Here is a 55,596-nt window from a genome sequence, read left to right as displayed (position 1 = left end):
CCCGCGCGGCATGATGCCGAACCCGAAGGTCGGCACGGTGACCCCCGATGTCGCCGCAGCCGTCAAGGCTTCGAAGGGCGGCGCCGTCGAGTTCCGCGTCGAGAAGGCCGGCATCGTCCAGGCCGGCGTTGGCAAGGTCTCGTTCGACGTCAAGGCGCTGGAAGAGAATGTGCGCGCCTTCGCCGATGCGGTGAACAAGGCAAAGCCCGCCGGCGCCAAGGGCAACTACGTCAAGAAGGTGTCGGTCACCTCGACGATGGGCCCCGGCCTCAAGCTCGACATCGCGACGCTCGCCGCGTCCTGATACGAACTGTTCTGATCGGTCGCTAACTGGCTGATCCGCAAAGAATTCCGGGCCTCCGACTGGTTGGCGGCCCGGTACCGGAAGCCGAAAGGCTTCCGGACATCCTGTCCGAGATTGCAGGCGGCCCAACAGCCTTAATTCATGTGGGCCTGCATGAGACGGGTGAAGACCCGACAAAGGAGCGACAAGCTCCAATGAAAGGTTCGAACCGTGTTTGCCTTTTGTCAGCGCATCGCCGGCTTTGCCGTAGGTGTGGCGAAAGGGGGCAGGATCCTCGAGCGCCGTTCGGGAGATCCGTTTTGGATGGCCCGGCCGGCAAAAGGCAACCCGACCTCTGACCTCGAGAATGAGGCAGGGGTCAACTGGAGATAGGCAGTGGACAGAGCGGAAAAACGCGAACTCGTCACGGGCCTGAACGAAGCGTTCTCGAACGCGGGTTCAGTCGTCGTGGCCCACTACGCCGGTATCACCGTCGCGCAAATGAACGACCTGAGGTCGAAGATGCGCGCCGCCGGTGGCACCGTCAAAGTCGCGAAGAACCGTCTCGCCAAAATCGCTCTTCAGGGCACGGACTCCGCATCGATCGTCGACCTGTTCAAGGGACAGACGCTGATCGCCTATTCGGAGGATCCGGTTGCGGCGCCGAAGGTCGCGTCCGATTTCGCCAAGGGGAATGACAAGTTGATCATTCTCGGCGGCGCAATGGGCACCACCTCGCTCAACGCCGACGGTGTGAAGGCACTCGCCACACTGCCGTCGCTCGACGAGCTGCGCGCCAAGCTGGTTGGCATGATCGCCACGCCGGCAACCCGGATCGCCCAGATCGTCAATGCACCCGCGGCTTCGGTCGCGCGCGTCATCGGCGCTTACGCCCGGAAGGACGAGGCGGCATGAGGCCGTTCCTCGCTATCACAAACACACGTTCGAACCTTACGAAGGAATATGCAAATGGCTGATCTCGCAAAGATCGTAGACGACCTTTCGAAGCTGACCGTCCTCGAGGCGGCCGAGCTGTCGAAGCTCCTGGAAGAGAAGTGGGGCGTTTCGGCCGCTGCTCCGGTGGCGGTTGCCGCTGCTGGCGGCGCTGGTGCCGCTGCCGCTGCTCCGGCTGAAGAGAAGACGGAATTCGACGTCGTTCTCGCCGACGCCGGCGCCCAGAAGATCAACGTCATCAAGGAAGTCCGCGCCATCACCGGTCTTGGCCTCAAGGAAGCCAAGGACCTGGTCGAGGCGGCTCCGAAGCCGGTCAAGGAAGGCGTTTCCAAGGCCGACGCCGACAAGTTCAAGGCTCAGCTGGAAGCAGCCGGCGCCAAGGTCGAGCTGAAGTAACAGGCGAGGGCGGACGGTCTCGCGCCGTCCGCCCCCTCCCTTGACGAAGGGAGGCTTCACGTTGCGCGAGACGTTTGAAAACCTCTTTCCTGAGGGCCGGAAACGGCCTTCAGGAAACGGGTTTTCTCCCGTTTTAGCCGGCAGCCGCCAAGCGGGCAGCCGGAAAAACAGACAGGGGCAGCCGGCGAGGCGGCCCGTTGGTGCAAGGCGAACCGCGGCGAGGTTCGTCCCGAGTTTTGAGCTAAGGAGCGACGATGGCCCAGACCCAGACTTTCAATGGCCGCAGACGCGTACGCAAGTTCTTCGGAAAGATCCCGGAAGTTGCGGAGATGCCGAACCTGATCGAGGTTCAGAAGGCATCCTATGACCAGTTCCTGATGGTGGACGAGCCCAAGGGCGGGCGTCCGGACGAGGGACTGCAGGCCGTTTTCAAGTCGGTCTTCCCGATCTCCGATTTTTCCGGCTCATCGATGCTGGAATTCGTGAAGTATGAGTTCGAAGGACCGAAATTCGACGTTGACGAGTGCCGTCAGCGCGACCTGACCTATGCCGCGCCGCTGAAGGTGACGCTGCGCCTCATCGTGTTCGATATCGACGAGGACACCGGCGCGAAGTCGATCAAGGACATCAAGGAGCAGGACGTCTACATGGGCGACATGCCGCTCATGACGTCGAACGGCACCTTCATCGTCAACGGCACCGAGCGCGTCATCGTCTCCCAGATGCACCGCTCGCCGGGCGTCTTCTTCGACCATGACAAGGGCAAGTCGCACTCGTCGGGCAAGCTTCTGTTTGCCGCGCGCGTCATCCCCTACCGCGGCTCGTGGCTCGACATCGAGTTCGATTCCAAGGACGTCGTGCACGCCCGCATCGACCGCCGCCGCAAGATCCCGGTGACGTCGCTGCTGATGGCGCTTGGCATGGACGGCGAGGAGATCCTGTCGACCTTCTACAACAAGATCACCTACAAGCGCGCCGGCGACCACTGGCGCATTCCGTTCAACGTCGAGCGTTTCCGCGGCCTCAAGGCCGTCGGCGATCTGGTCGACGCGGACACCGGCGAGATCGTCGTCGAGGCCGGCAAGAAGATCACCGCCCGCCAGGCCCGCCAGCTCGGCGAGAAGGGTCTCAAGGCGATCAAGGCGACCGACGAGGACCTGCTCGGCAACTACCTGGCCGAGGACATCGTCAACTACGCCACCGGCGAGATCTTCCTCGAGGCCGGCGACGAGATCGACGACAAGACGCTGAAGGTGCTGCTCGGCACCGGCGAGGACGAGATCCAGATCCTCGACATCGACCACGTCAATGTCGGCGCCTACATCCGCAACACTTTAGCCGTCGACAAGAACGAGAGCCGCCAGGACGCGCTGTTCGACATCTACCGTGTCATGCGTCCGGGCGAGCCGCCGACGCTCGAGACCGCCGAAGCCATGTTCAACTCGCTGTTCTTCGACAGCGAGCGCTACGACCTGTCGGCCGTCGGCCGCGTCAAGATGAACATGCGCCTCGAGCTCAAGGCCGAGGACACCGTGCGCGTGCTGCGCAAGGAGGACATCCTGGCCGTGGTCAAGACGCTGGTGGAGCTGCGCGACGGCAAGGGCGAGATCGACGACATCGACAATCTCGGCAACCGCCGCGTGCGCTCGGTCGGCGAGCTGATGGAGAACCAGTACCGCGTCGGTCTGCTGCGCATGGAGCGCGCGATCAAGGAGCGCATGTCCTCGATCGAGATCGACACGGTCATGCCGCAGGACCTGATCAACGCCAAGCCGGCCGCCGCCGCGGTGCGCGAGTTCTTCGGCTCCTCGCAGCTGTCGCAGTTCATGGACCAGACCAACCCGCTGTCGGAGATCACCCACAAGCGCCGCCTCTCGGCGCTCGGACCGGGCGGTCTGACCCGCGAGCGCGCCGGTTTCGAGGTGCGCGACGTGCACCCGACGCATTACGGCCGCATCTGCCCGATCGAGACGCCGGAAGGCCCGAATATCGGCCTGATCAACTCGCTGGCCACCTTTGCGCGCGTCAACAAGTACGGCTTCATCGAGAGCCCGTACCGCAAGATCGTCAACGGCAAGCTGACCAATGAAGTCGTCTATCTGTCGGCGATGGAAGAGGCCAAGCACCATGTCGCGCAGGCCAACGCCGAGCTCGACAAGAACGGCGGCTTCGTCGACGAGTTCGTCATCTGCCGCAACGCCGGCGAGGTGATGATGGCGCCGCGCGAGAACGTCGACCTGATGGACGTGTCGCCGAAGCAGATGGTGTCGGTGGCCGCGGCCCTCATTCCGTTCCTCGAGAACGACGACGCCAACCGCGCGCTGATGGGTTCGAACATGCAGCGTCAGGCCGTGCCGCTGGTGCGCGCCGAGGCGCCGTTCGTCGGCACCGGCATGGAGCCGGTCGTGGCCCGCGACTCGGGCGCCGCTATCGGCGCCCGCCGCGGCGGTGTGGTCGACCAGGTGGACGCCACCCGTATCGTCATCCGCGCCACGGAAGATCTCGACCCGGGCAAGTCCGGCGTCGACATCTACCGGCTGATGAAGTTCCAGCGTTCGAACCAGAACACCTGCATCAACCAGCGTCCGCTGGTGCGTGTCGGCGACCGGGTGAACAAGGGCGACATCATCGCCGACGGTCCGTCGACCGAGCTCGGCGATCTGGCGCTCGGCCGCAACGTGCTGGTCGCGTTCATGCCGTGGAACGGCTACAACTACGAGGACTCGATCCTCTTGTCGGAGCGCATCGTCGCCGACGACGTCTTCACCTCAATCCATATCGAGGAGTTCGAGGTCATGGCCCGCGACACCAAGCTCGGGCCGGAGGAAATCACGCGCGACATTCCGAACGTCTCGGAAGAAGCGCTGAAGAACCTCGACGAAGCCGGCATCGTCTACATCGGCGCCGAAGTGCAGCCGGGCGACATCCTGGTCGGCAAGATCACGCCGAAGGGTGAAAGCCCGATGACGCCGGAAGAGAAGCTTCTGCGCGCCATCTTCGGCGAAAAGGCCTCCGACGTGCGCGATACCTCCATGCGCATGCCTCCGGGCACCTTCGGCACGGTCGTCGAAGTGCGCGTCTTCAACCGCCACGGCGTGGAGAAGGACGAGCGCGCCATGGCGATCGAGCGCGAGGAGATCGAGCGCCTGGCCAAGGACCGCGATGACGAGCAGGCGATCCTCGACCGCAACGTCTACTCGCGCCTGTCCGACATGCTGGTCGGCAAGGATGCGATTGCCGGACCGAAGGGCTTCAAGAAGGGCTCGAAGCTGTCGAAGGATACGCTGGACGACTATCCGCGCTCGCAGTGGTGGCAGTTCGCCGTGGAGAACGAAAAGCTCCAGAGCGAACTGGAAGCCCTGCGCGGCCAGTACGACGATTCCAAGAAGGCGCTCGAGCAGCGCTTCATGGACAAGGTCGAGAAGGTGCAGCGCGGCGACGAAATGCCTCCGGGCGTCATGAAGATGGTCAAGGTCTTCGTGGCCGTGAAGCGCAAGATGCAGCCCGGCGACAAGATGGCCGGCCGGCACGGCAACAAGGGTGTCGTGTCGCGCATCGTTCCGGTCGAGGACATGCCTTTCCTCGAGGACGGCACGCATGCCGATATCGTGCTCAACCCGCTGGGTGTGCCGAGCCGCATGAATGTCGGCCAGATCCTGGAAACGCATCTGGGCTGGGCCTGCGCCGGCATGGGCAGGAAGATCGGCGAGCTGATCGAGGCGTACAAGGCGGGCGGCGACATCAAGCCGCTGCGCAAGACGATCGAGAGCTTCATGCCGGCCAATGACCGCAACGAGCCGGTCCGCGAGTACGACGACGAAAGCATCGTTCGCCTCGGCGAGCAGATGCGCCGCGGCGTCTCCATCGCGACCCCGGTGTTCGACGGCGCGCACGAGGGCGACATCAACATCATGCTGGAGCAGGCGGGCCTGCACACCAGCGGTCAGTCGCAGCTCTATGACGGACGCACCGGCGAGCCGTTCGATCGCAAGGTGACGATGGGCTATATCTATATGCTCAAGCTTCACCACCTGGTGGACGACAAGATCCACGCGCGTTCGATCGGCCCGTACTCGCTGGTCACCCAGCAGCCGCTGGGCGGCAAGGCGCAGTTCGGCGGCCAGCGCTTCGGCGAAATGGAGGTCTGGGCGCTCGAAGCGTACGGCGCCGCCTACACGCTGCAGGAGATGCTGACGGTGAAGTCGGACGACGTCGCCGGACGCACCAAGGTCTACGAAGCTATCGTCCGTGGCGACGACACGTTCGAGGCCGGCATTCCCGAGAGCTTCAACGTTCTCGTCAAGGAAATGCGGTCCCTCGGCCTCAATGTCGAGCTGGAGAACACCAAGCTCGACGACGCCCCGGTGCGGCTGCCAGATGCTGCCGAATAGGGGCGCGGCCGAATAAGGCAACGGCGCGCCGCGCAATATCGCGGCGCGCCAATCAAATTCCTCGGCCGGTGGGCCGACCACTCAGCGGGCATTCGGCCCGCGTCAGATGCAAGGGGTTTTCGAGGACCCCGAAAAGGAGAACGGCATGAACCAAGAGGTCATGAATCTCTTCAATCCCCAGGCGCCGGCGCAGGTGTTCGATTCCATCCGGATTTCGCTCGCCAGCCCTGAGAAGATTCTGTCCTGGTCGTTCGGCGAGATTAAAAAGCCGGAGACCATCAACTACCGCACCTTCAAGCCAGAGCGTGACGGTCTGTTCTGCGCGCGCATTTTTGGCCCGATCAAGGACTACGAGTGCCTGTGCGGCAAGTACAAGCGCATGAAGTACAAGGGCGTCATCTGCGAGAAGTGCGGCGTCGAAGTCACGCTGTCGCGCGTCCGCCGCGAGCGCATGGGCCATATCGAGCTCGCCGCGCCCGTCGCCCACATATGGTTCCTGAAGTCGCTGCCCTCGCGCATCGGCACGCTGCTCGACATGACGCTGAAGGACATCGAGCGCGTCCTCTACTTCGAGAACTACATCGTCACCGAGCCCGGCCTCACCGCGCTGAAGGAGCACCAGCTGCTCAGCGAGGAAGAATACATGCTGGCCGTCGACGAGTATGGCGAGGATTCCTTCACCGCCATGATCGGCGCCGAGGCCATCCATGACCTCCTGGCCGGCATGGACCTGGAGAAGATCGCCGGCGATCTGCGCTCGGAGCTGGCTTCGACCACGTCCGAGCTCAAGCAGAAGAAGCTCTTGAAGCGGCTCAAGGTCGTCGAGAACTTCATGGAATCCGGCAACCGTCCGGAATGGATGATCATGAAGGTGGTTCCGGTGATCCCGCCGGACCTGCGTCCGCTGGTTCCGCTGGATGGCGGCCGTTTCGCCACGTCCGACCTCAACGACCTCTATCGCCGCGTCATCAACCGCAACAACCGTCTGAAGCGGCTGATCGAGCTGCGCGCGCCGGGCATCATCGTGCGCAACGAAAAGCGCATGCTGCAGGAGGCCGTCGACGCGCTGTTCGACAACGGCCGCCGCGGCCGCGTCATCACCGGCGCCAACAAGCGCCCGCTGAAGTCGCTGTCCGACATGCTGAAGGGCAAGCAGGGCCGGTTCCGCCAGAACCTGCTCGGCAAGCGCGTCGACTATTCCGGCCGCTCGGTCATCGTGACCGGTCCGGAACTCAAGCTGCATCAGTGCGGCCTGCCGAAGAAGATGGCGCTCGAACTGTTCAAGCCCTTCATCTACGCCCGCCTCGACGCCAAGGGCTTCTCCTCGACGGTCAAGCAGGCGAAGAAGCTGGTCGAGAAGGAGCGTCCGGAGGTCTGGGATATCCTCGACGAGGTCATCCGCGAGCATCCGGTGCTTCTGAACCGCGCGCCGACGCTGCACCGCCTCGGCATCCAGGCGTTCGAGCCGATCCTGATCGAAGGCAAGGCGATCCAGCTTCACCCGCTGGTCTGCACGGCCTTCAACGCCGACTTCGACGGCGACCAGATGGCGGTCCACGTGCCGCTGTCCCTGGAAGCGCAGCTCGAAGCCCGCGTGCTGATGATGTCGACCAACAACATCCTGCACCCGGCTTCCGGCGCGCCGATCATCGTGCCGTCGCAGGACATGGTTCTCGGTCTCTACTATCTGTCGATCGTCAACCAGAACGAGCCGGGCGAAGGCATGGTGTTCGCCGACATGGGCGAGCTCCAGCACGCGCTGGAGACCAAGGCCGTGACGCTGCACGCCAAGATCAAGGGCCGCTTCCGCACGGTCGATGCAGAAGGCAAGGTCGTGTCGAAGATCTACGACACCACGCCTGGCCGCATGATCATCGGCGAGCTTCTGCCGAAGAACGTCAACGTGCCTTATGAGACCGCCAACCAGGAGATGACCAAGAAGAACATCTCCAAGATGATCGACACCGTCTACCGCCACTGCGGTCAGAAGGAGACGGTCATCTTCTGCGACCGCATCATGGCTCTCGGCTTCGCCCATGCCTGCCGCGCCGGCATTTCGTTCGGCAAGGACGACATGGTGATCCCGGACACCAAGCTGAAGCTGGTCTCCGACACCGAGGCTTTGGCCAAGGAGTACGAGCAGCAGTACAATGACGGCCTGATCACCCAGGGCGAGAAGTACAACAAGGTGGTCGACGCCTGGGCCAAGTGCTCGGAAAAGGTCGCCGACGAGATGATGGCCCGCATCAAGGCGGTGGAATTCGAGGACAATGGCCGTCAGAAGCCGATGAACTCGATCTACATGATGTCGCATTCGGGTGCGCGCGGTTCGCCCACCCAGATGCGCCAGCTCGCCGGCATGCGCGGCCTGATGGCCAAGCCTTCGGGCGAGATCATCGAGACGCCGATCATCTCGAACTTCAAGGAAGGCCTCACCGTGCTCGAGTACTTCAACTCGACCCACGGCGCCCGTAAGGGTCTGGCCGACACCGCGTTGAAGACTGCGAACTCGGGCTACCTCACCCGCCGTCTGGTCGACGTGGCGCAGGACTGCATCGTCAATTCGCTGGATTGCGGCACCGACAAGGGCCTCACCATGCAGCCGATCGTCGATGCCGGTCAGATCGTCGCCTCGGTCGGTCAGCGCGTGCTGGGCCGCACGGCGCTCGACGACATCAACCACCCGGTCTCCGGCGAACTGCTGGTCAAGGCCGGCAAGCTGATGGACGAGCGCGATGTGGAGCAGATCGAGAAGGCCGGCGTGCAGTCGGTGCGCATCCGCTCGGCGCTGACCTGCGAGGTCAGGACCGGCGTCTGCGCGGTCTGCTACGGTCGCGATCTTGCCCGCGGCACGCCCGTCAACCAGGGGGAGGCCGTCGGCGTCATCGCGGCGCAGTCGATCGGCGAGCCGGGCACTCAGCTCACCATGCGCACCTTCCACATGGGCGGCACAGCGCAGGTGGTGGACTCCTCGTTCCTCGAAGCCTCCTATGAGGGCAAGGTCGAGATCCGCAACCGCAACGTGGTGCGCAACTCCGAAGGCCAGCAGATGGTCATGGGCCGCAACATGGCGGTCCTGATCCTCGACGAGACCGGCAAGGAGCGCGCCACGCACCGCGTCGCCTACGGCTCGCGCATCTTCGTGGACGATGGCGACAAGGTGAAGCGCGGCCAGCGCATCGCCGAGTGGGATCCGTACACCCGCCCGATCCTCACCGAAATCGAGGGCAAGGTGGCGTTCGAGGATCTGGTCGACGGCATCTCCGTTCAGGAGACGGCCGACGAATCGACCGGCATCACCAAGCGCGAGGTCATCGACTGGCGTTCGACGCCGCGCGGCAGCGACCTGAAGCCGGCGATCGTCGTTCAGGACGCCAAGGGCAAGGTCGGCAAGCTGTCGAAGGGCGGCGATGCACGCTTCCTGCTCTCGGTCGAGGCCATCCTCTCGGTCGAGCCGGGCGCGCATGTCCGTCCGGGCGACGTGCTGGCGCGTATCCCGATGGAAAGCGCCAAGACCAAGGACATCACCGGCGGTCTGCCGCGTGTTGCCGAACTGTTCGAGGCTCGCCGTCCGAAGGATCACGCCATCATCGCCGAGATCGATGGCACGGTCCGCTTCGGCCGCGACTACAAGAACAAGCGCCGCATCATCATCGAGCCGCATGACTCGACGCTGGAGCCGGTCGAGTACCTGATCCCGAAAGGCAAGCCGTTCCATCTGCAGGACGGCGACGTCATCGAGAAGGGCGACTACATCCTTGACGGCAACCCGGCGCCGCACGACATCCTGGCGATCAAGGGCGTGGAGGCGCTTGCGTCCTACCTCGTCAACGAGATCCAGGAGGTCTACCGCCTGCAGGGCGTGTCGATCAACGACAAGCACATCGAGGTGATCGTTCGCCAGATGCTGCAGAAGGTCGAGATCACCACGCAGGGCGACTCGACCTACATTCCGGGCGATCATGTCGACGTGATCGAGCTGGAAGAGGTCAACGAGCGGCTGATCGAGGACGGCAAGAAGCCGGCCGAAGGCCAGCCTGTGCTGCTCGGCATCACCAAGGCCTCGCTGCAGACGCCGTCCTTCATCTCGGCCGCCTCCTTCCAGGAGACGACCAGGGTGCTGACGGAAGCCGCGGTTGCCGGCAAGACCGACATGCTGCAGGGCCTGAAGGAGAACGTCATCGTCGGCCGTCTGATCCCGGCCGGCACCGGCGGCACGATGAGCCAGATCCGGCGCATCGCCACCTCGCGCGACGAGCTGATCATCGACGAGCGCCGCAAGGCCTCCGGTGTCGAGGTCGCCGAGCCGATGCTGACCAACATGGTCAACGCCGCGCAGTAGGCGCGGATGGGATGAGAGAAAGAAAAAGGGGCCCGCGTGGCCCCTTTTTGCATTCCGGTTACGAACGAGGATAACCATGAGCACCAGGACTTGGACGGCCGTCGACGACTATATCGTTTCCTCTCTTTTCGATGCGGATCCGGCACTTGAGGCGGTGCTTGCAGCCAACCGCGAGCAGGGCCTGCCGGCGATCGATGTTTCCGCCGCGCAAGGCAAATTGCTTTCGCTGCTGGTGCGGATTGGCAGTGCGAAAAAAGTGCTCGAGATCGGCACGCTCGGCGGCTACTCGACCGTCTGGATGGCAAGGGCCCTGCCTGCCGACGGCAAGGTCGTGACGCTTGAGCTTGACCCACACCACGCCAAGGTCGCGCGCTCGAATTTCGAGCGGGCAGGCGTCTCGGAGAAGGTCGATCTGCGGGTTGGCCCGGCGCTCCAGTCGCTCGCTGCGCTGGCTGACGAGAACGCCGGTCCATTCGACCTGATCTTCATCGACGCCGACAAGCCGAACAACCCGAACTATCTGACCTGGGCAATGAAGTTGTCGAGCTCAGGCACGGTCATCGTCTGCGACAACGTCATCCGCGACGGCGCGGTCGTGAAAAAGAACAGCGGTGACGCCAATGTCGAAGGCGCGCGTGCCGCGTTTTCGTTCATCGGTGGCGACAAACGTCTGGATGGCACTGCCATCCAGACGGTCGGCGCCAAGGGCTATGATGGATTTGCGATCGCAATCGTGGATTGACGGCCCGCCAGCCCCGTCACTTCAGTCGAAGAACGCCTCGACCACGTTTCGTTTGCCGAGCATGAAGGCATCGGCGACATGTTGCAGCGGTGCCAGGTCGACGTCGGAGACGCCGGCCCGCACGATCTCCGCAAAGCGCTTGTAGAGCATCGGATATTCGGCCTCCGGCTCGTCATGGATGATCTTGCCGTCGACGGCGAGTTTTGCGCCGCCGCCCGAGAGCACCATCTTGCCCTTGTCGGTCTCGGCCAGGATGTCCCAGCTCTGTGGACCGGTCTGCAGCCAGTCGAGCTCCATCGTCACCGGCAGCCCGTGCGAGGTCCGGAAAGCGACATGCGCCGCGACCGGCGAAGCGCGGTTCTCGGGGAAGTCGAGCACGGCCGAGGTGATGAACATCGGCGGCAGGATATGGGTGGCGATCGACAGCGCGTTGATGCCCGGATCGAACACCCCGAAGCCGCCCGGCGCCCAGATCCACTCCTGGTTCGGGTGCCAGCGGCGCACGTCCTCTTTCCAGTTGATGGCGGCCGAGCTGATTTTCGCCGAGGCCAGGAAAGCCCGCGCGGCCTCGACCGCCGGCGCATAGCGCGAATGCCAGCTGGCAAAGAGCGAAACGCCTTTCTTCGCGGCAAGCGCCTTCAGATCCTCGACTTCGCTGACGGTAGCGCCCGGCGGCTTCTCCAGGAAGACTTGCTTCCCGGCTTCGAGCGCCGTGCGCGCCGCGTCGTAGCGGAACTGCGGCGGCATGCAGAGCGAGACGGCTTCCAGGCTGGGCTCGGCCGCGAGCATCGCCTCGATGGTCGGATAGTTCGGAATGCCGTCGACCTTGCCGTGGCGGCTCGCCGCGGCCGCAAGCTGGTAGCTGGCGTCCTTCGCCAGGGCGGGGAGATGCTGATCGCGGACGATCTTCCCCACGCCGACGATACCGAGCCTGATGGGATTGCTGGTCATGGGAGCTCCGAGGGATTGGAAGAGACAGGTGTTTCTAGGCAGGACAGAGCTGCCCGGCAAGCCGCGATGACATCGTGCCGCGGGGATCGGCGTCTCGAATCAGATCGGTTCGTCGAACGTGACGATCGAAACCTCGCCTTCCAGCGCTCCCTGATAGGCCGACAGATGCGGCTCTTCGTCGGGCGCGCCTTCCATGTCGCCGATCTGGTCGAGCTCGGCTTCGGCGAATCCTTCCGCCGCCAGCGATTCGAGCGCGCGGCGCACGGCGGAATCATCGTCGGGCGCGACCAGCATCACATGCACGCCCTCCGGCTTGCCGCCTTTTCGCCGCCACACCCGGCCAGTGATGATGGTGACCGGGCGCTCTTCGTTGTCGTTCACGGGCTGATTCCTCCGGAAGAGGGGCTTTTTGCCATTCATGCCGCCTTTTTGCACGAAGCCGGCCGAGATGACAGGTGAAAGGCGGTCACTTTCTTCCTCGTCCTTGAAGAAAGACGCAAGAAAATTACATGCGTTTTCCGCATGGCTGCCAAGCTTCGGAAGGCGCGCAATATTTCCCGTTCCGGGGTTGACGGACAGGGGCCTTGCGAGTAGAAGCCGCCACGTCAGAACCGATGTGAGACTTTCCTTTCCGAGGCGACGCGCCTTGGAGTTTGCCTCAAACAGGGTTCGTTTTACGAGCGAAAAGACATCTCCGGCGCGCATGAAGCGGCTTCCGCTTCCTCTGCAATTTGTTCGGGCAGGACCGCGAGGCGCGGTGTGTTGCCCGAATTTGCGTATGGAAATGACGCTTTGAGCGGCCCTGACAGGGCGAGACACGGAATTTGAGAGACAAGAGGGTTTAATGCCTACCGTCAACCAGCTGATCCGCAAGCCGCGCCTGGCGCCGGTGAAGCGCAACAAGGTCCCGGCCATGCAGCAGAACCCGCAGAAGCGGGGCGTCTGCACGCGCGTCTACACCACGACGCCGAAGAAGCCGAACTCGGCGCTGCGCAAGGTGGCCAAGATCCGCCTGACCAATGGTTTCGAAGTGATCGGCTACATCCCGGGCGAAGGCCATAACCTTCAGGAGCACTCGGTGGTCATGATCCGCGGCGGCCGCGTCAAGGATCTGCCGGGCGTCCGCTATCACATCATCCGCGGCGTGCTCGACACGCAGGGTGTGAAGAACCGCAAGCAGCGCCGTTCGAAATACGGTGCCAAGCGTCCGAAGTAAGGGTTTCCGGCTTCGGCGCTTTTTTTGACTGCGCCGTGCCACGAGATTGAGAGACAAAAGCCATGTCCCGTCGTCACAGTGCAGAAAAGCGTGAGATCAACCCGGACCCCAAGTTCGGCGACCTGGTCGTCACCAAGTTCATGAACGCCGTCATGTATGATGGCAAGAAGTCGGTTGCCGAGACGATCGTCTACGGCGCGCTGGACCAGGTCCAGGCCAAGACCAAGCAGGAGCCGGTCGCCGTCTTCCACCAGGCGCTCGACAATGTCGCGCCGCATGTGGAAGTGCGCTCGCGTCGCGTCGGCGGCGCCACCTACCAGGTTCCGGTCGACGTGCGCCCCGAGCGCCGTCAGGCGTTGGCCATCCGCTGGCTGATCGCCGCCGCGCGCAACCGCAACGAGACCACCATGGTCGACCGCCTCTCGGGCGAGCTGATGGACGCGGCCAACAACCGCGGCACGGCCGTCAAGAAGCGTGAAGACACCCACAAGATGGCAGAAGCCAACCGCGCCTTCGCGCACTACCGCTGGTAAAGCGCGAACGAGACTGAGAGGCACCTCCCATGGCCCGCGAATACAAAATCGAAGACTACCGCAATTTCGGTATCATGGCGCATATCGACGCCGGCAAGACGACGACGACCGAGCGCGTCCTGTACTACACGGGCAAGTCGCACAAGATCGGCGAAGTTCATGATGGCGCTGCCACCATGGACTGGATGGAGCAGGAGCAGGAACGCGGCATCACCATCACGTCCGCCGCCACCACGACCTTCTGGAAGGGTCGTGACGGCAAGATGCGCCGCTTCAACATCATCGACACCCCCGGACACGTCGACTTCACCATCGAGGTCGAGCGTTCGCTGCGCGTGCTCGACGGCGCCATCGCGCTGCTCGATGCCAACGCCGGCGTCGAGCCGCAGACCGAGACCGTGTGGCGCCAGGCCGACAAATACCACGTGCCGCGCATGATCTTCTGCAACAAGATGGACAAGATCGGCGCCGACTTCTACCGCTCGGAAGAAATGATCGGCTCGCGCCTCGGCGCGCAGGCCGTCGTCATGCAGCTGCCGATCGGCGCCGAGACCGAGTTCAAGGGCGTCGTCGACCTCGTCGAGATGAACGCGCTTGTGTGGCGCGACGAGACGCTGGGCGCTGCCTGGGACGTCGTCGAGATCCCGGCTGACCTGAAGGACAAGGCCGAGCAGTACCGCGAGAAGATGATCGAGGCCGCCGTCGAGATGGACGAGACGGCGCTCGAGAACTACCTCGAAGGCAAGATGCCGTCGAACGACGAGATCCGCGCGCTGATCCGCAAGGGCACCATCGCGGTCAAGTTCTTCCCGATGTTCTGCGGTTCGGCTTTCAAGAACAAGGGCGTGCAGCCGCTGCTCGACGCCGTTGTCGAATACCTGCCGTCGCCGATCGACGTGCCGGCCATCAAGGGCGTCGACGCCAAGACCGATGCCGAGATCGAGCGTCACGCCGATGACAACGAGCCGCTGTCGATGCTGGCGTTCAAGATCATGAACGACCCGTTCGTCGGTTCGTTGACCTTCGCCCGCATCTACTCGGGCAAGCTCTCGAAGGGCGCGTCGCTCGACAACACCGTGAAGGGTAAGAAGGAGCGCATCGGCCGCATGCTGCAGATGCATGCGAACTCGCGCGCCGACATCGAGGAAGCCTATGCCGGCGACATCGTCGCTCTGGCCGGCCTCAAGGACACGACCACCGGCGACACGCTTTGCGATCCGCTGCATCCGGTCATCCTGGAGCGCATGGAGTTCCCCGATCCGGTCATCCAGATCGCCATCGAGCCGAAGACCAAGAACGACCAGGAGAAGATGGGCCTCGCGCTGCATCGTCTGGCGGCCGAGGATCCGTCCTTCCGCGTCAAGACCGACGAGGAAAGCGGCCAGACCATCATCGCCGGCATGGGCGAGCTGCATCTGGACATCATCGTCGACCGCATGCGCCGCGAGTTCAAGGTCGAGGCCAATGTCGGCGCTCCGCAGGTGGCCTATCGCGAGACGATAACCCGCACCCACGAGCAGGACTACACGCACAAGAAGCAGACCGGCGGTACCGGCCAGTTCGCTCGCGTCAAGATCGTGTTCGAGCCGAACACCGAGAGCGAAGAGTTCGTGTTCGAGTCCAAGATCGTCGGCGGTGCGGTGCCGAAGGAATACATCCCCGGCGTCGAGAAGGGTATCAACAGCGTCATGGGTTCCGGCCCGTTCGCCGGCTTCCCGATGATCGGCGTCAAGGCGACGCTGATCGACGGTGCCTTCCACGACGTCGACTCCTCGGTGCTGGCGTTCGAAATCGCGTCCCGCGCCTGCTTCAAGGAAGCCGCTCCGCGCCTCGGCGTGCAGCTGCTGGAGCCGATCATGAAGGTCGAGGTCGTGACGCCGGAAGACTATGTCGGCGGCGTCATCGGCGACCTCAACGGCCGCCGCGGCCAGATCCAGGGCCAGGAAGCGCGTGGCGTGGCTGTCGTCATCAACGCCATGGTGCCTTTGGCCAACATGTTCAAGTATGTCGACAATCTGCGTTCGATGTCGCAGGGCCGCGCCCAGTACACGATGCAGTTCGACCACTACGAACCGGTTCCGACCGCGGTCGCCCAGGAAGTCCAGAAGAAATACGCGTAACTCGAGCGGGTTGCACGAGACCTTAATTTGAGCCCCGCACGGGCAAGGAATGGAGACATCACATGGCAAAAGGTAAATTCGAGCGCACCAAGCCGCATGTGAACATTGGCACGATCGGGCACGTCGATCATGGCAAGACGTCGCTGACGGCGGCGATCACGAAGTATTTTGGCGAATACAAGCGCTATGACCAGATCGACGCGGCGCCGGAAGAGAAGGCGCGCGGCATCACGATCTCGACGGCGCATGTCGAGTACGAGACGGCCAACCGTCACTATGCCCACGTCGACTGCCCCGGCCACGCCGACTATGTGAAGAACATGATCACCGGCGCCGCGCAGATGGACGGCGCGATCCTGGTGGTTTCGGCCGCCGACGGCCCGATGCCGCAGACCCGCGAGCACATCCTCTTGGCCCGCCAGGTCGGCGTGCCCTCGATCGTGGTGTTTTTGAACAAGGTCGACCAGGTCGACGATGCCGAGCTTCTCGAGCTGGTCGAGCTCGAGGTTCGCGAGCTGCTGACCAAGAACGAGTTCCCCGGCGACGACATTCCGATCGTCAAGGGCTCGGCGCTGGCAGCGCTTGAGGACTCCAACAAGACCATCGGCGAGGACGCCATCCGCGAGCTGATGGCGCAGGTCGACGCCTACATCCCGACGCCGGTGCGTCCGCTGGACAAGCCGTTCCTGATGCCGATCGAGGACGTGTTCTCGATCTCGGGCCGCGGCACGGTGGTGACCGGCCGCGTCGAGCGCGGCGTGGTCAAGGTCGGCGAGGAACTCGAGATCGTCGGCATCCGTCCGACGGCCAAGACGACCTGCACGGGCGTCGAGATGTTCCGCAAGCTGCTCGACCAGGGCCAGGCCGGCGACAACATCGGCGCGCTGCTGCGCGGCATCGACCGCGAGGGCGTCGAGCGCGGCCAGGTTCTGGCCAAGCCGGGCTCGGTCAAGCCGCACAAGAAGTTCGTGGCCGAAGCCTACATCCTGACCAAGGACGAGGGCGGCCGTCACACGCCGTTCTTCACCAACTACCGTCCGCAGTTCTACTTCCGCACGACGGACGTGACCGGCATCGTGACGCTGCCGGCGGGCACCGAGATGGTGATGCCCGGCGACAACATCACCGTCGACGTCGAGCTGATCGTGCCGATCGCGATGGAAGAGAAGCTGCGCTTCGCCATCCGTGAAGGCGGCCGCACCGTCGGTGCCGGCATCGTCGTCACCATCAAAGAGTAATTTGGACGAAACGGATCTGTCGCGGGCGCGGGCTGCCCGCGCCGCGCCAGAACAAGGAATTGACGCATGAACGGACAGAATATCCGCATCCGCCTTAAGGCGTTTGACCACCGGGTGCTCGACGCCTCGACGCGCGAAATCGTGTCGACCGCCAAGCGCACCGGCGCCAACGTCCGCGGCCCCATTCCGCTGCCGACGCGGATCGAAAAGTTCACGGTCAACCGGTCGCCTCACGTCGACAAGAAGAGCCGCGAGCAGTTCGAGATGCGCACCCACAAGCGGCTGCTCGACATCGTCGATCCGACCCCGCAGACGGTCGATGCTCTGATGAAGCTCGATCTGGCCGCCGGTGTCGACGTCGAGATCAAGCTCTAAGGAACAAGAGGGCGGGGAGACCCGGAACTCTGAAGGAACAAGAGGCGTGGAGGGGCGTCAGCCCCGACAGGGAACTCTAAAGGAATTGAACCGATGCGTTCAGGTGTGATTGCAAAGAAGGTGGGAATGACCCGCATCTACAACGATGCCGGGGAACACGTTCCCGTCACCGTTCTCCAGATGGAGAACTGCCAGGTCGTGGCGCAGCGCACGCAGGAGAAGAACGGCTACACCGCCGTCCAGCTCGGCGTTGGCCTTGCCAAGGTGAAGAACACGTCGAAGGCGATGCGCGGCCATTTCGCCGCCGCCTCCGTTGAGCCGAAGGCGAAGCTCGCCGAATTCCGCGTCTCCGCCGACAACATGATCGACGTCGGCGCCGAGCTCACCGTCGAGCACTTCGTCGCCGGCCAGAAGGTCGACGTCACCGGCACCTCGACCGGCAAGGGTTTCCAGGGCGTGATCAAGCGGCACAACATGGGTGGTGGCCGCGCCACGCACGGTAACTCGGTCTCGCACCGCACGCACGGCTCGACCGGCCAGCGCCAGGACCCCGGCAAGGTGTTCAAGGGCAAGAAGATGGCGGGCCACATGGGCGACGTCCGCGTCACCACGCAGAATGTCGAGGTCGTCTCGACCGATGCCGACCGTGGCCTGATCCTGATCCGCGGCGCCGTTCCCGGCGTCAAGGGCGCCTGGATCCTGGTCCGCGACGCGGCCAAGGTTGCGCTGCCGGCCAACGCGCCGAAGCCTGCCGCGATCCGCGCTGCTACCGCCAAGAACGAAGCCCCGGCCACCGAGGGAGCGGAATAATGGACCTCAAGATCACAACGCTCGGCGGCAAGGACGCCGGCAAGGTGAAACTCTCCGAGGAGATTTTCGGCCTTGATCCGCGCGAGGACATCCTGCAGCGCGTCGTGCGCTGGCAGCTCGCCAAGAAGCAGCAGGGCACGCACAAGGCCAAGGGCCGCGCTGAGATCGCGCGCACCGGCGCCAAGATGTACAAGCAGAAGGGTACGGGCCGCGCCCGTCACCATTCGGCTCGCGCTCCGCAGTTCCGCGGCGGCGGCAAGGCACACGGCCCGGTCGTGCGCAGCCACGAGCACGAGCTGCCGAAGAAGGTGCGCGCGCTGGGCCTCAAGCATGCTCTCTCGGCCAAGGCCAAGAGCGCTTCGCTGATCATCGTCGACGAGCTGAAGCTCGCCGAAGGCAAGACCAAGGCGCTGGCGGCAAGCCTCGAGACGCTCGGGCTCACCAACGCCCTGGTGATCGGCGGCGCCGAGCTCGACCAGAACTTCAAGCTGGCGGCGACCAACATTCCGAACATCGACGTGCTGCCCATCCAGGGCATCAACGTCTACGACATTCTGCGCCGCGGCACGCTGGTCCTTTCGAAGGCCGCCGTCGAGGCTCTCGAGGAGCGCTTCAAATGACCGACCTTCGTCACTACGACGTGATCGTCTCGCCGGCGATCACCGAAAAGTCGACCATGGCTTCCGAGCAGAACCAGGTCGTCTTCAACGTCGCCAAGAAGGCGTCGAAGCCGGAAATCAAGGCCGCCGTCGAAGCGCTCTTCGGCGTCAAGGTGACGGCCGTGAACACGCTCGTCCGCAAGGGCAAGATCAAGCGCTTCCGCGGCACGGTTGGCCGCCAGGGCGACGTCAAGAAGGCGGTTGTGACGCTGGCCGACGGCCAGTCGATCGACGTCGCGACGGGTCTCTGAGCAAGGCCGCGAGGACAGGACAATGGCACTCAAGAAATTCAACCCGGTAACGCCGAGCACCCGCCAGCTGGTCATCGTCGACCGCTCGGGCCTTTACAAGGGCAAGCCCGTCAAGGGTCTGACCGAAGGCCTGACCAAGTCGGGCGGCCGCAACAATTACGGCCGCATCACGGCCCGCTTCATCGGCGGCGGTCACAAGCGTTCGTACCGCATCATCGACTTCAAGCGTAAGAAGTATGATGTCGTCGGCACGGTGGAGCGTATCGAATACGATCCGAACCGCACCGCCTTCATCGCGCTGATCAAGTATGACGACGGCGAGCTGTCCTACATCCTGGCGCCGCAGCGTCTGGCTGCCGGCGACAAGATCGTGGCCGGCGAGGCCGTCGACGTGAAGCCGGGCAATGCGATGCCGCTGGCTTCGATGCCGGTCGGCACGATCGTCCACAACATCGAGCTGAAGCCGGGCAAGGGCGGCCAGGTCGCCCGTTCGGCGGGCGGTTACGCCCAGCTCGTCGGCCGCGACCAGGGCATGGCGATCCTGCGCCTCAACTCGGGCGAGCAGCGTGTCGTGCACGGCTCCTGCATGGCCACCGTCGGCGCCGTGTCGAACCCCGACCACGGCAACATCAACGACGGCAAGGCCGGCCGCACGGTGTGGCGCGGCAAGCGCCCGCACAATCGCGGCGTGGCCATGAACCCGGTCGACCATCCGCACGGCGGCGGCGAAGGCCGCACCTCGGGGGGCCGTCATCCGGTTTCGCCCTGGGGCAAGCCGACCAAGGGCAAGAAGACGCGGTCCAACAAGGCGACCGACAAGTTCATCGTGCGCTCGCGCCACCAGCGCAAGAGCTAAGAAGAGGTAACGCCAAGTGACTCGTTCGATTTGGAAAGGCCCCTTCATCGACGGCTACCTTCTCAAGAAGGTGGACAAGGTTCGTGAAGGCGGTCGCAATGAGGTGATCAAGATGTGGAGCCGTCGCTCCACCATCCTGCCGCAGTTCGTCGGCCTCACCTTCGGTGTCTATAACGGCCAGAAGCATGTCCCGGTCTCGGTGAACGAGGACATGGTCGGTCACAAGTTCGGTGAATTCGCTCCGACCCGGACCTATTACGGTCACGGCGCGGATAAGAAGGCGAAGAGGAAGTAATCATGGGCAAGGCCAAAGCTCCGCGCAGGCTTGCTGACAACGAGGCGCGCGCCGTCCTGCGCACGATCCGTATCAGCCCGCAGAAGCTGAACCTGGTTGCCGCGCTGATCCGCGGCAAGAAGGTCGCGACAGCGCTTTCCGACCTCGAATTCTCGGCCAAGCGGATTTCCGGCACGGTCAAGAAGACGCTCGAGTCGGCGATCGCCAACGCGGAAAACAATCACGACCTGGATGTCGACGCGCTGATCGTGGCGGAAGCCTATGTCGGCAAGTCGATCGTCATGAAGCGTTTCCACGCTCGTGGCCGCGGTCGCGCCAGCCGTATCGAAAAGCCGTTCTCGCACCTCACGATCGTCGTTCGTGAAGTCGAGGAAAAAGGGGAGGCCGCATAATGGGCCAGAAAGTCAATCCGATCGGGCTGCGTCTCGGCATCAACCGCACCTGGGATTCGCGCTGGTTCGCGAACACCGGCGAGTACGGCCAGCTGCTGCATGAGGACATCAAGATCCGCAAGTATCTTGAGAAGGAACTCAAGCAGGCCGCGATCTCCAAGGTCGTGATCGAGCGTCCGCACAAGAAGTGCCGCGTCACCATCCACGCCGCGCGTCCGGGCCTGATCATCGGCAAGAAGGGCGCCGACATCGAGAAGCTGCGCAAGAAGCTGATGGAAATGACGAAGTCCGAGACGCACCTCAACATCGTTGAAGTGCGCAAGCCGGAAATCGACGCCACGCTGATCGCCCAGTCGATCGCCCAGCAGCTCGAGCGCCGCATCGCGTTCCGCCGCGCCATGAAGCGTGCCGTTCAGTCGGCCATGCGTCTCGGCGCCGAAGGCATCCGCATCAACTGCTCCGGCCGTCTCGGCGGCGCCGAAATCGCGCGCATGGAGTGGTACCGCGAAGGCCGCGTGCCGCTGCACACGCTGCGCGCCGACGTCGACTACGGCGTCGCCGAGGCGAACACCGCCTACGGCATCTGCGGCGTCAAGGTGTGGGTGTTCAAGGGCGAGATCCTCGAGCATGACCCGATGGCCTCCGAGCGTCGTGCCACCGAGGGCGATCACGCAGGTGCCGCCGGCGAGCGCGAGCGCGGTCGCCGTCGCGAGAACGCCTGAGACATTTGAGAATTTGGAGTTAGAACGATGCTGCAGCCAAAGCGCACAAAGTTCCGCAAGCAGTTCAAGGGCCGTATCCACGGTACCGCCAAGGGCGGCACCAATCTGGATTTCGGCGGTTTCGGGCTGAAGGCGCTTGAGCCGAACCGCGTCACCGCGCGCGAGATCGAGGCGGCTCGCCGCGCGATCACCCGCGAGATGAAGCGTGCCGGCCGCGTCTGGATCCGGGTGTTCCCGGATCTGCCGGTCACCTCGAAGCCGACCGAAGTGCGCATGGGTAAGGGCAAGGGCGCCGTCGACTATTGGGCGGCGCGCGTCAAGCCTGGCCGCATCATGTTCGAGATCGACGGCGTCAGCGAGGAGACCGCGCGTGAGGCGCTGCGCCTCGGCGCCGCCAAGCTCTCGGTCAAGACGCGCTTCGTGCAGCGCATCGCAGAATAAGGACAGGCGATCATGAAAGCCGAAGACATCCGGACCAAGACCCAGGATCAGCTGGCCGACGACCTGGCCGCCCTCAAGAAGGAGCAGTTCAACCTGCGCTTCCAGAAGGCCACCGGCCAGCTCGAGAAGACCGCACGCGTGAAGCAGGTCCGCAAGGACATCGCGCGCATCAAGACCATCGCCGCGGAAAAAGCCGCGGCCAAGAAGGCTTAAGGACGAGAACCATGCCAAAGCGCATCCTGCAGGGCACCGTCGTCAGCGACAAGAACGAGAAGACGGTCGTCGTCAAGGTCGAGCGGCGCTTCACGCATCCCGTGATGAAGAAGACCGTGCGCCTGACCAAGAAGTACAAGGCGCATGACGAGAACAACGCCCACAAGGTCGGCGACCAGGTGTTTATCCAGGAATCGAAGCCGATTTCCAAGGACAAGCGCTGGATCGTCGTCACGTCGGACCAGGCGTAAACAAACGAATTTTGGACAGACCGGGGAGGGGTGAAGAACCCGTCCCGTTAGAAAAGAAGAAGGCGGCCAGTCATGATTCAGATGCAAACAAACCTCGACGTCGCGGACAACTCCGGCGCCCGTCGTGTCATGTGCATCAAGGTGCTGGGCGGCTCGAAGCGGAAGTACGCCTCCGTTGGCGACATCATCGTGGTGTCGATCAAGGAAGCCATCCCGCGCGGCCGCGTTAAGAAGGGCGATGTGATGAAGGCGGTCGTGGTTCGCACGGCCAAGGACATCCGCCGCCCGGACGGCAGCGTGATCCGTTTCGACAAGAACGCGGCCGTTCTCGTCGACAACAAGAAAGAGCCGATCGGCACGCGTATCTTCGGGCCGGTTCCGCGCGAGCTTCGCGCCAAGAACCACATGAAGATCATCTCGCTCGCGCCTGAAGTGCTGTAAGGAGCCGGACCAATGCAAAAGATCAGAAAAGGCGACAAGGTTGTCGTGCTTGCCGGCAAGGACAAGGGCCGTTCGGGCGAAGTCCTGTCGGTGCAGCCGAAGGACGACACCGCGCTCGTTCGCGGCGTGAACCTCATTCGCCGCCACCAGAAGCAGACCCAGTCCCAAGAGGGCGGGATCATCACCAAGGAAGCGCCGATCCACCTGTCGAACATCGCGCTGGCCGACCCCAAGGACGGCAAGCCGACCCGCGTCGGCTTCGCCATCCAGAAGGACGGCAAGAAGGTGCGCGTCGCCAAGCGTTCGGGAGAAGTCATCAATGGCTAAGGCTGAAACCAAGCAGGCAACTGCCAAGAACGAGCCGCGCCTTAAGAAGGTCTATCAGGAGACCATCCGCAAGGCGCTGCAGGAGCAGTTCGGCTACGACAACGAGATGCAGGTTCCGCGCATCGACAAGATCGTGCTGAACATGGGCGTCGGCGAGGCGACCGGCGATTCCAAGAAGCCCTCGGTCGCCGCCGAGGATCTCGCGCTGATCGCCGGCCAGAAGGCCGTCGTCACCCGCGCCCGCAACTCGATCGCGGGCTTCAAGGTGCGCGAGAAGATGCCGATCGGCGCCAAGGTCACGCTGCGCAAGGAACGCATGTACGAGTTCCTTGACCGCCTCGTGAACATCGCGCTGCCGCGCGTTCGCGACTTCCGCGGACTGAACCCGAAGAGCTTTGACGGCCGTGGCAACTACGCCATGGGCATCAAGGAGCACATCGTGTTCCCGGAGATCAACTACGACAAGGTTGATCAGGTCTGGGGCATGGACGTCATCGTTTGTACGACGGCGAAGACGGACGACGAGGCCAGGGCGTTGCTCAAGGCCTTCAACTTCCCCTTCCGCCAGTAACGGCAGCGAAAAAGGAAAAATCTGAAATGGCAAAGACCAGCTCAGTCGAGAAGAACAACCGGCGCCGCAAGCTCGCCGGCCAGTACGCCGCCAAGCGCAAGGCGCTCAAGGAAATCGTCATGGATCAGTCCAAGCCGATGGAAGAGCGTTTCCGCGCCCAGTTGAAGCTTTCGGCGCTGCCGCGCAACTCGGCCAAGATCCGTATCCGCAACCGCTGCGAAGTCACCGGCCGTCCGCGCGCCTACTATCGCAAGCTCAAGCTTTCGCGTATCGCGCTTCGCGATCTGGGCAACAACGGCCAGATCCCGGGCCTGGTCAAGTCGAGCTGGTAAGGAGACACTGAGATGTCATTGAGCGATCCTCTCGGCGATATGCTGACCCGCATCCGCAACGCCTATGGCCGCAAGAAGTCGAGCGTCTCGACCCCGGCCTCGCGTCTGCGCGCCCGCGTCCTCGAAGTGCTGAAGTCGGAAGGCTATATCCGCGACTACAGCCAGACCGACTTCGACAACGGCAAGTCGGAAATCGAGATCGAGCTGAAGTATTTCGACGGCGCGCCGGTCGTGCGTGAAATCGAGCGCGTCTCGAAGCCTGGCCGCCGCGTGTATGTCTCGGCCAAGTCGATCCCGCACGTCGCCAACGGTCTCGGCATCGCCATCCTTTCGACGCCGAAGGGCGTCATGGCCGATCACGAAGCTCGCGAGCAGAATGTCGGCGGCGAGATCCTCTGCCAGATCTTCTGATCCGGCGCGAGATTGATGAATGGGCTTCGGTTCTCGGGATCGCGCCCGGAACTGGAACCTGAAACGAAAGAAGTGACGAGGACAACAAAATGTCTCGTATCGGAAAAAAACCCGTTTCGCTGCCGCAGGGCGTGACCGCGACCGTCAACGGCCAGACCGTGACGGCGAAGGGCCCCAAGGGCGAGCTGAAGTTCGTGGTCAACGACGAAGTGCTGGTCAAGATGGAAGGCAGCGAGATCGCTGTCGAGCCGCGCGACCAGTCGAAGACCGCGCGCTCCAAGTGGGGTATGTCGCGCACGCAGATCGTCAACATCCTGCAGGGTGTCAAGGACGGCTTCGAGAAGAAGCTCGAGATCACCGGCGTCGGCTATCGCGCCGCCATGCAGGGCAAGAACCTGCAGCTGGCGCTCGGTTTCAGCCACGACGTGGTCTATGAGACGCCGCAGGGCATCACGATCTCGGTGCCGAAGCCGACCGAAATCACGGTCTCCGGCATCGACAAGCAGCAGGTCGGCCAGGTCGCCGCCGAGATCCGCGAATATCGCGGTCCGGAGCCCTACAAAGGCAAGGGCGTGCGCTATGCCGATGAGCGGATCGTCCGCAAGGAAGGCAAGAAGAAGTAATAGGCTTGGCCCCGAACCGAAGGTCAGCGCAGCAAGACTTTTCGGAAGGGACCAAGCCAGAGTAGTGAAACGCCGCGGGGAGCGGCCGCGGGAGGCTTGGCCTACCGCACAGGGTTGCCCCCCGTTTTCTGAAGGCAAGGAACAGACACTATGGCTAGCCCCAAAGAAACCACCCAGCGCCGTGCGCAGCGCGTGCGCCGCCAGCTCAAGAAGGTCGCCGGCGAGCGTCCGCGGCTTTCGGTGCACCGCACCTCGAAGCACATCTACGTCCAGGTCATCGACGACGCGAACGGCCACACGCTGGCCGCCGCCTCGACCCTGGAGAAGGACCTCAAGGGTTCGCTCAAGACCGGCGCCGACACCGCTGCCGCCGCCGCCGTCGGCAAGCTGATCGCCGAGCGCGCTTCGAAGGCCGGCGTCAAGGAAGTCGTCTTCGACCGCGGCCCGTATATCTATCACGGCCGCGTCAAGGCGCTGGCCGAGGCCGCTCGCGAAGGCGGTCTGAGTTTCTGATTTTTTCACCGCCTGCGACCCATAAGAGGCGCCGGCATTTCAGCAACCCGTGCTTCCGGAAAAGAACAAGGACTAGGATATGGCACAGGAACGTAGGGAAGGCGGCCGCGGCCGCGAGCGTGAACGCGAAGAGCGTGACGACGGCATGGTGGACAAGCTCGTCCACATCAACCGCGTCGCCAAGGTGGTGAAGGGCGGCCGTCGCTTCGGCTTTGCCGCGCTCGTCGTCGTCGGCGACCAGAAGGGCCGCGTCGGCTTCGGCCACGGCAAGGCGCGCGAGGTGCCTGAGGCGATCCGCAAGGCGACCGAATCGGCCAAGCGCGACATGATCTTCGTGCCGCTGCGTTCGGGCCGCACGCTGCATCACGACGTCGAGGGTCGCTGGGGCGCCGGACGTGTTCTGCTGCGCGCCGCCAAGCAGGGTACCGGCATCATCGCCGGCGGCCCGATGCGCGCTGTCTTCGAGACGCTCGGCATGCATGACGTGGTCGCCAAGTCGATGGGATCGTCGAACCCCTACAACATGGTCCGCGCCACCTTCGACGCGCTGAAAAGCCAGATGCATCCGAAGGATGTGGCTGCCGCGCGCGGCATCAAGTATTCGACCCTTCAGGCTCGCCGCGGCACCGCCGTTGCGACTGAAGAATAGTCGGCTCTGACCAGGGATTTTGACCATGGCCAAGAAAGCTACCAAGACCATCACCGTCGAGCAGATCGGTTCGCCGATCCGCCGGCCGAAGGAGCAGCGCGCGACGCTGGTCGGCCTCGGCCTCAACAAGATGCACAAGCAGCGCACGCTGGAAGATACCCCTTCGGTGCGCGGCATGATCGCTGCCGTCCAGCATCTCGTCCGCGTCGTGGACGAGGGCTGAACTGAAAGCGCAGGAGAAGAACGATGAAACTCAACGATCTGCGTGACAAGGACGGCGCCACGCATTCCAGGAAGCGCCTCGGCCGCGGCATCGGCTCCGGCTCAGGCAAGACCGCCGGTCGCGGCGTCAAGGGCCAGAAGGCACGCTCCGGCGTCGCCATCAACGGCTTCGAGGGCGGCCAGATGCCGCTCTACCGGCGCCTGCCGAAGCGTGGCTTCAACAACTTGTTCGGCAAGAGCTTCACCGTCGTGTCGCTCGCCCGCATCCAGGCTGCGATCGATGCCAAGAAGCTCGACGCCAAGGCGACCGTCAACGCCGAGGCCCTGATTGCCGCCGGCGTCATCCGCCGCGCCAAGGACGGCGTGCGTGTGCTCTCCGACGGCGAGCTCAAGGCCAAGCTCTCCTTTGACGTCGCCGGCGCCTCCAAGGCGGCGATCGAGAAGATCGAGAAGGCCGGCGGTTCGGTGAAGCTGCCGGAAGCGGCCGCCGCCGAGTGACGGCGATTTGAAGCGCAGACCGGCGGGAATGATTTTCGTTTTTGCCGGCAATCCGCGTTTCGATCTGATCAATTGGGCGGCCGCGTCAACGCGGCCGCTTGCATGTTGACGGTCCGGAGCTTATCTCGTGAGCTTCGGTGACACGCGCCGCCTGAGCTGCGGGCATCGAGCGTGACCTAGCGGAGAATCAGGCATGGCTTCGGCTGCTGAACAACTAGCCTCCAATCTGAATTTTGCGGCCTTCGCCAAGGCCGAGGATCTGAAGAAGCGCATCTGGTTCACCATCGGCGCGCTGCTCGTCTACCGCCTCGGCACCTATATCCCGCTTCCCGGCATCAATCCCGACGCTTTCGCCCAGGCCTTCTCTTCGCAGAGCAAGGGCGTGCTCGGCATGTTCAACATGTTTGCCGGCGGCGCCGTGCAGCGTATGGCGATCTTCGCGCTCGGCATCATGCCCTACATTTCGGCCTCCATCATCATGCAGCTCATGACCTCGGTCATCCCGTCGCTCGAATCGCTGAAGAAGGAAGGCGAGCAGGGCCGCAAGATCATCAATCAGTACACGCGCTACGGCACGGTGCTGCTTGCCCTGGTGCAGGCCTACGGCATTTCGATCGGCCTTGAGGGCGGCAACGGCATCGTCAACGACCCCGGCATGTTCTTCCGCATCTCGACCGTCGTCACGCTGGTCGGCGGCACCATGTTCCTGATGTGGCTCGGCGAGCAGATCACCGCGCGCGGCATCGGCAACGGCATTTCGCTGATCATCTTCTCCGGCATCGTCGCCGGCCTGCCGCGTGCGATCTCCGGCACGTTGGAACTCGGCCGCACCGGCGCGCTGTCCACCGGCCTGATTCTCGCAATCATCGTGCTCGCCGTCGTCGTCATCGGCGTCATCGTGTTCTTCGAGCGCGCGCAGCGCCGTCTGCTGATCCAGTATCCGAAGCGGCAGGTCGGCAACCGCATGTTCCAGGGCGATACCTCGCATCTGCCGCTGAAGCTCAACACCTCGGGCGTCATCCCGCCGATCTTCGCCTCCTCGCTGCTGCTGCTGCCGGCAACCGTCGCGGGCTTCTCGCAGACGACCAACCTGCCGGCCTGGGCAAGCACGGTTCTGGCCTCCCTCGGCCACGGCCAGCCGCTTTACATGGCCTTCTACGCGGCGATGATCATCTTCTTCGCCTTCTTCTACACGGCGATCGTCTTCAACCCGAAGGACACGGCCGACCAGCTCAAGAAGCATTCCGGCTTCATCCCCGGCTATCGGCCGGGCGAGCGCACCGCCGAATATATCGACTATGTTCTGACGCGTATCACCGTCATCGGCGCCGTCTACCTGGTGCTGGTGTGTCTGCTGCCTGAGTTCCTGATTTCAGCGACTGGCGTGCCTTTCTATCTCGGTGGCACATCGCTTCTGATCGTGGTCAGTGTCACGCTCGACACGGTGGCGCAGATTCAGGGTCACCTGATCGCGCACCAGTATGAGGGCCTGATCAAGAAGTCGAAGTTGCGCGGGGGGAAGAGGAGCAGATGAGGCTGATATTGCTTGGGCCGCCAGGAGCGGGCAAGGGGACGCAAGCACAAAGACTGGTAGAAAGACACGGCATACCCCAGCTTTCGACGGGTGACATGCTGCGTGCCGCCGTCCAGGCCGGAACCGAAGTCGGCAAGCGGGCCAAGGCGGTGATGGATGCCGGCGAACTGGTGTCTGACGCGATCGTGAACGCGATCGTCGCCGAGCGGATAGACCAGCCCGATTGCGCCAGGGGCTTCATCCTCGACGGGTACCCGCGCACTCTGGTGCAAGCCGACGCCGTCGAAGACATGCTTGCCGAGCGCGACATCGCGTTGGACAGCGTCATCGAGCTCGTCGTGGACGACAAGGCGCTGGTCGGGCGCATCGTCAAGCGGGCCGAGGACGCCAAGGCCGCCGGCCAGCCGGTGCGCAAGGACGACAATCCGGCTGTGTTCGAGGAGCGCCTGCGCGAATACTACAAGAAGACGGCGCCGCTGACCGGCTACTACTACGCCAAGGGCAAGCTGAAGACCGTCGACGGCATGGCTAGCATCGATGCCGTGACCGCGGAGATCGAGGGCGTGCTCGCGGCGACGGTGGAGTAGGCCGTTCCGACAAGTAGAGATTGCGCTTGACTGGAAGGAGCCGTTGGGGTATGGCGGCCCGTCTTCCTGTCAGGCATGGACTTTGCTTGCCCGCAAGGGCAGGGCAGTCGTTTTGAACCAGGAAACTCCCGCAAGGGCCGGCCTCCACCGGACGCGGGGCAACTTAGACAGCGCCGGCTCGTCCGGCCCACATGGAGATGAGAAGAAATGGCTCGTATAGCCGGCGTCAACATTCCGACCAACAAGCGCGTCGTCATCGCGCTTCAGTACATTCACGGCATCGGCAAGAAATTTGCCCAGGAGATCGTCGACAAGGTCGGCATCCCGGCAGACCGCCGCGTCAACCAGCTGACCGACGCCGAAGTGCTGCAGATCCGCGAGACGATCGACCGCGACTATCAGGTCGAAGGCGACCTGCGCCGCGAAGTCTCGATGAACATCAAGCGGCTCATGGACCTCGGCTGCTACCGCGGCCTGCGTCACCGCCGCTCGCTGCCGGTCCGCGGCCAGCGCACGCACACCAATGCGCGCACCCGCAAGGGCCCGGCCAAGGCGATCGCCGGCAAGAAGAAGTAATTGAGCGAATAGCGAGTAGCCATTAGCGAGTAGGGATCCCTATTCGCTATTCCGTACTCCCTACTCGCTCTCAAAGGTGGAGCCGCTGGCACTACGGCGGTGTAGAGATCAACTGAAAGGACTACCATGGCCAAGGAAGCCGCTCGTGTTCGCCGTCGCGAACGCAAGAATATCTCGTCGGGCGTTGCCCACGTCAATTCGACCTTCAACAACACGATGATCACCATCACCGACGCGCAGGGCAATTCGATCGCCTGGTCGTCGGCTGGAGCCCAGGGCTTCAAGGGTTCGCGCAAGTCGACCCCGTTCGCCGCCCAGATGGCTGCCGAGGACGTCGCCAAGAAGGCGCAGGAACACGGCATGCGCATGCTCGAGGTCGAGGTCTGCGGACCCGGCTCCGGCCGCGAATCGGCGTTGCGCGCCCTGCAGGCCGCCGGCTTCACCATCACTTCGATTCGCGATGTGACGCCGATCCCGCACAATGGCTGCCGCCCGCGCAAGAAGCGCCGCGTCTAAAATTTTGAACGCCGCGTGACCGCCGAGGCGCTGCTGCGCGGCAATTCCAGGCTGCCCGCCACGATTGGATGGTGGCGGGTCAAAGGAAGGAAGACACCATGATCCAGAAAAACTGGCAGGAACTGATCAAGCCGAACAAGATCGAGTTCTCGTCGAAGAAGAAGACACTGACCACGCTGGTGGCCGAGCCGCTCGAGCGCGGCTTCGGCCTCACCCTTGGCAACGCGCTGCGGCGCGTGCTTCTGTCTTCGCTGCGCGGCGCGGCCGTCACCGCCGTGCAGATCGACGGCGTGCTGCATGAATTCTCGTCCATCGCCGGCGTGCGCGAGGACGTGACCGACATCGTCTTGAACATCAAGGAAATCGCCATCCGCATGGAAGGCGATGGTCCCAAGCGCATGGTCGTGCGCAAGCAGGGCCCGGGCGCCGTGCTCGCCGGCGACATCCAGACCGTCGGCGACGTCGAGATCCTCAACCCCGACCACGTCATCTGCACGCTGGACGAGGGCGCTGAGATCCGCATGGAGTTCACCGTCGACACCGGCAAGGGTTACGTGCCGGCCGAGCGCAACCGCGCCGAGGACGCGCCGATCGGCCTGATCCCGGTCGACAGCCTCTACTCGCCGGTCAAGAAGGTCTCCTACAAGGTCGAGAACACCCGCGAGGGCCAGGTTCTCGACTACGACAAGCTGACCATGACCATCGAGACCGACGGTTCGATCTCGGGCGAGGACGCGGTGGCTTTCGCCGCCCGCATCCTGCAGGACCAGCTCGGCCTGTTCGTCAACTTCGACGAGCCGCAGAAGGAAGTCGCCACCGAGGCCGTCACCGAGCTCGCCTTCAACCCGGCGCTGCTCAAGAAGGTCGACGAGCTGGAGCTGTCGGTGCGTTCGGCCAACTGCCTGAAGAACGACAACATCGTCTATATCGGCGACCTGATCCAGAAGACCGAAGCCGAGATGCTGCGCACCCCGAACTTCGGCCGCAAGTCGCTGAACGAGATCAAGGAAGTGCTGGCGGCGATGGGCCTCCACCTCGGCATGGAAGTGCCGGACTGGCCGCCGGAAAACATCGAAGACCTCGCAAAACGTTACGAAGACCAATATTGAGCATGAATTCCAAGGATCGGCGGCGCGAGCCGCTCGATCCGACGGTCATGCGGAAAACCATCAGAGGCCGTGGCCTCTTGAACAACTGAAGAAGGAAAAGAGCCATGCGCCACGGTTTCAAAGGCCGTCGCTTCGCCCGCAGCGTAAGCCACCGCAAGTCGATGTTCGCCAACCTCGCCGTATCTCTGATCGAGCACGAGCAGATCGTCACCACCCTGCCGAAGGCCAAGGACCTGCGTCCGATCGTCGAGAAGCTGGTGACGCTCGGCAAGCGCGGCGACCTGCACGCCCGCCGCCAGGTCATCGCCCAGATCGGCAATGAAGGCGTCGTCAAGCGCCTGTTCGAGACCCTCGCCCCGCGCTACGCCACCCGTAACGGCGGCTACCTGCGCATCATGAAGGCGGGCTTCCGCAAGGGCGACAATGCCGCGATGGCGGTCATCGAGTTCGTCGACCGCGACACCTCGGCCAAGGGCGCCGCCGACCGCGCACGCCTCGAGGCTGAGGGCGGCAACGAGGAAGCCGCAGCCGCGTAAGCTCAGGTTTTCAGCAAATGAATTCGAGGGGGCCTTCGGGCCCCTTTTTGCGTTCTCCGTGCAACTATGGAAGCAGATCAAGATAGTCCTGACCGCTCAGTGAACGCCAGTTGAGTGCTCCAGGCATTTCTTCTGTGGCAGCCTGCGGGTACGAGTAGATGCTATCGACCTTCGTTCGAGAGTCGACATCTCGAACAAGCCGGGACAACGTCGACTCGCCCAAATATTCGATCGCCTCTCGATCACCGATGAAAGAGGTGTCGACTTGAAAGTGAATCTGGACACAACCAGTACAGATGTTCAGCAGAATATCGTCCCTCAGCGCTGCATAGTAGACGGTTGCCTGTCTGGAATCCCACAAGCCTGCCGAGAGGAATTCCGAAGGCTTCGTTTCACCGCAGAATCCGTCCAAAGACAATTTCAACCGCCCGGTCAGTGTTGCAGATTTGCCCCTGAGTTGGGTTGCCCCTTCGATCTGAAACCAGTTCATCTGGTACGGAGCTGCACTGTCGAAGGAAATCTCCAGGTTGCCGAAGAACCAGTAGACAGGCACAGGGTGGTCATCATCGACATTCCAGCCGTCTGGTGGACCGAGCGTCGCGGCGATGTCCTTGAGCGCCATGTCAGGGGCTACCGGCCCTAAGTTGCCGGTAGCCAAAAAGTCGCGGAATGAAGCGAGTTGCTTTTTCATGAGATCGGCCACAGTACCCGATTGCAGATGCAGCTATAGCCGGTTACTGGCTGAAAATAATTCGATTTCATCGCCTTAGCCTTTCATTCTGCACAATCGTCGGGACAATGGCGCCTGATCTGGAGGATTCGGAATGCACCTCAAACGGCTGTTTCTCATTGCAGTTTGCACGCTCGCCGCCTTTGCCGCGGCACCTGGCGTCAGACAGGCATTGGCTGAGGACGCCGCCAAGCCCGCAGACCCCGGCCTCTCCGACGTGCTGACCGATCTCCTGCATGGCGTCGAGGGCGAGAACGCCACCTCCGGGCCGGACAAGCGGGTTCCCTTCGGCCGCGAGGAGGTGCAGCTTTCCTTCGCGCCCCTGGTCAAGCAGACGGCGCCCGCCGTGGTCAATGTCTATGCCTCGCAGACGGCGAAGGTGACCTCTCCCTTCGAGGGCGATCCCTTCTTCGAGGAGTTCTTCGGCCGTGCGCGGCCGCGCGCGCAGTCCTCACTGGGCTCGGGCGTTCTCGTCGATCCGAGCGGCGTGATCGTTACCAACTACCATGTGATCAAGGATGCCGACGAGGTGAAGGTCGCGACCGCCGACGGGCGCGAGTTCACTTCGAAGGTCATGCTCAAGGACGAGACGCTCGATCTCGCCGTCCTCAAGATCGCGGCCGACAAGCCGTTCCCAGTGATCGCCATCGGCGATTCCGACGCACTCGAGGTCGGCGACCTAGTGCTCGCCATCGGCAATCCGTTCGGCGTCGGCCAAACCACCACCAGCGGCATCGTTTCGGCACTTGCCCGCAGCCATATCGGCGTCTCGGATTCGGGCTATTTCATCCAGACGGACGCCGCCATCAATCCCGGCAATTCGGGCGGCGCGCTGATCAACATGGGCGGCCAGCTGGTCGGCATCAACACGGCGATCTACAGCCGCAGCGGCGGCTCGATCGGCATCGGCTTCGCCATTCCCGCGAATATGGTTCGCGCCTTCGCCGACGCCGCCAAGGCCGGACTCGACTTCTTCGAGCGGCCCTATATCGGCGCCGAGTTCGAGGCGGTGACGCCGCAGATCGCGGAATCGCTCGGCATGGAAAAGCCGACCGGCGCGCTGGTCTCGTCGGTCGACGCGGCGGGACCGGCCGGCAAGGCCGGCCTCAAGCCCGGCGATGTCGTGCTGTCGCTCAACAATACGCCGGTCGAAAGCATCGAGGCGCTTGACTACCGCATGGCGACGTTGTCGATCGGCTCCAAGGCGACCTTCGCCGTGCTGAGCAAGGGCCAGCAGGCGACGCTGGAGATTGCGCTGCAGCGCGCGCCGGAAGGCGCCAAGCCGACCGAGGTGACGCTGCATGGCCGCAGCCCATTCTCCGGCGCCAAGGTGGCGGAACTGTCGCCGCGCCTTGCACAGCGGCTTGGCCTGCGCACCGATTTGAAGGGCGTCACCGTGGTCGACATCAACCGCGATTCGCCCGCCGCCGATTTCGGCTTTCAGCCGGGCGATATCGTGCGCGAGGTGAACGGCACCAGCATCGACACGGCGGCGACGCTGGCACAGATTGCCCAGCAGGATACGCGCTGGTGGCGCTTTACCGTGGAGCGCGGCGGGCAGACACTGCGCCAGGTGTTGCGTTATTGAGGCGATCTTCCCATCTCTGAAGATCGTGCTCCAACCAAAAGACAAGCATGGCCGATCTGTTCAGTTCCGATGAACCGGAGAAAGCGCCGCCTGGCCGGCCGCTGGCCGATCGCTTGCGCCCGAAGAACCTTGGCGAAGTCGTGGGCCAGGAGCACCTGACCGGGCCCGACGGCGCGCTGACGAGGCTGATCGATTCCGGCACGCTCGGCTCGATGATCTTCTGGGGCCCGCCCGGCACCGGCAAGACGACGGTGGCGCGGCTGCTCGCCGGCGAGACCCATCTTGCCTTCGAGCAGATTTCGGCGGTGTTTTCCGGCGTCGCCGACCTGAAGAAGGTGTTCGAGACGGCGAAGCTCAGGCGCTCCAACGGCCGCCAGACGCTGCTCTTCGTCGACGAGATTCATCGCTTCAACCGCGCCCAGCAGGATGGTTTTCTGCCGGTGATGGAAGATGGAACGGTTGTGCTGGTCGGCGCCACCACCGAGAACCCGTCCTTCGAGCTGAACGCCGCGCTCTTGTCCCGTGCGCGCGTGCTGGTGTTCCGCTCGCTTGGCGAGGAGAGCATCGCCAAGCTTCTGGCGCGCGCGGAGGAAACCGAGGGCAGGGCGCTGCCGCTCGACGACGAGGCGCGCGCCATGCTGATCCGCATGAGCGATGGCGACGGCCGCGCTTCGCTGACGCTGGCCGAGGAAGTCTGGCGCGCCGCCAAGCCGGGCGAGGTGTTCGGGCCGGAGGGCCTGCAGCGCGTCATCCAGCGCCGCGCGCCGATCTACGACAAAGGCCAGGACGGCCATTACAATCTGATCTCGGCGCTGCACAAATCGGTGCGCGGCTCGGACCCGGACGCCGCGCTCTACTATCTCGCGCGCATGTTCGACGCCGGCGAGGATCCGCTCTATCTCGGCCGCCGGCTGGTGCGCATGGCGGTGGAAGATATCGGGCTTGCCGATCCGCAGGCGCTCGTCATCGCCAATGCCGCGAAGGACGCCTATGACTATCTGGGCTCGCCTGAGGGCGAGCTCGCCTTCGCCGAGGCCGCCGTCTATCTCGCCACCGCGCCCAAGTCGAACGCCGTCTACACGGCCTTCAAGGCAGCGACTTCAGCCGCCAAGGAGTATGGCTCCCTGCTGCCGCCCAAGCACATCCTCAATGCGCCGACCAAGCTGATGAAAGAGGAGGACTACGGAGCCGGCTACCGCTACGACCATGACGAGCCGGACGCCTTTTCCGGCCAGGACTATTTCCCGGAAAAGATGGGCCGCCACACCTTCTACGATCCGCCGGAGCGCGGCTTCGAGCGCGATATCCGCAAGCGGCTGGAATACTGGGCGAAGCTGCGTAAAGAGCGCGAATGACGGCGCGGCACGCGCAATGCTTGTGCACTCGTGAGCATACCTACTGCGACCCAGATTGTGCAGCAGTAGGAAAAATCCTATGAAGGCGCACGGCTGACGGGGGTCGCCGTGATTTGGCTCATGCGAACAGGATCGCGCTCCCGCGCGAAAGACTATGACAAAGCAAACCCGTAAGACCCTTCGTCAGGCTGCGATCGCAGTCCCGCTTCTCGCGCTCGGCTTCTATTTCATCCCGATTCTGACGACGATCTGGATCGTATGCGGTTTGATCGACGTGCTGCGCAACACGAACAAGGATCTGTCCTTGTTCCGCGGCTATTTCCTCGGCAACGGCATCTTCACCTGGCTGCTGTCGCCCTTCAATCTGTTGGTCGATCTGCTTTGCTACCGGAACCCGGGCGTGTGGAAGCTGGAGCAGTTTCCCGCCGACTATCAGCGCGAGGTCAACGAGGTCCTTGACGTCTTCAAGGCTCGCAAGGAGGAGATCATCGCCGATATCGACGCCAATTTCGGCACCGGCCGGCGCGGCATGTACGTCTATCAGTGGTACGGCAAGCACAAGATCGACAACGTCGCGGAATTCAACAAGGACTTCAAATACATCAAAACCATCGCGGTCTCGGTCTTCAGGGGCAAGGAATCGACGTCCTGGCATTTCGGGCCGCTGCGGCTCAGCCTGCGCATCCTCTATAACCTGTTGCCGGTGAAGGCCGAGATTTTCGTCGAGTGCAACAACGCCAGGAATTACTGGCACGACAATCCGCTCTACATTTTCGACGACACGCTGCTGCACCGTTCGGTCAACGAGTATGACGGACGCCGCTATTGCGTGTTCATGGACATCATCCGTCCATCGCCATTCCCCGGCCTCATCGCGGGCCTTCTCGCCATCGTCTCGGTGAGCGTCGAGCGCATCAATTCCATGTTCTACAAGAACTGGAAGATGATCGGCTCGTCCAAGGCCAAGAAGGCCGCCGCCAACTGATCCTGCCGAAGTTCCGGCTCGCGCTGCCCGTCTAAAACCAACGTCCAATGGCACAGACAAGCGGCGTCCTTTAGAACGCGGAGCGTTTCTGCGAAAAATTCGGAGCGGCTTTTCGTCCGGATTTGCGCAAAATCAAATACCTGCGCGGTCAGCGATTTTATGGAAGGTGACCGCTCTGGGTGTCGGATATGTTCTAGCGAGCATGGCGACGGAGCGCGAGGAGGTTCCGCTCACCGGGAGGACTAGGTTGATCGGACGGCAAGCAGCCGTGCATGCGGATCTGGTTCAGACCTCGATCGCGAAAAGCGACGCGGCCCATTCGGCGCTGGTCGCCTCGTGGCGGCGGTCCCTGCAACTGCATCATCTCGATCCCGCCGAGCGCAAGGCGCCCAGGCGGCTGACCGAAGGCGAGCTGAGAGAGGCGCGGCAGCGCATGGAGCAGTTGGTCCGCGCCGCCGAGGCGAGCCTCAACCGCCTCTATCTTGCAGTCGGCGGCGTGGGTTGCTGCGTGATGCTTGCCGATCGCGACGGCATTCCGGTGGAGCGCAGGGGTGCAGTCGCCGACGACGAGACGTTCGACGACTGGGGCCTGTGGACCGGAACGGTCTGGAGCGAGGACAGCGAAGGCACGAACGGCATCGGCACCTGCATTGCCGACCAGCGGGCGCTGACCATCCACCGCGACCAGCACTTTTTTACCCGCAACACGCCGCTTAGTTGCACAACGGCGCCGGTCTACGACCACGAAGGCAATCTGGCCGCCGCGCTCGACGTGTCGTCATGCCGTTCGGACCTGACGGAAGGCTTCGTCCAGCTCATCGCCGTTGCCGTGGGCGATGCCGCGCGCCGCATCGAGGCCGAGAATTTCCGCATGGTGTTTTCCGGCGCCCGCATCCTGCTCGCTCCGGTCACTGAGCGCAGCGCCGGCGCGCTCATCGCGGTCGACGCGGACGATCTTGTGATCGGCGCGACGCGCTCCGCGCGCCTCGCTCTCGGCATAACCCGCGAAACGCTGGCCAAGGGCTTGCTGGCTGCCGACGTCCTCGGCGATCCCGCAAAGGGCGCGGAAGTTCTCGACGATGCCGAGCGCGGCGCGCTGCAGCGGGCGCTGGCGCGCGCCGGCGGCAATGTCTCGGCGGCGGCCCAAAACCTCGGCATTTCGCGCGCGACGCTGCATCGCAAGCTCGCTCGCCTCAAAATTCGCCGTCCGCACTGATTTCACGATCTGACCTGTCGCAGATCTGCGACAGTCCGCCCCCACCATCGATGGACCCCCGGCTGACAAACCGCGACCCATCCGCAACCCTCTCCTCCTGACGCGCCGCATCCCGCGGCGCGCTTCTTCGGGAGGAAGTGATGAACAAGGTGGAATTCTCGCGTACGGCCAAGGTTCCTTTCGCCAAGCGCTACGACAACTTCATCGGCGGCAAGTGGACAGCGCCGCACTCGGGCAAATATTTCGAGAACATCTCGCCGGTCACGGGCCGTCCGCTGGGCGAGATCGCCCGCTCGGATGCGAAGGACGTCGAGGCGGCGCTCGATGCCGCGCACAAGGCCAAGTACGCCTGGGGCAGGGCCAGCCCGGCGGCCCGCGCGCTGATCCTCAACCGCATCGCCGACCGCATGGAAGAGAACCTCGATCTGCTGGCGCTTGCCGAGACGTGGGACAATGGCAAGCCGATCCGCGAAACGACGGCGGCGGACCTTCCGTTGGCCATCGACCATTTCCGCTATTTCGCCGGCGTGCTGCGCAGCCAGGAAGGCTCGATTTCCGAGATCGACCACGACACCGTCGCCTATCATTTCCATGAGCCGCTCGGCGTCGTCGGCCAGATCATTCCTTGGAACTTCCCGCTGCTGATGGCTTGCTGGAAGCTGGCGCCTGCGCTTGCCGCCGGAAACTGCGTCGTGCTGAAGCCGGCCGAGCAGACGCCCGCGACGATCATGCTGTGGGCCGACCTTATCGGCGATCTTCTGCCGGAGGGCGTGCTCAACATCGTCAACGGCTTCGGGCTCGAGGCCGGCAAGCCGCTGGCGTCCTCCAATCGCATCGCCAAGATCGCTTTCACCGGCGAGACGACGACCGGCCGGCTGATCATGCAATATGCCTCGCAGAACCTCATTCCGGTGACGCTGGAACTCGGCGGCAAGTCGCCCAACATCTTCTTCCAGGATGTGACGGCGGAAGACGACGATTTCTTCGACAAGGCGATCGAAGGCTTCGTCATGTTCGCGCTCAACCAGGGCGAGGTCTGCACTTGCCCGAGCCGCGCGCTGGTGCATGAGAAGATCTACGACAAGTTCATCGAGCGCGCGTTGAAGCGGGTCGAGGCGATCGTCCAGGGCGATCCGCTCGATCCGGCCACCATGATCGGCGCTCAGGCGTCCAGCGAGCAGTTGGCGAAGATCCTATCCTACTTCGACATCGGCCGTCAGGAAGGGGCCGAGGTGCTGACGGGCGGCGAGCAGAACCATCTGCCGGGCGATCTCGCCGGCGGCTATTACGTCAAGCCGACCGTCTTCAAGGGTCACAACAAGATGCGCATCTTCCAGGAAGAGATCTTCGGCCCGGTGGTGTCGGTGACGACCTTCAAGGACGATGACGAGGCGCTGTCGATCGCCAACGACACGCTCTATGGCCTCGGCGCCGGGATCTGGAGCCGCGACGCGAACCGCTGCTATCGCTTCGGCCGCGCCATCCAGGCGGGCCGCGTCTGGACCAACTGCTATCACGCCTATCCGGCGCATGCCGCCTTCGGCGGCTACAAGCAGTCCGGCATAGGCCGCGAGACGCACAAGATGATGCTCGACCATTATCAGCAGACCAAGAACATGCTGGTCAGCTACAGCCCGAAGAAGCTCGGCTTCTTCTGATCCTCCTTTAGCATGATGCCGAAAAGTGTGAAGCGGTTTTTGGACGACATCATGCTCTATCTCTTTGATTTAGAGCCGGATTCAGATTTCAGGCCAATTCGGCCTGAAATCATCCGGCTCTAGGGCCGTAGGGGGAGGGCGCGCCTGTCGCGCCCTCCCGCTCCTGGAGGAATATCCGATGGACGAGACATCCTTGAGCAAAGTGTCTGCCACGCCGGAAGCCGAGGCGCTGCTTGCAGAGATCATCGCCGATCACGGCCCGGTGCTGTTTCATCAGTCCGGCGGCTGCTGCGACGGATCCTCACCGATGTGCTATCCGCGCGGCGACTTCATGGTCGGCGATAGTGACGTGAGGCTGGGCGAGATCGGCGACACGCCGGTCTATATCAGCGCCGCGCAATTCGAGGCCTGGAAGCACACCGACCTCATCATCGACGTGGTGCCGGGCAGGGGCGGCATGTTCTCGCTCGACAATGGTCGGGAGAAGCGGTTCCTGACGCGCTCGACGATCTGCGCCGTGCCGGCGCCTTCGGGCGGTTGATCGGATAGCGTGACGGTTGGGGTAATCGTCGCGCTTTGTTGGGTCTTTGGCTCGCACAATGCGTGCCTTAGTGCTATGGCGCCGCTTTCGAACGGAAAAGCGTATCCATGGCAGGTGTTGAACAAATCACGGTGGAGGCCGGCGAGGCGGGCATGCGGCTCGACCGCTGGTTCAAGGTCCATTATCCTGGCCTTGGCTTCGGCCATCTGCAAAAGCTTTTGCGCTCGGGCCAGGTCCGCGTCGATGGCGGCCGGGTGAAGGCCGACACACGCGTCGAGCCTGGCCAGACCGTCCGCATTCCGCCGCTCGACGTCGACAAGAAGGGCGATGCCTCGCTCACCGGCCATTCGATCCGCAACCAGGGCGATGCCGACGTGCTCGCCAAGATGCTGCTGCACGAGGATCCGAAGGTCTTCGTCTTCAACAAGCCGGCGGGGCTCGCGGTGCAGGGCGGTTCGGGCGTCACGCGCAATGTCGACGACATGCTGGAAGCCTGGCGCAACCAGAAGGGTGAGAAGCCGCGTCTCGTCCACCGCCTCGACCGCGACACGTCCGGCGTGCTGGTCGTTGCCCGCACCCGCCTTGCCGCGATGAAGCTCTCGGAAGCATTCCGGGCGCGCGAGACGAAGAAAACCTACTGGGCGCTGGTCAAGGGCGTGCCGCCGAAGCGCGAGGACAAGATCTCGACCTGGCTGATCAAGGAGCAAACGCCGGACGGCGACCGCGTACGCATTGCCAAGCATGGCGCGAAGGGCGCCGACCACGCCGTTTCCTACTACCGCGTCGTCGAACAGGCGGCGCAGTCGCTGTCCTGGCTGGAGATGGAGCCCTATACCGGCCGCACCCACCAGCTTCGCGTCCACGCCGCCCATATCGGCTGCCCGATCATCGGCGACCCCAAATATTTCGAGGCCGACACCAACTGGGAATTTCCCGGCGGCATCCAGAACCGGCTGCATCTTCACGCGCGCCGCATCGTCATTCCGCATCCGGACCAGGGTGTCATCGACGTCACCGCGCCGATGCCGCCGCATATGCGCCAGAGCTGGAACCTGCTCGGGTTCGACGAACAGAGCACGGAGGACGACAATTGAGCAGCGGCGCCGATACGTTCGACCGGCGCGACGCGGTCGACCTGTCGGCCGCGGCCATCATGGTCGGGCTGACGTTGTCCTGGGGGCTGAACTATGTCGCCGCCAAGGTCTCCTATGCCGGCTACGATCCGGTCTTCGTGTCGATTGCCCGCTCGATCATTGGCGGGCTCTGCGTTCTCGGCTGGTGCCGGCTGCGCGGCATCAAGCTGTTTAAAGCCGACGGGACGCTGGCCGCGGGCATCGTCGTCGGCGTGCTCTTCGGCGTCGAGTTCCTGTGCCTCTATATCGGGCTGGAATACACGACCGTCGCCCGCAACACGCTCCTGGTCAACACCATGCCGTTCTGGGTCTTGATCGGCGGCCATTTTCTGCTTGGCGAGCGCATCAACATCCGCAAGCTCGGCGGCCTCGCGCTGGCCTTCTGCGGCCTGCTGGCCGTGTTCTCCGACGGCATCGTTGCCGGCAAGGATGCGACACTCACGGGCGATTTGCTCAGTCTCGGCTCGGGCATTCTGTGGGCGTTGACCAGCATCGTCATCAAGCGATCGAAGCTGGTCGCGACCAGTGCCGAAAAACTCCTGCTCTATCAGCTGGCGGGCGCCGCCGTCGTCGGCGCCCTGGTGCTGCCGTTCGCCGGCCCGCCGATCCGCGAAATCGCGGCACTGCCGACATTGGCTTTGATGTTCCAGTCTTTCTATATCGTCGCCTTCACCTATGTGTTGTGGTTCTGGCTGCTCACGCGCTATCCGGCGGCAGGCCTGTCCAGCTTCGCCTTCCTGTCGCCGGTGTTCGGTGTTCTGTGCGGCGCGGTGCTGTTGGGCGAGCCGCTGACGGTCAGGATTTTCCTGGCGCTCGGCCTGATCGCCACCGGGCTGATCATCGTCAACCGGCCGGCGCGCAGGCAGCCCGCACCATAGAGCGCCGTTTCACCGAAACGGCAAGCCACTCTATCTCTTTGTTTTGACGCAATTCCGGACGGAAAACCGTTTCACACTTTTCCTGGAATTGCTCTAAGGAGTTGGACATGCGCGATATCCTCGAAGACCTCGAAGCCGGAAAGCAGCTTTCCGATCCAGATCCGGTGCGCCGCGCCCAGATCCAGATGAAGACGCCGCTGCCGAAGCGCTTCTACAAAGCGGTGTCGGTCGTGCCGGTCGAAAACGGGTTTGCCGTCCATCTCGACGGCAAGCCGGTCCGCACGCCGGGAAAGGCGCTGCTGGCGCTGCCGACGGAAAGAGCCGCAACGCTGGTGGCGGACGAATTCTCCGCGCAGAGCGAGGTCATCGATCCGGTCACCATGCCGGTCATGCGTCTTGCCAACACGGCCATCGATGGCGTGACCGGCGATCCGCAAGCGGTGCTGGAGGATGTCCTGCGCTTCGCTTCGTCCGACCTGCTCTGCTACCGCGCCGATGGCCCGCAAGGACTGGTCGATCGCCAGAACAGGCTCTGGGACCCGGTCCTCGATTGGGCGAGGAGCAGCCTTGGTGCCCGCTTCAATCTTGCCGAAGGCGTCGTCCATGTCGAGCAACCGCGCGAGGCGATCGCCGTCCTTGGCGCCCATCTTGCCCAGCGCAGCGAGCCGCTGCGCCTGGCGGCGATCCATGTCATGACCTCGCTCACCGGATCGGCGCTGCTGGCACTCGCTGTCGATTTCGGTGAGATCGACGGCGAGGAAGCATGGGCGGCTGGCCATGTCGACGAAGACTGGCAGATCGAGCATTGGGGCCAGGATGCCGAAGCGGTTGCGCGCCGCTCGGCCCGCAAGCGCGACATGATGGCGGCGGTCGCTCTGCTCGAAGCGCTGCAAACCTGAATGCAGTCCCCCACTTTCGCATTGCACCTAATACGAAAGTCATAATCCCATCGTCGCGGTGCCTTTCGCCGCTGCTTTCTGCCATTTTTTCCGTCGTAGCTGCGTTCTTGAGTCCGCGTTCGGAGGATGCGGACGGTGGCGCGCAGCCATCGAGGACAGTCGGGATCAACGGGAGGATATATCGATGGTAATGGCTTCGACCGCCGGCAGAACAAGCCGCGGCATGACGCGGGAGGAAAAGAAGGTCATCTTCGCCTCTTCGCTCGGCACCGTTTTCGAATGGTACGACTTCTACCTTTACGGCTCACTCGCCGCCTTCATCGGCGCGACCTTCTTCAGCCCGACGATCCCGGAAGCGACGCGCAACATCTTCGCGCTGCTGGCCTTTGCGGCTGGCTTTCTCGTCCGCCCGTTCGGCGCGCTGGTGTTCGGCCGTATCGGCGACCTCGTCGGCCGCAAATACACCTTCCTCGTCACCATGACGATCATGGGCCTGTCGACTTTCCTCGTCGGCCTGCTGCCCGGCTATGCGAGTTGGGGCATTGCGGCGCCTGTGATCCTGATCGGGCTCCGCATGGCGCAGGGCCTCGCGCTCGGCGGCGAATATGGCGGCGCCGCGACCTATGTCGCCGAGCACGCGCCGGATGATCGCCGCGGCTACTACACTTCATGGATCCAGACGACTGCGACCCTCGGCCTGTTTCTGTCGCTGATCGTCATCCTGATCGTTCAAAGCTCCCTGAGTAAGGAAACCTATGCTTCCTGGGGCTGGCGAATTCCGTTCATCGTCTCGTTCCTGCTGCTCGCAATCTCAGTCTGGATCCGGCTGTCGCTCTCCGAATCGCCGACTTTCCAGCGCATGAAGGAAGAGGGCAAGGGTTCCAAGGCGCCGCTGTCGGAAGCCTTCGGCGAGTGGAAGAACGCCAAGATAGCGCTGCTCGCCCTGCTCGGCCTCACCGCCGGCCAGGCTGTGATCTGGTACAACGGGCAGTTCTACGCCCTGTTCTTCCTGCAGAACGTGCTCAAGGTCGACCCACAGTCGGTCAACATCATGATCGCCATCGCGCTGGCCGTTGGCTCGATCTTCTTCGTCGTGTTCGGCTGGCTGTCCGACAAGATCGGCCGCAAGCCGATCATCATGGCCGGCCTCGCTTTGGGAATTGTCTGCACCTTCCCGCTGTTCAAGGCGCTGACCTGGGCCGCCAACCCGGCTCTGGCTACCGCCCAGCAGAACACGCGCGCGACTGTGACCGCGGCCCCCGGCGACTGCAGGTTCCAGTTCAACCCGGTCGGCACGGCGAAGTTCACGACATCCTGCGATATCGCCACCTCGTTCCTGACCAAGAACTCGGTGCCCTACGACGTCGTGACGACGGCAGCGCCTGGCACGGCGGCAACGGTCAAGATCGGCAACGAGACGGTGGACTCCTATGACGCCGTCGCCGCCGGCGATCAGGCCAAGGCCAAGGAGGCCGTCTTCCAGAAGGCCGTCAACATGTCCTTGCGGGACGGCGGCTATCCGCTGAAGCGCGCCGCTGCCAAGGTGCCGGACCAGAAGCTTGACGCTTTCATCGCGGCCAATCCGGAACTGAAGCTCGACGCTGCAGCCATCCGCGGCGGCGAGAAGACGACGGTCCCGGCCGACAAGGCGGTCACCGACAAGCTGCTGACCAAGGATGAAGCGGCCGGCGCGCCGGAGATCACCGTCTACAGCATTCCGGGCGGCGGTCCCTTCGCCATGGTCGCCGATCCGGCGGCTGTGAACTGGCCGATGACGATCGGCATCCTGTTCATCCTGGTGGTGTTCGTGACGATGGTCTATGGCCCGATCGCCGCGATCCTGGTCGAGATGTTCCCCACCCGCATCCGCTACACCGGCATGTCGCTGCCCTACCATATCGGCAATGGCTGGTTCGGCGGCCTGCTGCCGGCGACGGTGTTCGCGCTGAGCGCCTATAAGGGCGACATCTACTACGGTCTTTGGTACCCGGTGGTGATCGCCGCCATGTCGCTCATCATCGGCATGATCTTCGTCAGGGACACGCTCGGCACCGATCTGCACGCCAAGCAGTAGCCGACCGATCGTTGTGCAAAACGCAAAGGCCCGGCGTGAGCGATCACGCCGGGCCTTTGCATGCAAAGCGTTGCTGCAGGAGATCAGCTCTTGCGCTGGTTCTCTTCCTCGATCGCAGCCTCGTGGTACCAGCTGTCGAAATCCGCGTGCGTATCGCGCAGCGAGGCAAGCTCTGCCGCGAATTTGGCCTTTGCGCCTAAATTTGAGGCAGCTCGACGCGCTGCAAGCGGGAACATCAGAATTTTGGCCGTGGGACGGGTGGAGACGATCTCCATTGGCGGTCTCCTTTCTTCTTCAGGAGCTTTTCGATTCACCTTTCCCGCAATGTAGGTTCTGCGATTCATTTAGGCAATATGCTCATAAAAAGATCAGTATTTGCCTAGTATTTATGCATATTCCGGTTCTGATTGATCTCAGCGCAATGCTGAGGCGGCTCAGCAAATTCCGCACGATCTCGTGACCATTTTGCCGCACCCACCGGTTCCCGAGTGGCACACGAATTGCATTTTAACGGGTCGGCAGGCCGGCTCGACCCGGCCATGCGTCGCCACCGTTTGGCGGTGATCAAGCAACGAGAGGCTCTAGAATGACCAAATACAAGCTCGAGTATATCTGGCTCGACGGATACGTCCCGACCCCCAGCCTGCGCGGCAAGACCCAGATCAAGGAATTTGCCGAGTTCCCGACGCTCGAGCAGCTGCCGCTGTGGGGCTTCGACGGCTCCTCCACGAACCAGGCCGAGGGCCACAGCTCCGACTGCGTGCTGAAGCCCGTCGCCGTGTACCCGGATCCGGCCCGCACCAACGGCGTGCTGGTGCTTTGCGAAGTGATGATGCCGGATGGCGTGACGCCGCATGTCTCCAACAAGCGCGCCACCATCCTGGACGACGAAGGCGCATGGTTCGGCTTCGAGCAGGAATATTTCTTCTACGAGGACGGTCGTCCGCTCGGCTTCCCCGAGACCGGCTATCCGGCCCCGCAGGGCCCTTACTACACCGGCGTCGGCTACAAGAATGTCGGCTCGGTCGCGCGCCAGATCGTTGAGGAGCATCTCGACCAGTGCCTCGCCGCCGGCATCAACCATGAAGGCATCAACGCCGAAGTGGCCAAGGGTCAGTGGGAATTCCAGATCTTCGGCAAGGGCTCCAAGAAGGCCGCCGACCAGATGTGGATGGCCCGTTACCTGCTGCAGCGCCTGACCGAGAAGTACGGCATCGACATCGAGTTCCACTGCAAGCCGCTCGGCGACACAGACTGGAACGGCTCGGGCATGCACTGCAACTTCTCGACCGCCTATATGCGCGAAGTCGGCGGCAAGGCCTATTTCGAGGCGCTGATGGCGCAGTTCGACAAGAACCTGATGGACCACATCGCCGTCTACGGCCCGGATAACGACAAGCGTCTGACCGGCAAGCACGAGACCGCGCCGTGGAACAAGTTCTCCTACGGCGTCGCCGATCGCGGCGCCTCGATCCGCGTTCCGCACGCCTTCGTCAAGAACGACTACAAGGGCTATCTGGAAGACCGCCGCCCGAACTCGCAGGGCGACCCCTACCAGATCGCTTCGCAGGTCCTGAAGACGATCTCGCAGGTCCCGACCGACGCGAAGGTCTCGGCAGCCGCCTGATCTCTTTCGCGGCGCGGACCGCTGGTCCCGCGCCGTGAAGAAAACGAAAAGGCCCCGGCGCAAAAAGCGCCGGGGCCTTTTTTTGATCGCCGATGGGGCAGGCCGCCCGTGATCGGTGGTCGCCAATGGCACCCGCATTTATCAAAGGTGCGGTTGCAGCCATGGACGACCGGGATAGATCCAAGCAATAAAAAGCCCTTGGAGGGCTCTCCTCCAAGGGCTGAACTTTCTATTCGATCAGAGCTTTAGACCGAGTAGTACATGTCGTACTCGACCGGATGCGGGGTCATTTCGAAGCGCATGACTTCCGCCATCTTCAGCTCGATGTAGGAGTCGATCTGATCGTCGTCGAAGACGCCGCCGGCCTTCAGGAAGCCTCGGTCCTTGTCGAGACTCTGCAGCGCCTCGCGCAGCGAGCCGCAGACGGTCGGGATTTTCTTCAGCTCCTTCGGCGGCAGGTCGTAGAGATCCTTGTCCATCGGCTGTCCGGGATGGATCTTGTTCTTGATGCCGTCGAGGCCGGCCATCAGCATGGCGGCGAAGCCGAGATAGGGGTTCGCGCCCGGATCGGGGAAGCGGACCTCGACGCGCTTCGACTTCGGCGAGGAGCCGAACGGGATGCGGCAGGAGGCCGAGCGGTTGCGCGCCGAATAGGCGAGCAGCACCGGCGCTTCATACCCCGGCACCAGACGCTTGTAGGAGTTGGTGAGCGGGTTGGTGAAGGCGTTGATGGCCTTGGCGTGCTTGATGATGCCGCCGATATAATAGAGGCAGGTTTCCGATAGGCCGGCATACTCGTTGCCGGCGAAGGTCGGCTTGCCGCCCTTCCAGATCGACTGGTGGACATGCATGCCCGAGCCGTTGTCGCCGAACACCGGCTTCGGCATGAAGGTGGCCGTCTTGCCATAGGCATTGGCGACCTGGTGCACGACATACTTGTAGATCAGCATCTTGTCGGCGTTGCGCACCAGCGTGTCGAACTTGATGCCGAGCTCGTGCTGGGCAGCGGCAACCTCATGATGGTGCTTTTCGACGCGCACGCCCATCTCGGCGAGCACGGTCAGCATCTCCGAACGCATGTCCTGGGCGGAATCGATCGGCGGCACAGGGAAATAGCCGCCCTTGATGCGCGGACGATGGCCAAGGTTGCCGGTCTCGTAGTCGGTGTCGTCGTTGGACGGAAGTTCGGTCGAGTCCAGGCGGAAGCCGGTGTTGTAGGGGTCGGCCTTGTACTTGACGTCGTCGAAAACGAAGAACTCGGCTTCCGGGCCGACATAGATGGTGTCGCCGATACCCTCCGACTTCATGTAGGCCTCGGCCTTCTTCGCCGTGCCGCGCGGGTCGCGGTTATAGGCCTCGCCCGAGATCGGATCGAGAATGTCGCACAGGATGACCATGGTCGACTGGGCGAAGAACGGATCCATATGAACGGTATCGGTGTCCGGCATCAGCACCATGTCGGACTCGTTGATCGCCTTCCAGCCGGCGATCGAGGAACCGTCGAACATGACGCCATCGGCGAACATGTCTTCCTCGACCTCGACGACATCCATTGTCACATGCTGCAGCTTGCCCCTCGGATCGGTGAAGCGCAGGTCGACGAACTTCACGTCGTTATCCTTGATCTGCTTCATGATGTCTTTGGCTGTCGTCATGTCATGTATCCCTGTGTGATGAAGTTTTTTGATGATGACGGGTCAGAAAAGAGGGGCTCAGACGGCGTCCATTCCGGTCTCGCCGGTGCGGATGCGCACGACTTCCTCGATGTTGGAGACGAAGATCTTGCCGTCGCCGATGCGGCCGGTCTGCGCCGCCTTGCGTATGGCTTCGATAGCGCCTTCGACGGCATCGTCGCCGAGCACCACCTCGATCTTCACCTTGGGCAGGAAGTCGACGACATATTCAGCGCCCCGATAGAGCTCGGTATGGCCTTTCTGCCGGCCGAAGCCCTTGGCCTCGGTAACGGTGATGCCCTGCAGTCCGGCCTCCTGAAGCGCTTCCTTCACTTCGTCCAGCTTGAATGGCTTGATGATCGCTTCGATCTTTTTCATGTAGAAAATGGCCTCCACTGCCAAAGAAACGGGTTGTGTGCCCCGCTTGCGCCTCCATCAAGCACGAAGCGTGCCAATTTCCGGTTGTTGAAGACGGTATCGGGCGATTCAGATGCCATGCCGCACCCGGATGCAAATTCGCGCCATCCGCTGCATTGGATGCGCCATCGACGCCCAAAGCCTATACATCGCTCCTCCATCCGTCTGCGCAAAAGTTGGGCAGATAGCGCAATTTGCAGGCAGATTCCCCTCCAGGCGCCGCCGCTTTGGGGTGGCGTTCGGCCGCCGCCGTTTGCTTCGAACCGCAAATCGGACAATGCTTGATCGGATGGAGATCGGCAATCCCATGCGCAATGAACTTCTTTCGCCGGCCGAGATGGCCGAGGCCGACCGGCTGGCGATCGCGGCGGGTCCGCTCGACGGCTACGGGCTGATGCGCCGCGCCGGCGAGGCCGTCGCGGCGGTTGTGCTCGCGCGTTATCCGGCGGCCAAACGGGTGCACGTGCTGTGCGGCCCCGGCAACAACGGCGGCGACGGCTATGTCGTGGCGCGTCTGCTCCAGGAGAGCGGCGTCGACGTCGCGTTGTGGGGTTCGGGTGAGTCAAGGGCAGGCAGCGATGCCGCGTTGGCTGCAGCCGATTGCCGGTTGGAGCCTCGGCCGCTATCCGCCTTCGTGGCCGCACCGGGATCGCTGGTGGTCGACGCGCTATACGGAGCGGGACTTTCGAAGGCACCGTCGGGTGACGCCGCCAGGGCGATAGAGATCGCAACGGATCATGGCTTGCCGGTCGTCGCCATAGATTTGCCTTCCGGCGTTTCGGGTGAAAGCGGCGCCGTCCTCGGCAGCGCATTTCTCGCAGCCGTTACGGTGACCTTCGCGCGCAAGAAGCCAGGGCATTTGCTTCTGCCTGGCCGCGCGCAATGCGGCGAGGTGCTGCTTGCAGACATCGGCATTGGCGACGGGACCATCGCTCAAATCGCGCCGCGAACCTTCGAGAATGCACCGGCACTCTGGCTGCCTGGCTTTCCGGTCCCAGCTGTCGATGCACACAAATACCGGCGCGGCCACGCAAGCATCTTTTCCGGCGGGCCGGCCGCGACAGGTGCCGCGCGGCTGTCGGCGCTGGCGGCCGCAAGAAGCGGGGCAGGGGCGGTGACAGTCCTGTCGCCGGCCAATGCCGTGCAGGTGAATGCTGCGCATCTGACCTCGATCATGCTGCGCAAGGCCGATACGGCTGCCGATCTCGGCGCGTTCCTTACCGATCGCCGCCCTTCCTCCTTTGTGCTCGGCCCGGGGTTTGGCATCGGCGAAAAGGCGCGCGATTTTGCCCTTGCGCTGCTCGGCGCCGACCACGCGCGCGATAGCGGCGTTGAAGGGCTGGTGCTCGACGCCGACGGCATCACCTCGTTTCGCAGCGAGCCCGAGACACTGTTCCAGGCAGCCCGCAGGTCCGGCGCGCCGGCGCTGGTCATGACGCCGCATGAGGGTGAATTCGGTCGGCTGTTCCCTGACATTGCGAACGATAAGGCGCTTTCCAAACTGGCCAGGGCCCGTGCCGCGGCGGCGCGCGCCAGTGCGGTGATCATCTACAAAGGCGCCGACACGGTGATCGCGGCACCAGGCGGCCGAGCGGCCATCAACAGCAACGGCGCGCCATGGCTTGCCACCGCCGGTTCCGGCGATGTGCTGGCAGGCATCATCGCCGGGCTCCTGGCGCAGGGCATGCCGGCGTTCGAAGCGGCCTGCGCCGCCGTCTGGATACACGCCGAAGCCGGCAGCCGGTTCGGGCCCGGCCTCATTGCCGAGGATTTGCCTTTGGCCATGGTGCCGGTGCTGCGCGAGTTGGCGGCAAGCGGGATGGCTGCCCGATGATGCGGCTGGCAATCCTCGTCGCGGGCGCCGCCATCGCCGTCTTTGGCCTGCGGGCGGCGCATGCCGCCAGTCGTCCAGTCACGATCGTGGACGATCCGCAGGTGCTCGCCAAGCTCGATGCCAAGGGCTTCGGCTTTGCCGGTATTTTCGGCGCCGGCGGCAAGGACGACCTGAAAACGCTCTACGACACGGCGCCGGCCTATCATGCCATCGTCGAGACCGTGGCCGCCGATGTCGCGGCACTGCGCGCGGAAATGAAGGCCGGCGGACGGCCGCTCTATGAAGTGACCGACGGCAATGTCGGCCGCATCATCGACATTCGCTGGCTGAAGACCAATGCCGCGCGCTTTCGGCTGGTCGGTGTCGTCAACCGGCTCGACCGGCGCGATTTCGCACAACTTGGCAAAGAGTCGAGCTGCGGCGAGGTGCGTTTCATCTACCGCCTTGCCTACAGCTTGAGGAAGAACGGCAAGGTTTTGGCCTCGCGGCTGCCGTTCAATTTCAATGCCGTCTACCGCGCAGCTCCCGACACCGACGGCGGCTGTGCGGGCGTTGCCGGGCGCTGGACGCCGCAGATCGACGAGGCGGTCGATGCCGGCTGGCTGACCGGCGGACCGCTGGAAAAAGCGGGCCTCTCCTTCAAGCAGCTCGAGCTCAACGCCCAGGTGGTGCGCTTTCCTTCCGGCCAGGAAACCGAGTTTGGCGGGCAGGCCGCCTATCTCATGCGGATTTTTGGCATCGACGCGACAGCCGTCAACGAGAAGCCGCTGGAAAACACGCCTGACACCGTCCGCCTTTCGGACGATGCGCAATTGAAAGCAAAGCTTGCCGATTATGTCCGCGCCAACGCCGCGGCGGTCGATCTCGGCGTCTACGAAATCCCGGATGAATTCCTGGCGAAGAAGGTCATCTCCTGGTCGACCTTCGGCAGTGCCAGGCAGGCCAATCATCCGTTCACACCACTGTTCGAACCCAAAGCGTTTGACGGGCTCGACTACTCGAAGTTTTCGCTGGTGCGCACGCCGCAAGCCCTCGTCGAGCGGCTCGACAACGGCGCCTGCCAAGGCTGCCACCAGGCAGGCTCGACCGCCGGGTTCCATTTCATCGGCCTCGACGACGGCACGACCTCGCCGCTCAACCGCATCGAAGTCGGCGTCTCGCCGCATCTGCATGCCGAGATTCCGCGCCGCGAGGCATGGCTGCAGGCGATTGCGGCGGACAAGGAACCCAACCGGTTTCGTCCGCTGTCCTTCGCGCCGGCTGCTGCCTGGCAAGATACCGGCGAGATCGCCTATACGCCGGCCGGGGCGGCGATGCCGTGCCTGGTGCCGGAAGACGCCGCCCATTTCGCCAGAACCTGGCAATGCGAAGGCGGCACGGTCTGCACGCCGATCGCAACCGCTGCAGGGGTCAAGACGAAACTCGCCCAATGCCTGCTGCCCAAGGACAGCGAGAAGATCTTTTCCGGTCATCCCTGCCTGACCGGCACCATTGCCAGCAACACCGCGCAGCCTTTCAACGACCGCTACAAGATCACCGGCCAGTTCGCGGCCTTCGCGCCCGCGATTTCGCGCACTGCCTATACCTGCCGTCCGCCCAAGATCGGCGTTCCGGGCGGCTTCGCCTATCGTGGCTGCGACGCCAAGGATCTGGCCTTCTCCGCCTTCAAGGCCGGCAAGCCGATGCCGAGCGAGATCTGCGGCCTGGTCGGCGGCAAGAAGTTCGATGTCTGCGTGGCGACCAACAATTTCGACCAATGTTTGGGCGGCGCGGTCAATCGCGGCAACCGCCCGGCCTGCTCTGCCGACCATTTCTGCCGCGAGGACTATATGTGCCAGTCGCTGCCGTCCGACACGCCGGGCGCCGCCAAGGTCAAGGGCATCGGCTTCTGCTCGCCGACCTATTTCCTGTTCCAGATGCGCATCGACAACCATGCCACGCCATGGGCGAGCGCCGCGCGGGCGAGCATGGGCGCGGGCTTTGGCGCCTCGGAAGAGGAGTAGGCCCTGCGACCCGGTTCAGGCGTCCCGCGGGCGGGACGCCACAGCGTCGGCCAGGGCTGCAAGCACCCGTTCCTCGCCGACACCGCGCGTATGGTAAATCCAACTCGGCGTCGAAATCGGGGGCTCGAGGAACCGGACATGGTCGTTAACCGGTCCGGTCTCGTAGGATCGGTTCGATCCGAAAATGAGCACGCATGGCGCCCCCAACGCCGACGCCGCGTGGCAGATGCCGCCATCCACGCCGAGGAAGACGGTCGCGGCGCCGATCTGGCACATGGCGTCGGTGATGTCGGGGGTCGATGTGAAGTCCACCGCCTCCGGCAGCGCCGCTCTGATTTGGGCGGCGGCCTCGCGCTCCCGGGGACCGCCAACGATCCATATCGACCAGCCGCGCCTAGCGTGATCCTTCGCGACCGAAATGAAACGCTCCGCTGGCCATGAGCGGAAGTTGCTGAATTCCGACGTATAAAGCGCCAGCGCCGGTCTTGCAGCGTCGATCCCATGCCGGACGCGCCAAGCCGAGATATCCTCGGGGGAAACCACCATTCGCGGCTGCGGCAATCGCGTATCGCCGCCAGGCTGCTTACCCGACATGGCAATCGCGCAAACCTGCTCGAAAAGTCTTGTCTTACGTGGGCCGAAAGCGACAAAGGATTTCAGCCATCCAGCCGGCAGCCGGTTGACGATGCCGAACTGGAACTCGCGCGGATAGCCGATGCGCTCGGGAATGCCCGCCAGCCACGGGATAAGGGCAGCCTTGGTGCTGCTGGTGAGCAGGTAGGCCGCCTGATAGTTCCCCCGGCGGAGTTCGCCCGCCAGCCGCGCCCGCTCCTTGAGACCAGGGTTCCAATGCTTTTCGACGGTCCAGGCCTTCCGGACATGCGGCATCAAGCGCGCCAGCGGAGCGGCGAGCGGCGAGGTGACGACATCGATCGGGTGTCCGGGAAACGCCTCGGCTATGATTTGAACTGCCGAATGGCAACGGATGAAGTCGCCGATTGCCGGCAAGCAGTACACGAGAATGGGGCGCAACGCGCGATACCTTTTCGATCCGACACAGCCGCCGCCGACGGCAGGCACGCCGGTTCCTTGTCACGGAAGCGCTTCGCCATCAAGGATGCGAGCGTAGAGTTCCAGATAGGCCTTCGCGGCTTTCGCGATCGGAAATCTGTCGGCGGCCGATTCACGGCAATTGTGTGCGCGCAGGCCTGCGATCTCGGCAAGGCCGCGGGCGAACTCCTCGTCGTTCTCAAAGAACCGGCCCGTGTCGGCGTCCACCGTCTCCGGCAGGGCGCCGCGCGGAGTGGTCAAAACGGGCGTTCCGCACAGCATGGCCTCGACCGGCGCATTGCCGAAGGGCTCTTCCCAGGCGATCGGATTGAGGAACGCCTTCGCCGCGCCGAGCAGGCGCAGCTTCTCCTCGCCGTCGACGACCCCGTTGAAGCGATAGCGGCGGGAGAGGCTTTTGAAGAAGACGCCCTCGCGGCGGGTCTGGCTTCGGCCCAAGAGCTTCCACCGCGAGCCGCCGGCGATATCGAGGGCAAAGTCGAATTTCCTGGCAAGGTCGACGGCGCGGTTCAGGCCCTTTCCGGCGCGCGCAATGGCCGCCATGAAGAGGAGGCGATCGTTCTTCGATTTGCCGAGGCGATAGTCATCGACCGGAAATCCGTTGTGAACGAAAGTTTTGCGACCATGCAGTTGGGCGTGACGGGCGCTGATGAAGCTCCAGTTGGGTTGCGGCCGCGGATAGTCCGGCAAATGGCCGCGTTCGGTGTTGAGGGTCGGGAAGGGAACCTCGATCTTCCAGGCATGAAGGTGGACGATCCGGGTGTCCGGCGGGATCGCCTCGCGGCATTCGGCGTCGCTCGCCGCATGCCGCACCTCGCATGATGGATGTGACGATCCAGGGCCCGCCACAAGGACGACACGGTGACCCAGCCTGACCAGTTCAGTGGCCAGCCAGTCGACCTGACGTTCTATCCCGCCATAGCCTTTGCATGGAATAACGCCCTTTGTGGCAAGGGTTATTAGCATTTCACCGTTCCCATCACACAAATGTGATCAGAGGTCGCTAATTGTCAACCTCCGGCGACGGGTTGGCTTTCAGGTGCAGGCGGCCGGCTCGGCCAAACGAGGGTTCTACCGATCCAGATGGTCGGCGACTCTCGACGTCCATTCGTCATCGAAATGGCGGGCTCGTTCGGCAACCGTCTCGCTGAGAAGCAAGGTCGATAGAGCGGTATGTTCGACCGGCTCGATTGTCGGCGGCGAACTGTATCCGAGTGCCGCGAGACGCTCCGGCCAAGGCGGATGATCGGATTTTTCATCGTCCGGCGCGTCCCAGGCCTTCTGTATGTGCTCTTTCAGCGCGGCACGATCGGAAAGCACGGAGGCGGCCTTCAGCATTCTTGCCAAAGGCGGCTCGGGTGGCGTCATCGACCCGAGCAGCTCGCGTCGCAGCGGGTCGTCGACCCGATCTTTGAACAGCGTGCCGGCTGCTCCAACCAAAAGCAGCGCCCGTGCGGTGTTGTACGAATCGCCGGTTCGGGCCGCATGTCGATCCGCCTCGATCTCAGCGTGGCGCGATAACCTTATTTCTTCGCGCCCAAGCGTTTTGGAGAGCGGGCTGAGCATCAGATAGAACAAGGTGCCGGACACCGTCCTGCCCGGCGGCGCATAGTCGAAGATCAGCTCGAAGCATTTTTCGAGTTCGGCCAAATTGAGGCTGCCATTTGTGTCTCTGTTTCTGAGATGCGCGTCCTCGTGGGCAAGGATGGCGGCAAGAGCGGCATTGTCGGTCACCGCGAGCAGTGGGATGCCGACGGCCAGGATAGACCAGCGGCCAAAGAGGCCCAGAAACGGCCGCTCTTCGCCGATGCTAGCATTCAGATCGGAAGTCAGGACGATCGTCGTCCGAGCCGCGCGGCGCGTGCCGGCAAGATCTTCCCAGATCTGCCACAGCCGTGGGGCCGCCTCTCTCGAAATGCCCTCTACCTTGCTTCGCCGAAAGCCCGCGAAGATCATTCCAATCAGCAGGACGAGAGCCAGCGTTGCGGCCGGGACGGCGACGGCCCCTCCTGCGATGACGACAAGCGGATGCTTGTCGAGA

General features: G+C 63.4%; 59 protein-coding genes (1 of these 59 running past the window's edge). 50 read left to right on the top strand and 9 right to left on the bottom strand.

Annotated features, from left to right (window positions below):
• From rplA to EN874_RS04090, 6 genes are all read left to right on the top strand, one after another.
• On the top strand, positions 1-304 hold the final stretch of the coding sequence (rplA, locus tag EN874_RS04115; RefSeq protein WP_126084127.1) for a 50S ribosomal protein L1. 395 nt of this gene lie to the left of the window's left edge; only the last 304 of its 699 coding nucleotides appear in the window; its start codon lies beyond the left edge, outside the window; the stop codon is at positions 302-304.
• Between the two features lie 375 nt (positions 305-679).
• A complete protein-coding gene (rplJ, locus tag EN874_RS04110; RefSeq protein ID WP_127424146.1) occupies positions 680-1,198 on the top strand; it encodes a 50S ribosomal protein L10 in 519 nt (172 codons plus the stop codon).
• 54 nt (positions 1,199-1,252) lie between these two features.
• Complete coding sequence (gene rplL / locus EN874_RS04105) at positions 1,253-1,633, top strand: 50S ribosomal protein L7/L12 (RefSeq protein ID WP_059189560.1); 381 nt, start codon at positions 1,253-1,255, stop codon at positions 1,631-1,633.
• 254 nt (positions 1,634-1,887) lie between these two features.
• Positions 1,888-6,024 (top strand): DNA-directed RNA polymerase subunit beta, encoded by a 4,137-nt coding sequence (gene rpoB / locus EN874_RS04100; protein WP_127424145.1) that lies wholly within the window; start codon positions 1,888-1,890, stop codon positions 6,022-6,024.
• Positions 6,025-6,169: 145 nt separating this feature from the next.
• Complete coding sequence (rpoC, locus tag EN874_RS04095) at positions 6,170-10,366, top strand: DNA-directed RNA polymerase subunit beta' (protein ID WP_126084124.1); 4,197 nt, start codon at positions 6,170-6,172, stop codon at positions 10,364-10,366.
• 76 nt (positions 10,367-10,442) lie between these two features.
• Positions 10,443-11,108: an O-methyltransferase gene (locus tag EN874_RS04090; RefSeq protein ID WP_127424144.1), complete on the top strand. Its 666-nt coding sequence runs from the start codon at positions 10,443-10,445 to the stop codon at positions 11,106-11,108.
• Positions 11,109-11,129: 21 nt separating this feature from the next.
• On the opposite strand, the gene EN874_RS04085 is transcribed toward EN874_RS04090, so the two are convergent.
• Positions 11,130-12,059 carry a Gfo/Idh/MocA family oxidoreductase gene (locus EN874_RS04085; RefSeq protein ID WP_127424143.1) on the bottom strand — a complete coding sequence of 310 codons (930 nt, stop codon included), beginning with the start codon at positions 12,057-12,059 and terminating at the stop codon, positions 11,130-11,132.
• A 99-nt stretch (positions 12,060-12,158) separates the two neighbouring features.
• Entirely contained in the window at positions 12,159-12,440 is a 282-nt protein-coding gene (locus tag EN874_RS04080; protein WP_126084121.1) for a transcriptional regulator, read from the bottom strand.
• Between the two features lie 463 nt (positions 12,441-12,903).
• On the opposite strand from EN874_RS04080, the gene rpsL reads away from it, so the two are divergent.
• The 31 genes from rpsL to rplQ all read left to right on the top strand — a co-directional run bounded on the left by rpsL (position 12,904) and on the right by rplQ (position 31,876).
• A complete protein-coding gene (gene rpsL, locus EN874_RS04070) occupies positions 12,904-13,275 on the top strand; it encodes a 30S ribosomal protein S12 (RefSeq protein ID WP_006202128.1) in 372 nt (123 codons plus the stop codon).
• Positions 13,276-13,337: 62 nt separating this feature from the next.
• Positions 13,338-13,808, top strand: coding sequence for a 30S ribosomal protein S7 (rpsG, locus tag EN874_RS04065; protein ID WP_041003106.1), 471 nt, complete (start codon positions 13,338-13,340; stop codon positions 13,806-13,808).
• A 29-nt stretch (positions 13,809-13,837) separates the two neighbouring features.
• Positions 13,838-15,928 carry an elongation factor G gene (fusA, locus tag EN874_RS04060; protein WP_126084119.1) on the top strand — a complete coding sequence of 697 codons (2,091 nt, stop codon included), beginning with the start codon at positions 13,838-13,840 and terminating at the stop codon, positions 15,926-15,928.
• 62 nt (positions 15,929-15,990) lie between these two features.
• Positions 15,991-17,166 carry an elongation factor Tu gene (gene tuf / locus EN874_RS04055; RefSeq protein WP_066989565.1) on the top strand — a complete coding sequence of 392 codons (1,176 nt, stop codon included), beginning with the start codon at positions 15,991-15,993 and terminating at the stop codon, positions 17,164-17,166.
• 66 nt (positions 17,167-17,232) lie between these two features.
• A complete protein-coding gene (rpsJ, locus tag EN874_RS04050) occupies positions 17,233-17,541 on the top strand; it encodes a 30S ribosomal protein S10 (RefSeq protein ID WP_006205468.1) in 309 nt (102 codons plus the stop codon).
• Between the two features lie 93 nt (positions 17,542-17,634).
• The gene (gene rplC / locus EN874_RS04045; RefSeq protein ID WP_126084118.1) at positions 17,635-18,351 is read left to right on the top strand and encodes a 50S ribosomal protein L3; all 717 of its coding nucleotides are present in this window, start codon (positions 17,635-17,637) and stop codon (positions 18,349-18,351) included.
• The gene (rplD, locus tag EN874_RS04040) at positions 18,351-18,971 is read left to right on the top strand and encodes a 50S ribosomal protein L4 (protein ID WP_126084117.1); all 621 of its coding nucleotides are present in this window, start codon (positions 18,351-18,353) and stop codon (positions 18,969-18,971) included. Before rplC ends, rplD begins: the two co-directional genes overlap by 1 nt.
• Positions 18,968-19,261, top strand: coding sequence for a 50S ribosomal protein L23 (locus tag EN874_RS04035; protein WP_040983033.1), 294 nt, complete (start codon positions 18,968-18,970; stop codon positions 19,259-19,261). The genes rplD and EN874_RS04035 overlap by 4 nt, the downstream gene beginning before the upstream one ends.
• Before the next feature lie 22 nt (positions 19,262-19,283).
• On the top strand, positions 19,284-20,117 hold the full coding sequence (gene rplB, locus EN874_RS04030; protein ID WP_040970375.1) for a 50S ribosomal protein L2: 834 nt from the start codon (positions 19,284-19,286) through the stop codon (positions 20,115-20,117).
• A gap of 16 nt (positions 20,118-20,133) precedes the next feature.
• Positions 20,134-20,412 carry a 30S ribosomal protein S19 gene (gene rpsS, locus EN874_RS04025; RefSeq protein WP_015317982.1) on the top strand — a complete coding sequence of 93 codons (279 nt, stop codon included), beginning with the start codon at positions 20,134-20,136 and terminating at the stop codon, positions 20,410-20,412.
• Positions 20,413-20,414: 2 nt separating this feature from the next.
• On the top strand, positions 20,415-20,804 hold the full coding sequence (gene rplV, locus EN874_RS04020) for a 50S ribosomal protein L22 (protein ID WP_006205462.1): 390 nt from the start codon (positions 20,415-20,417) through the stop codon (positions 20,802-20,804).
• Positions 20,804-21,526, top strand: coding sequence for a 30S ribosomal protein S3 (gene rpsC, locus EN874_RS04015; RefSeq protein ID WP_126084115.1), 723 nt, complete (start codon positions 20,804-20,806; stop codon positions 21,524-21,526). The genes rplV and rpsC overlap by 1 nt, the downstream gene beginning before the upstream one ends.
• A gap of 27 nt (positions 21,527-21,553) precedes the next feature.
• The gene (gene rplP / locus EN874_RS04010) at positions 21,554-21,967 is read left to right on the top strand and encodes a 50S ribosomal protein L16 (protein WP_027170364.1); all 414 of its coding nucleotides are present in this window, start codon (positions 21,554-21,556) and stop codon (positions 21,965-21,967) included.
• Positions 21,968-21,979: 12 nt separating this feature from the next.
• Positions 21,980-22,180 (top strand): 50S ribosomal protein L29, encoded by a 201-nt coding sequence (gene rpmC, locus EN874_RS04005; RefSeq protein WP_040994623.1) that lies wholly within the window; start codon positions 21,980-21,982, stop codon positions 22,178-22,180.
• An 11-nt stretch (positions 22,181-22,191) separates the two neighbouring features.
• Positions 22,192-22,431 (top strand): 30S ribosomal protein S17, encoded by a 240-nt coding sequence (gene rpsQ / locus EN874_RS04000; protein WP_059188492.1) that lies wholly within the window; start codon positions 22,192-22,194, stop codon positions 22,429-22,431.
• Positions 22,432-22,503: 72 nt separating this feature from the next.
• Complete coding sequence (gene rplN / locus EN874_RS03995; RefSeq protein ID WP_006205457.1) at positions 22,504-22,872, top strand: 50S ribosomal protein L14; 369 nt, start codon at positions 22,504-22,506, stop codon at positions 22,870-22,872.
• Between the two features lie 12 nt (positions 22,873-22,884).
• Positions 22,885-23,199: a 50S ribosomal protein L24 gene (gene rplX, locus EN874_RS03990; protein ID WP_127424141.1), complete on the top strand. Its 315-nt coding sequence runs from the start codon at positions 22,885-22,887 to the stop codon at positions 23,197-23,199.
• The gene (rplE, locus tag EN874_RS03985; RefSeq protein WP_126084114.1) at positions 23,192-23,770 is read left to right on the top strand and encodes a 50S ribosomal protein L5; all 579 of its coding nucleotides are present in this window, start codon (positions 23,192-23,194) and stop codon (positions 23,768-23,770) included. Before rplX ends, rplE begins: the two co-directional genes overlap by 8 nt.
• A gap of 26 nt (positions 23,771-23,796) precedes the next feature.
• Positions 23,797-24,102, top strand: a complete 306-nt coding sequence (gene rpsN, locus EN874_RS03980; RefSeq protein WP_095777623.1) for a 30S ribosomal protein S14 — start codon at positions 23,797-23,799, stop codon at positions 24,100-24,102.
• Between the two features lie 12 nt (positions 24,103-24,114).
• Positions 24,115-24,513, top strand: a complete 399-nt coding sequence (rpsH, locus tag EN874_RS03975) for a 30S ribosomal protein S8 (protein WP_126084112.1) — start codon at positions 24,115-24,117, stop codon at positions 24,511-24,513.
• A gap of 89 nt (positions 24,514-24,602) precedes the next feature.
• Positions 24,603-25,136, top strand: a complete 534-nt coding sequence (gene rplF, locus EN874_RS03970; RefSeq protein ID WP_126084111.1) for a 50S ribosomal protein L6 — start codon at positions 24,603-24,605, stop codon at positions 25,134-25,136.
• A 150-nt stretch (positions 25,137-25,286) separates the two neighbouring features.
• Positions 25,287-25,649, top strand: a complete 363-nt coding sequence (gene rplR / locus EN874_RS03965; protein WP_126084110.1) for a 50S ribosomal protein L18 — start codon at positions 25,287-25,289, stop codon at positions 25,647-25,649.
• 79 nt (positions 25,650-25,728) lie between these two features.
• Entirely contained in the window at positions 25,729-26,298 is a 570-nt protein-coding gene (gene rpsE, locus EN874_RS03960) for a 30S ribosomal protein S5 (protein WP_095807478.1), read from the top strand.
• 25 nt (positions 26,299-26,323) lie between these two features.
• Complete coding sequence (rpmD, locus tag EN874_RS03955) at positions 26,324-26,521, top strand: 50S ribosomal protein L30 (RefSeq protein ID WP_006205449.1); 198 nt, start codon at positions 26,324-26,326, stop codon at positions 26,519-26,521.
• A 23-nt stretch (positions 26,522-26,544) separates the two neighbouring features.
• Complete coding sequence (rplO, locus tag EN874_RS03950; protein WP_126084109.1) at positions 26,545-27,018, top strand: 50S ribosomal protein L15; 474 nt, start codon at positions 26,545-26,547, stop codon at positions 27,016-27,018.
• Between the two features lie 193 nt (positions 27,019-27,211).
• On the top strand, positions 27,212-28,552 hold the full coding sequence (gene secY, locus EN874_RS03945) for a preprotein translocase subunit SecY (protein ID WP_127424140.1): 1,341 nt from the start codon (positions 27,212-27,214) through the stop codon (positions 28,550-28,552).
• A complete protein-coding gene (locus EN874_RS03940; protein ID WP_126084107.1) occupies positions 28,549-29,139 on the top strand; it encodes an adenylate kinase in 591 nt (196 codons plus the stop codon). Before secY ends, EN874_RS03940 begins: the two co-directional genes overlap by 4 nt.
• A gap of 207 nt (positions 29,140-29,346) precedes the next feature.
• Positions 29,347-29,715, top strand: coding sequence for a 30S ribosomal protein S13 (gene rpsM, locus EN874_RS03935; protein WP_027170351.1), 369 nt, complete (start codon positions 29,347-29,349; stop codon positions 29,713-29,715).
• 126 nt (positions 29,716-29,841) lie between these two features.
• On the top strand, positions 29,842-30,231 hold the full coding sequence (rpsK, locus tag EN874_RS03930) for a 30S ribosomal protein S11 (RefSeq protein WP_006205444.1): 390 nt from the start codon (positions 29,842-29,844) through the stop codon (positions 30,229-30,231).
• 98 nt (positions 30,232-30,329) lie between these two features.
• Complete coding sequence (locus tag EN874_RS03925; RefSeq protein ID WP_032933403.1) at positions 30,330-31,340, top strand: DNA-directed RNA polymerase subunit alpha; 1,011 nt, start codon at positions 30,330-30,332, stop codon at positions 31,338-31,340.
• A gap of 104 nt (positions 31,341-31,444) precedes the next feature.
• Positions 31,445-31,876 carry a 50S ribosomal protein L17 gene (gene rplQ / locus EN874_RS03920; protein ID WP_127424139.1) on the top strand — a complete coding sequence of 144 codons (432 nt, stop codon included), beginning with the start codon at positions 31,445-31,447 and terminating at the stop codon, positions 31,874-31,876.
• Between the two features lie 64 nt (positions 31,877-31,940).
• Here the strand turns inward: rplQ and EN874_RS03915 are convergent, their stop codons facing one another.
• Positions 31,941-32,567: a hypothetical protein gene (locus EN874_RS03915; protein ID WP_127424138.1), complete on the bottom strand. Its 627-nt coding sequence runs from the start codon at positions 32,565-32,567 to the stop codon at positions 31,941-31,943.
• A 133-nt stretch (positions 32,568-32,700) separates the two neighbouring features.
• On the opposite strand from EN874_RS03915, the gene EN874_RS03910 reads away from it, so the two are divergent.
• The 10 genes from EN874_RS03910 to EN874_RS03865 all read left to right on the top strand — a co-directional run bounded on the left by EN874_RS03910 (position 32,701) and on the right by EN874_RS03865 (position 44,933).
• Positions 32,701-34,194: a DegQ family serine endoprotease gene (locus EN874_RS03910; protein ID WP_127424137.1), complete on the top strand. Its 1,494-nt coding sequence runs from the start codon at positions 32,701-32,703 to the stop codon at positions 34,192-34,194.
• 47 nt (positions 34,195-34,241) lie between these two features.
• Positions 34,242-35,549: a replication-associated recombination protein A gene (locus EN874_RS03905; RefSeq protein ID WP_127424136.1), complete on the top strand. Its 1,308-nt coding sequence runs from the start codon at positions 34,242-34,244 to the stop codon at positions 35,547-35,549.
• 154 nt (positions 35,550-35,703) lie between these two features.
• Positions 35,704-36,534: an aspartyl/asparaginyl beta-hydroxylase domain-containing protein gene (locus EN874_RS03900; protein WP_127424135.1), complete on the top strand. Its 831-nt coding sequence runs from the start codon at positions 35,704-35,706 to the stop codon at positions 36,532-36,534.
• A gap of 247 nt (positions 36,535-36,781) precedes the next feature.
• Entirely contained in the window at positions 36,782-37,750 is a 969-nt protein-coding gene (locus tag EN874_RS03895; protein ID WP_245513443.1) for a helix-turn-helix domain-containing protein, read from the top strand.
• 140 nt (positions 37,751-37,890) lie between these two features.
• On the top strand, positions 37,891-39,408 hold the full coding sequence (gene adh / locus EN874_RS03890) for an aldehyde dehydrogenase (protein WP_127424133.1): 1,518 nt from the start codon (positions 37,891-37,893) through the stop codon (positions 39,406-39,408).
• 178 nt (positions 39,409-39,586) lie between these two features.
• Positions 39,587-39,949 (top strand): DUF779 domain-containing protein, encoded by a 363-nt coding sequence (locus EN874_RS03885; RefSeq protein ID WP_127424132.1) that lies wholly within the window; start codon positions 39,587-39,589, stop codon positions 39,947-39,949.
• Positions 39,950-40,056: 107 nt separating this feature from the next.
• Positions 40,057-41,043: an RluA family pseudouridine synthase gene (locus EN874_RS03880; RefSeq protein ID WP_127424131.1), complete on the top strand. Its 987-nt coding sequence runs from the start codon at positions 40,057-40,059 to the stop codon at positions 41,041-41,043.
• Positions 41,044-41,102: 59 nt separating this feature from the next.
• Positions 41,103-41,960: a DMT family transporter gene (locus EN874_RS03875; RefSeq protein WP_127424516.1), complete on the top strand. Its 858-nt coding sequence runs from the start codon at positions 41,103-41,105 to the stop codon at positions 41,958-41,960.
• Positions 41,961-42,067: 107 nt separating this feature from the next.
• Positions 42,068-42,859, top strand: coding sequence for an ATP12 family chaperone protein (locus EN874_RS03870; protein WP_127424130.1), 792 nt, complete (start codon positions 42,068-42,070; stop codon positions 42,857-42,859).
• Positions 42,860-43,043: 184 nt separating this feature from the next.
• Entirely contained in the window at positions 43,044-44,933 is a 1,890-nt protein-coding gene (locus tag EN874_RS03865; RefSeq protein ID WP_127424129.1) for an MFS transporter, read from the top strand.
• 83 nt (positions 44,934-45,016) lie between these two features.
• Here the strand turns inward: EN874_RS03865 and EN874_RS03860 are convergent, their stop codons facing one another.
• The gene (locus tag EN874_RS03860; RefSeq protein WP_127424128.1) at positions 45,017-45,208 is read right to left on the bottom strand and encodes a DUF2735 domain-containing protein; all 192 of its coding nucleotides are present in this window, start codon (positions 45,206-45,208) and stop codon (positions 45,017-45,019) included.
• A gap of 311 nt (positions 45,209-45,519) precedes the next feature.
• Here EN874_RS03860 and EN874_RS03855 point away from each other — a divergent pair, with 311 nt between their 5' ends.
• Positions 45,520-46,560 (top strand): glutamine synthetase beta-grasp domain-containing protein, encoded by a 1,041-nt coding sequence (locus EN874_RS03855; protein WP_127424127.1) that lies wholly within the window; start codon positions 45,520-45,522, stop codon positions 46,558-46,560.
• A gap of 245 nt (positions 46,561-46,805) precedes the next feature.
• On the opposite strand, the gene glnA is transcribed toward EN874_RS03855, so the two are convergent.
• Together glnA and EN874_RS03845 are read right to left on the bottom strand one after the other, a co-directional pair.
• Entirely contained in the window at positions 46,806-48,215 is a 1,410-nt protein-coding gene (gene glnA / locus EN874_RS03850) for a type I glutamate--ammonia ligase (RefSeq protein ID WP_127424126.1), read from the bottom strand.
• Positions 48,216-48,272: 57 nt separating this feature from the next.
• The gene (locus EN874_RS03845; protein WP_006205430.1) at positions 48,273-48,611 is read right to left on the bottom strand and encodes a P-II family nitrogen regulator; all 339 of its coding nucleotides are present in this window, start codon (positions 48,609-48,611) and stop codon (positions 48,273-48,275) included.
• 346 nt (positions 48,612-48,957) lie between these two features.
• Between EN874_RS03845 and EN874_RS03840 the strand changes: the two genes are divergently transcribed.
• The gene (locus EN874_RS03840) at positions 48,958-50,484 is read left to right on the top strand and encodes an NAD(P)H-hydrate dehydratase (protein ID WP_127424125.1); all 1,527 of its coding nucleotides are present in this window, start codon (positions 48,958-48,960) and stop codon (positions 50,482-50,484) included.
• Complete coding sequence (locus EN874_RS03835; protein ID WP_127424124.1) at positions 50,481-52,487, top strand: hypothetical protein; 2,007 nt, start codon at positions 50,481-50,483, stop codon at positions 52,485-52,487. The genes EN874_RS03840 and EN874_RS03835 overlap by 4 nt, the downstream gene beginning before the upstream one ends.
• A gap of 15 nt (positions 52,488-52,502) precedes the next feature.
• On the opposite strand, the gene waaF is transcribed toward EN874_RS03835, so the two are convergent.
• The 3 genes from waaF to EN874_RS03820 form a co-directional block, all read right to left on the bottom strand.
• Positions 52,503-53,519, bottom strand: coding sequence for a lipopolysaccharide heptosyltransferase II (gene waaF / locus EN874_RS03830; protein ID WP_127424123.1), 1,017 nt, complete (start codon positions 53,517-53,519; stop codon positions 52,503-52,505).
• A 60-nt stretch (positions 53,520-53,579) separates the two neighbouring features.
• A complete protein-coding gene (locus EN874_RS03825; protein ID WP_127424122.1) occupies positions 53,580-54,521 on the bottom strand; it encodes a glycosyltransferase in 942 nt (313 codons plus the stop codon).
• Positions 54,522-54,626: 105 nt separating this feature from the next.
• Positions 54,627-55,511, bottom strand: a complete 885-nt coding sequence (locus EN874_RS03820; protein ID WP_189396739.1) for a M48 family metallopeptidase — start codon at positions 55,509-55,511, stop codon at positions 54,627-54,629.
• Between the last annotated feature and the right edge of the window lie 85 nt (positions 55,512-55,596).

This window comes from Mesorhizobium sp. M1D.F.Ca.ET.231.01.1.1 (genome assembly GCF_003999155.2).
Classification (GTDB): Bacteria; Pseudomonadota; Alphaproteobacteria; order Rhizobiales; family Rhizobiaceae; genus Mesorhizobium.
This window is presented reverse-complemented; position numbering and strand designations above follow the sequence as displayed.

Bases quoted from the DNA above. Each gene is read 5' to 3' on its own strand.
- rplL (WP_059189560.1), top strand. From the start codon at position 1,253: ATGGCTGATCTCGCAAAGATCGTAGACGACCTTTCGAAGCTGACCGTC.
- rpoB (WP_127424145.1), top strand. From the start codon at position 1,888: ATGGCCCAGACCCAGACTTTCAATGGCCGCAGACGCGTACGCAAGTTC.
- rpoC (WP_126084124.1), top strand. From the start codon at position 6,170: ATGAACCAAGAGGTCATGAATCTCTTCAATCCCCAGGCGCCGGCGCAG.
- EN874_RS04090 (WP_127424144.1), top strand. From the start codon at position 10,443: ATGAGCACCAGGACTTGGACGGCCGTCGACGACTATATCGTTTCCTCT.
- EN874_RS04085 (WP_127424143.1), bottom strand. From the start codon at position 12,059: ATGACCAGCAATCCCATCAGGCTCGGTATCGTCGGCGTGGGGAAGATC.
- rpsL (WP_006202128.1), top strand. From the start codon at position 12,904: ATGCCTACCGTCAACCAGCTGATCCGCAAGCCGCGCCTGGCGCCGGTG.
- rpsG (WP_041003106.1), top strand. From the start codon at position 13,338: ATGTCCCGTCGTCACAGTGCAGAAAAGCGTGAGATCAACCCGGACCCC.
- fusA (WP_126084119.1), top strand. From the start codon at position 13,838: ATGGCCCGCGAATACAAAATCGAAGACTACCGCAATTTCGGTATCATG.
- tuf (WP_066989565.1), top strand. From the start codon at position 15,991: ATGGCAAAAGGTAAATTCGAGCGCACCAAGCCGCATGTGAACATTGGC.
- rpsJ (WP_006205468.1), top strand. From the start codon at position 17,233: ATGAACGGACAGAATATCCGCATCCGCCTTAAGGCGTTTGACCACCGG.
- rplC (WP_126084118.1), top strand. From the start codon at position 17,635: ATGCGTTCAGGTGTGATTGCAAAGAAGGTGGGAATGACCCGCATCTAC.
- rplD (WP_126084117.1), top strand. From the start codon at position 18,351: ATGGACCTCAAGATCACAACGCTCGGCGGCAAGGACGCCGGCAAGGTG.
- EN874_RS04035 (WP_040983033.1), top strand. From the start codon at position 18,968: ATGACCGACCTTCGTCACTACGACGTGATCGTCTCGCCGGCGATCACC.
- rplB (WP_040970375.1), top strand. From the start codon at position 19,284: ATGGCACTCAAGAAATTCAACCCGGTAACGCCGAGCACCCGCCAGCTG.
- rplV (WP_006205462.1), top strand. From the start codon at position 20,415: ATGGGCAAGGCCAAAGCTCCGCGCAGGCTTGCTGACAACGAGGCGCGC.
- rpsC (WP_126084115.1), top strand. From the start codon at position 20,804: ATGGGCCAGAAAGTCAATCCGATCGGGCTGCGTCTCGGCATCAACCGC.
- rplP (WP_027170364.1), top strand. From the start codon at position 21,554: ATGCTGCAGCCAAAGCGCACAAAGTTCCGCAAGCAGTTCAAGGGCCGT.
- rpmC (WP_040994623.1), top strand. From the start codon at position 21,980: ATGAAAGCCGAAGACATCCGGACCAAGACCCAGGATCAGCTGGCCGAC.
- rpsQ (WP_059188492.1), top strand. From the start codon at position 22,192: ATGCCAAAGCGCATCCTGCAGGGCACCGTCGTCAGCGACAAGAACGAG.
- rplN (WP_006205457.1), top strand. From the start codon at position 22,504: ATGATTCAGATGCAAACAAACCTCGACGTCGCGGACAACTCCGGCGCC.
- rplX (WP_127424141.1), top strand. From the start codon at position 22,885: ATGCAAAAGATCAGAAAAGGCGACAAGGTTGTCGTGCTTGCCGGCAAG.
- rplE (WP_126084114.1), top strand. From the start codon at position 23,192: ATGGCTAAGGCTGAAACCAAGCAGGCAACTGCCAAGAACGAGCCGCGC.
- rpsN (WP_095777623.1), top strand. From the start codon at position 23,797: ATGGCAAAGACCAGCTCAGTCGAGAAGAACAACCGGCGCCGCAAGCTC.
- rpsH (WP_126084112.1), top strand. From the start codon at position 24,115: ATGTCATTGAGCGATCCTCTCGGCGATATGCTGACCCGCATCCGCAAC.
- rplF (WP_126084111.1), top strand. From the start codon at position 24,603: ATGTCTCGTATCGGAAAAAAACCCGTTTCGCTGCCGCAGGGCGTGACC.
- rplR (WP_126084110.1), top strand. From the start codon at position 25,287: ATGGCTAGCCCCAAAGAAACCACCCAGCGCCGTGCGCAGCGCGTGCGC.
- rpsE (WP_095807478.1), top strand. From the start codon at position 25,729: ATGGCACAGGAACGTAGGGAAGGCGGCCGCGGCCGCGAGCGTGAACGC.
- rpmD (WP_006205449.1), top strand. From the start codon at position 26,324: ATGGCCAAGAAAGCTACCAAGACCATCACCGTCGAGCAGATCGGTTCG.
- rplO (WP_126084109.1), top strand. From the start codon at position 26,545: ATGAAACTCAACGATCTGCGTGACAAGGACGGCGCCACGCATTCCAGG.
- secY (WP_127424140.1), top strand. From the start codon at position 27,212: ATGGCTTCGGCTGCTGAACAACTAGCCTCCAATCTGAATTTTGCGGCC.
- EN874_RS03940 (WP_126084107.1), top strand. From the start codon at position 28,549: ATGAGGCTGATATTGCTTGGGCCGCCAGGAGCGGGCAAGGGGACGCAA.
- rpsM (WP_027170351.1), top strand. From the start codon at position 29,347: ATGGCTCGTATAGCCGGCGTCAACATTCCGACCAACAAGCGCGTCGTC.
- rpsK (WP_006205444.1), top strand. From the start codon at position 29,842: ATGGCCAAGGAAGCCGCTCGTGTTCGCCGTCGCGAACGCAAGAATATC.
- EN874_RS03925 (WP_032933403.1), top strand. From the start codon at position 30,330: ATGATCCAGAAAAACTGGCAGGAACTGATCAAGCCGAACAAGATCGAG.
- rplQ (WP_127424139.1), top strand. From the start codon at position 31,445: ATGCGCCACGGTTTCAAAGGCCGTCGCTTCGCCCGCAGCGTAAGCCAC.
- EN874_RS03915 (WP_127424138.1), bottom strand. From the start codon at position 32,567: ATGAAAAAGCAACTCGCTTCATTCCGCGACTTTTTGGCTACCGGCAAC.
- EN874_RS03910 (WP_127424137.1), top strand. From the start codon at position 32,701: ATGCACCTCAAACGGCTGTTTCTCATTGCAGTTTGCACGCTCGCCGCC.
- EN874_RS03905 (WP_127424136.1), top strand. From the start codon at position 34,242: ATGGCCGATCTGTTCAGTTCCGATGAACCGGAGAAAGCGCCGCCTGGC.
- EN874_RS03900 (WP_127424135.1), top strand. From the start codon at position 35,704: ATGACAAAGCAAACCCGTAAGACCCTTCGTCAGGCTGCGATCGCAGTC.
- adh (WP_127424133.1), top strand. From the start codon at position 37,891: ATGAACAAGGTGGAATTCTCGCGTACGGCCAAGGTTCCTTTCGCCAAG.
- EN874_RS03885 (WP_127424132.1), top strand. From the start codon at position 39,587: ATGGACGAGACATCCTTGAGCAAAGTGTCTGCCACGCCGGAAGCCGAG.
- EN874_RS03880 (WP_127424131.1), top strand. From the start codon at position 40,057: ATGGCAGGTGTTGAACAAATCACGGTGGAGGCCGGCGAGGCGGGCATG.
- EN874_RS03875 (WP_127424516.1), top strand. From the start codon at position 41,103: ATGGTCGGGCTGACGTTGTCCTGGGGGCTGAACTATGTCGCCGCCAAG.
- EN874_RS03870 (WP_127424130.1), top strand. From the start codon at position 42,068: ATGCGCGATATCCTCGAAGACCTCGAAGCCGGAAAGCAGCTTTCCGAT.
- EN874_RS03865 (WP_127424129.1), top strand. From the start codon at position 43,044: ATGGTAATGGCTTCGACCGCCGGCAGAACAAGCCGCGGCATGACGCGG.
- EN874_RS03860 (WP_127424128.1), bottom strand. From the start codon at position 45,208: ATGGAGATCGTCTCCACCCGTCCCACGGCCAAAATTCTGATGTTCCCG.
- EN874_RS03855 (WP_127424127.1), top strand. From the start codon at position 45,520: ATGACCAAATACAAGCTCGAGTATATCTGGCTCGACGGATACGTCCCG.
- glnA (WP_127424126.1), bottom strand. From the start codon at position 48,215: ATGACGACAGCCAAAGACATCATGAAGCAGATCAAGGATAACGACGTG.
- EN874_RS03845 (WP_006205430.1), bottom strand. From the start codon at position 48,611: ATGAAAAAGATCGAAGCGATCATCAAGCCATTCAAGCTGGACGAAGTG.
- EN874_RS03840 (WP_127424125.1), top strand. From the start codon at position 48,958: ATGCGCAATGAACTTCTTTCGCCGGCCGAGATGGCCGAGGCCGACCGG.
- EN874_RS03835 (WP_127424124.1), top strand. From the start codon at position 50,481: ATGATGCGGCTGGCAATCCTCGTCGCGGGCGCCGCCATCGCCGTCTTT.
- EN874_RS03825 (WP_127424122.1), bottom strand. From the start codon at position 54,521: ATGCTAATAACCCTTGCCACAAAGGGCGTTATTCCATGCAAAGGCTAT.
- EN874_RS03820 (WP_189396739.1), bottom strand. From the start codon at position 55,511: ATGATCTTCGCGGGCTTTCGGCGAAGCAAGGTAGAGGGCATTTCGAGA.